Origin of the sequence: Methylobacterium sp. Leaf108 (assembly GCF_001423265.1) — a bacterium.
In the GTDB taxonomy this organism is placed as follows: domain Bacteria; phylum Pseudomonadota; class Alphaproteobacteria; order Rhizobiales; family Beijerinckiaceae; genus Methylobacterium.
In genome coordinates this window covers 1-57671 of sequence record NZ_LMND01000006.1, presented here as the reverse complement: position 1 = coordinate 57671, position 57671 = coordinate 1, and the positions used below count along the sequence as shown (strand labels likewise).

Annotated in this window: 50 protein-coding genes, 1 tRNA gene and 1 pseudogene (1 of these 52 running past the window's edge); 27 read left to right on the top strand and 25 right to left on the bottom strand. The window is 69.2% G+C overall.

From position 1 onward, the window contains the following. From ASF39_RS06275 to dapF, 7 genes are all read right to left on the bottom strand, one after another. A protein-coding gene (locus tag ASF39_RS06275) for a glutathione S-transferase (protein ID WP_056281990.1) crosses the window boundary here: on the bottom strand, positions 1 to 46 show its 5' end (the start). Its footprint begins 590 nt before the window's first position; 46 of the gene's 636 nt are visible here — the first part of the coding sequence; it begins with the start codon at positions 44 to 46; the stop codon falls past the left edge of the window. Positions 47 to 65: 19 nt separating this feature from the next. Continuing rightward, positions 66 to 428, bottom strand: coding sequence for a type II toxin-antitoxin system PemK/MazF family toxin (locus tag ASF39_RS20300; RefSeq protein ID WP_082494402.1), 363 nt, complete (start codon positions 426 to 428; stop codon positions 66 to 68). Next, positions 412 to 651 carry a hypothetical protein gene (locus ASF39_RS20295; protein WP_082494401.1) on the bottom strand — a complete coding sequence of 80 codons (240 nt, stop codon included), beginning with the start codon at positions 649 to 651 and terminating at the stop codon, positions 412 to 414. The genes ASF39_RS20300 and ASF39_RS20295 overlap by 17 nt, the downstream gene beginning before the upstream one ends. A 51-nt stretch (positions 652 to 702) precedes the next feature. Continuing rightward, entirely contained in the window at positions 703 to 1245 is a 543-nt protein-coding gene (gene ilvN / locus ASF39_RS06270; protein WP_056281987.1) for an acetolactate synthase small subunit, read from the bottom strand. A gap of 23 nt (positions 1246 to 1268) precedes the next feature. Continuing rightward, positions 1269 to 3044, bottom strand: coding sequence for an acetolactate synthase 3 large subunit (locus ASF39_RS06265; protein ID WP_056281984.1), 1776 nt, complete (start codon positions 3042 to 3044; stop codon positions 1269 to 1271). A gap of 290 nt (positions 3045 to 3334) precedes the next feature. Further along, on the bottom strand, positions 3335 to 4579 hold the full coding sequence (gene mtaB, locus ASF39_RS06260; RefSeq protein WP_056281981.1) for a tRNA (N(6)-L-threonylcarbamoyladenosine(37)-C(2))-methylthiotransferase MtaB: 1245 nt from the start codon (positions 4577 to 4579) through the stop codon (positions 3335 to 3337). After that, on the bottom strand, positions 4580 to 5494 hold the full coding sequence (dapF, locus tag ASF39_RS06255) for a diaminopimelate epimerase (protein WP_056281978.1): 915 nt from the start codon (positions 5492 to 5494) through the stop codon (positions 4580 to 4582). 321 nt (positions 5495 to 5815) lie between these two features. Here dapF and ASF39_RS06250 point away from each other — a divergent pair, with 321 nt between their 5' ends. Beyond that, positions 5816 to 6502 carry a GyrI-like domain-containing protein gene (locus ASF39_RS06250; RefSeq protein ID WP_244472297.1) on the top strand — a complete coding sequence of 229 codons (687 nt, stop codon included), beginning with the start codon at positions 5816 to 5818 and terminating at the stop codon, positions 6500 to 6502. A gap of 25 nt (positions 6503 to 6527) precedes the next feature. Beyond that, positions 6528 to 7313: a Fe-S cluster assembly protein HesB gene (locus tag ASF39_RS06245; RefSeq protein ID WP_082494399.1), complete on the top strand. Its 786-nt coding sequence runs from the start codon at positions 6528 to 6530 to the stop codon at positions 7311 to 7313. 9 nt (positions 7314 to 7322) lie between these two features. On the opposite strand, the gene ccmB is transcribed toward ASF39_RS06245, so the two are convergent. From ccmB to ASF39_RS06230, 3 genes are all read right to left on the bottom strand, one after another. Then, positions 7323 to 7991, bottom strand: coding sequence for a heme exporter protein CcmB (gene ccmB, locus ASF39_RS06240; protein WP_055881798.1), 669 nt, complete (start codon positions 7989 to 7991; stop codon positions 7323 to 7325). After that, entirely contained in the window at positions 7988 to 8629 is a 642-nt protein-coding gene (gene ccmA / locus ASF39_RS06235; RefSeq protein WP_055881569.1) for a heme ABC exporter ATP-binding protein CcmA, read from the bottom strand. The genes ccmB and ccmA overlap by 4 nt, the downstream gene beginning before the upstream one ends. A 321-nt stretch (positions 8630 to 8950) precedes the next feature. Further along, positions 8951 to 9175, bottom strand: coding sequence for a ribbon-helix-helix protein, CopG family (locus ASF39_RS06230; RefSeq protein WP_082494406.1), 225 nt, complete (start codon positions 9173 to 9175; stop codon positions 8951 to 8953). Between the two features lie 293 nt (positions 9176 to 9468). Between ASF39_RS06230 and acnA the strand changes: the two genes are divergently transcribed. Both acnA and ASF39_RS06220 read left to right on the top strand, forming a co-directional pair. After that, on the top strand, positions 9469 to 12180 hold the full coding sequence (gene acnA / locus ASF39_RS06225; protein ID WP_056281972.1) for an aconitate hydratase AcnA: 2712 nt from the start codon (positions 9469 to 9471) through the stop codon (positions 12178 to 12180). A 172-nt stretch (positions 12181 to 12352) separates the two neighbouring features. After that, positions 12353 to 12541 (top strand): DUF1508 domain-containing protein, encoded by a 189-nt coding sequence (locus ASF39_RS06220; RefSeq protein ID WP_055881793.1) that lies wholly within the window; start codon positions 12353 to 12355, stop codon positions 12539 to 12541. A 297-nt stretch (positions 12542 to 12838) separates the two neighbouring features. Here the strand turns inward: ASF39_RS06220 and ASF39_RS06215 are convergent, their stop codons facing one another. Then, positions 12839 to 13933: an AI-2E family transporter gene (locus ASF39_RS06215; protein ID WP_056281968.1), complete on the bottom strand. Its 1095-nt coding sequence runs from the start codon at positions 13931 to 13933 to the stop codon at positions 12839 to 12841. 346 nt (positions 13934 to 14279) lie between these two features. Between ASF39_RS06215 and ASF39_RS06210 the strand changes: the two genes are divergently transcribed. From ASF39_RS06210 to ASF39_RS06135, 16 genes are all read left to right on the top strand, one after another. Continuing rightward, complete coding sequence (locus ASF39_RS06210; RefSeq protein WP_055881556.1) at positions 14280 to 14600, top strand: acyl carrier protein; 321 nt, start codon at positions 14280 to 14282, stop codon at positions 14598 to 14600. Positions 14601 to 14650: 50 nt separating this feature from the next. Further along, positions 14651 to 15118: a 3-hydroxyacyl-ACP dehydratase FabZ family protein gene (locus ASF39_RS06205; RefSeq protein ID WP_056281966.1), complete on the top strand. Its 468-nt coding sequence runs from the start codon at positions 14651 to 14653 to the stop codon at positions 15116 to 15118. Further along, on the top strand, positions 15115 to 16260 hold the full coding sequence (locus ASF39_RS06200) for a beta-ketoacyl-ACP synthase (RefSeq protein WP_056281962.1): 1146 nt from the start codon (positions 15115 to 15117) through the stop codon (positions 16258 to 16260). The genes ASF39_RS06205 and ASF39_RS06200 overlap by 4 nt, the downstream gene beginning before the upstream one ends. Before the next feature lie 154 nt (positions 16261 to 16414). Beyond that, complete coding sequence (locus tag ASF39_RS06195) at positions 16415 to 17710, top strand: beta-ketoacyl-ACP synthase (protein WP_056282050.1); 1296 nt, start codon at positions 16415 to 16417, stop codon at positions 17708 to 17710. Beyond that, positions 17707 to 18465, top strand: a complete 759-nt coding sequence (locus ASF39_RS06190; protein WP_056281959.1) for an SDR family NAD(P)-dependent oxidoreductase — start codon at positions 17707 to 17709, stop codon at positions 18463 to 18465. The genes ASF39_RS06195 and ASF39_RS06190 overlap by 4 nt, the downstream gene beginning before the upstream one ends. Positions 18466 to 18473: 8 nt before the next feature. After that, the gene (locus tag ASF39_RS06185; protein ID WP_056281954.1) at positions 18474 to 18752 is read left to right on the top strand and encodes an SH3 domain-containing protein; all 279 of its coding nucleotides are present in this window, start codon (positions 18474 to 18476) and stop codon (positions 18750 to 18752) included. 168 nt (positions 18753 to 18920) lie between these two features. Further along, positions 18921 to 19265, top strand: a complete 345-nt coding sequence (locus ASF39_RS06180; RefSeq protein ID WP_056281951.1) for a hypothetical protein — start codon at positions 18921 to 18923, stop codon at positions 19263 to 19265. Continuing rightward, positions 19252 to 19611, top strand: a complete 360-nt coding sequence (locus ASF39_RS06175) for a type II toxin-antitoxin system PemK/MazF family toxin (RefSeq protein WP_056281949.1) — start codon at positions 19252 to 19254, stop codon at positions 19609 to 19611. Before ASF39_RS06180 ends, ASF39_RS06175 begins: the two co-directional genes overlap by 14 nt. 88 nt (positions 19612 to 19699) lie before the next feature. Continuing rightward, positions 19700 to 20722, top strand: a complete 1023-nt coding sequence (locus tag ASF39_RS06170) for a zinc-binding dehydrogenase (RefSeq protein ID WP_055881540.1) — start codon at positions 19700 to 19702, stop codon at positions 20720 to 20722. A gap of 78 nt (positions 20723 to 20800) precedes the next feature. Then, positions 20801 to 21742: a lipid A biosynthesis lauroyl acyltransferase gene (locus tag ASF39_RS06165; protein ID WP_055881537.1), complete on the top strand. Its 942-nt coding sequence runs from the start codon at positions 20801 to 20803 to the stop codon at positions 21740 to 21742. Between the two features lie 160 nt (positions 21743 to 21902). Then, a complete protein-coding gene (locus ASF39_RS06160) occupies positions 21903 to 23528 on the top strand; it encodes a B12-binding domain-containing radical SAM protein (RefSeq protein WP_056281946.1) in 1626 nt (541 codons plus the stop codon). A 530-nt stretch (positions 23529 to 24058) separates the two neighbouring features. Further along, positions 24059 to 24577 carry a 50S ribosomal protein L10 gene (gene rplJ, locus ASF39_RS06155; protein ID WP_055881531.1) on the top strand — a complete coding sequence of 173 codons (519 nt, stop codon included), beginning with the start codon at positions 24059 to 24061 and terminating at the stop codon, positions 24575 to 24577. Positions 24578 to 24640: 63 nt separating this feature from the next. Beyond that, complete coding sequence (gene rplL, locus ASF39_RS06150; protein WP_055881528.1) at positions 24641 to 25015, top strand: 50S ribosomal protein L7/L12; 375 nt, start codon at positions 24641 to 24643, stop codon at positions 25013 to 25015. A gap of 251 nt (positions 25016 to 25266) precedes the next feature. Continuing rightward, on the top strand, positions 25267 to 29391 hold the full coding sequence (gene rpoB, locus ASF39_RS06145) for a DNA-directed RNA polymerase subunit beta (protein ID WP_055881526.1): 4125 nt from the start codon (positions 25267 to 25269) through the stop codon (positions 29389 to 29391). Between the two features lie 180 nt (positions 29392 to 29571). Beyond that, complete coding sequence (gene rpoC, locus ASF39_RS06140) at positions 29572 to 33780, top strand: DNA-directed RNA polymerase subunit beta' (protein ID WP_055881522.1); 4209 nt, start codon at positions 29572 to 29574, stop codon at positions 33778 to 33780. Positions 33781 to 34117: 337 nt separating this feature from the next. Next, a tRNA-Leu gene (locus tag ASF39_RS06135) sits at positions 34118 to 34203 on the top strand. An 18-nt stretch (positions 34204 to 34221) separates the two neighbouring features. Here ASF39_RS06135 and ASF39_RS06130 read toward each other — a convergent pair. From ASF39_RS06130 to flgB, 7 genes are all read right to left on the bottom strand, one after another. Further along, positions 34222 to 36924: a response regulator gene (locus tag ASF39_RS06130; RefSeq protein WP_055881519.1), complete on the bottom strand. Its 2703-nt coding sequence runs from the start codon at positions 36922 to 36924 to the stop codon at positions 34222 to 34224. A 150-nt stretch (positions 36925 to 37074) separates the two neighbouring features. Continuing rightward, complete coding sequence (gene flhB / locus ASF39_RS06125) at positions 37075 to 38142, bottom strand: flagellar biosynthesis protein FlhB (RefSeq protein WP_056281943.1); 1068 nt, start codon at positions 38140 to 38142, stop codon at positions 37075 to 37077. Positions 38143 to 38186: 44 nt separating this feature from the next. Then, a complete protein-coding gene (fliR, locus tag ASF39_RS06120; RefSeq protein WP_055881503.1) occupies positions 38187 to 38951 on the bottom strand; it encodes a flagellar biosynthetic protein FliR in 765 nt (254 codons plus the stop codon). Between the two features lie 30 nt (positions 38952 to 38981). After that, positions 38982 to 39248 carry a flagellar biosynthesis protein FliQ gene (fliQ, locus tag ASF39_RS06115; protein WP_055881501.1) on the bottom strand — a complete coding sequence of 89 codons (267 nt, stop codon included), beginning with the start codon at positions 39246 to 39248 and terminating at the stop codon, positions 38982 to 38984. Positions 39249 to 39339: 91 nt separating this feature from the next. Next, positions 39340 to 39657 (bottom strand): flagellar hook-basal body complex protein FliE, encoded by a 318-nt coding sequence (gene fliE, locus ASF39_RS06110; protein WP_055881499.1) that lies wholly within the window; start codon positions 39655 to 39657, stop codon positions 39340 to 39342. A 34-nt stretch (positions 39658 to 39691) separates the two neighbouring features. Beyond that, a complete protein-coding gene (flgC, locus tag ASF39_RS06105) occupies positions 39692 to 40102 on the bottom strand; it encodes a flagellar basal body rod protein FlgC (RefSeq protein ID WP_055881496.1) in 411 nt (136 codons plus the stop codon). A 56-nt stretch (positions 40103 to 40158) separates the two neighbouring features. Further along, positions 40159 to 40581, bottom strand: coding sequence for a flagellar basal body rod protein FlgB (flgB, locus tag ASF39_RS06100; RefSeq protein ID WP_055881492.1), 423 nt, complete (start codon positions 40579 to 40581; stop codon positions 40159 to 40161). Positions 40582 to 40812: 231 nt separating this feature from the next. Here flgB and ASF39_RS06095 point away from each other — a divergent pair, with 231 nt between their 5' ends. From ASF39_RS06095 to recA, 3 genes are all read left to right on the top strand, one after another. Beyond that, a complete protein-coding gene (locus ASF39_RS06095) occupies positions 40813 to 42258 on the top strand; it encodes a hypothetical protein (RefSeq protein WP_056281940.1) in 1446 nt (481 codons plus the stop codon). A 139-nt stretch (positions 42259 to 42397) separates the two neighbouring features. After that, the gene (gene fliP, locus ASF39_RS06090) at positions 42398 to 43117 is read left to right on the top strand and encodes a flagellar type III secretion system pore protein FliP (protein WP_156387562.1); all 720 of its coding nucleotides are present in this window, start codon (positions 42398 to 42400) and stop codon (positions 43115 to 43117) included. Between the two features lie 132 nt (positions 43118 to 43249). After that, a complete protein-coding gene (gene recA, locus ASF39_RS06085) occupies positions 43250 to 44341 on the top strand; it encodes a recombinase RecA (RefSeq protein WP_055881484.1) in 1092 nt (363 codons plus the stop codon). A 79-nt stretch (positions 44342 to 44420) separates the two neighbouring features. Here the strand turns inward: recA and ASF39_RS06080 are convergent, their stop codons facing one another. Beyond that, a complete protein-coding gene (locus ASF39_RS06080; protein ID WP_056281932.1) occupies positions 44421 to 44837 on the bottom strand; it encodes an MAPEG family protein in 417 nt (138 codons plus the stop codon). Between the two features lie 208 nt (positions 44838 to 45045). On the opposite strand from ASF39_RS06080, the gene alaS reads away from it, so the two are divergent. After that, on the top strand, positions 45046 to 47730 hold the full coding sequence (alaS, locus tag ASF39_RS06075; RefSeq protein ID WP_056281929.1) for an alanine--tRNA ligase: 2685 nt from the start codon (positions 45046 to 45048) through the stop codon (positions 47728 to 47730). Positions 47731 to 47768: 38 nt separating this feature from the next. Here alaS and ASF39_RS06070 read toward each other — a convergent pair whose 3' ends face one another. After that, positions 47769 to 48188: a DUF2147 domain-containing protein gene (locus ASF39_RS06070; protein ID WP_244472296.1), complete on the bottom strand. Its 420-nt coding sequence runs from the start codon at positions 48186 to 48188 to the stop codon at positions 47769 to 47771. Positions 48189 to 48348: 160 nt separating this feature from the next. Between ASF39_RS06070 and rfbC the strand changes: the two genes are divergently transcribed. Next, the gene (rfbC, locus tag ASF39_RS06065) at positions 48349 to 48900 is read left to right on the top strand and encodes a dTDP-4-dehydrorhamnose 3,5-epimerase (protein ID WP_055881470.1); all 552 of its coding nucleotides are present in this window, start codon (positions 48349 to 48351) and stop codon (positions 48898 to 48900) included. A gap of 5 nt (positions 48901 to 48905) precedes the next feature. On the opposite strand, the gene ASF39_RS06060 is transcribed toward rfbC, so the two are convergent. The 5 genes from ASF39_RS06060 to ASF39_RS06040 form a co-directional block, all read right to left on the bottom strand. Beyond that, positions 48906 to 51617 (bottom strand): ATP-binding protein, encoded by a 2712-nt coding sequence (locus ASF39_RS06060; protein WP_056281927.1) that lies wholly within the window; start codon positions 51615 to 51617, stop codon positions 48906 to 48908. Positions 51618 to 51716: 99 nt separating this feature from the next. Continuing rightward, positions 51717 to 53093: a pilus assembly protein TadG-related protein gene (locus ASF39_RS06055; RefSeq protein WP_056281924.1), complete on the bottom strand. Its 1377-nt coding sequence runs from the start codon at positions 53091 to 53093 to the stop codon at positions 51717 to 51719. Between the two features lie 331 nt (positions 53094 to 53424). Then, positions 53425 to 54513: an HD domain-containing phosphohydrolase gene (locus tag ASF39_RS06050; RefSeq protein WP_056281922.1), complete on the bottom strand. Its 1089-nt coding sequence runs from the start codon at positions 54511 to 54513 to the stop codon at positions 53425 to 53427. A gap of 161 nt (positions 54514 to 54674) precedes the next feature. Further along, the gene (locus ASF39_RS06045) at positions 54675 to 55349 is read right to left on the bottom strand and encodes a TadE/TadG family type IV pilus assembly protein (protein ID WP_055881455.1); all 675 of its coding nucleotides are present in this window, start codon (positions 55347 to 55349) and stop codon (positions 54675 to 54677) included. Next, positions 55343 to 55942 (bottom strand): TadE/TadG family type IV pilus assembly protein, encoded by a 600-nt coding sequence (locus ASF39_RS06040; RefSeq protein ID WP_056281919.1) that lies wholly within the window; start codon positions 55940 to 55942, stop codon positions 55343 to 55345. Before ASF39_RS06040 ends, ASF39_RS06045 begins: the two co-directional genes overlap by 7 nt. A 252-nt stretch (positions 55943 to 56194) precedes the next feature. On the opposite strand from ASF39_RS06040, the pseudogene ASF39_RS22255 reads away from it, so the two are divergent. Together ASF39_RS22255 and ASF39_RS06035 are read left to right on the top strand one after the other, a co-directional pair. Beyond that, positions 56195 to 56326: pseudogene (locus ASF39_RS22255) on the top strand (IS5/IS1182 family transposase); the annotation flags it as partial. A gap of 341 nt (positions 56327 to 56667) precedes the next feature. Next, positions 56668 to 57552, top strand: coding sequence for a hypothetical protein (locus ASF39_RS06035; protein ID WP_156648416.1), 885 nt, complete (start codon positions 56668 to 56670; stop codon positions 57550 to 57552). Positions 57553 to 57671: the final 119 nt, after the last annotated feature.

The following is a 57671-nucleotide window of genomic DNA, read 5'->3' as shown; positions in this document are numbered from 1 at the left end:
AGGCGAGCGAACAGGCGCCGGGGGCGTAGTAGAGGATGGCTGGCATCGGTCAGGTCACTTGACAGTCAGGAATCGAAACGGAGGCCGAGAACTTTAGCGATCGTATCGCGAACCTCCGTCAGGAGGTCGAACGGTACCGCCCCAATCGAACGAAAACCACGAGACGCCCGATCCACGCTGCGAATGTGATCGCAGAGCACAGCGCCTTTCACCGGCAGCCCGCTCGGAAGGATCACCTTTGTGGGCCAGGGCGCGATATTTCCCGTGATTGGACAGACGATGGCGATCGCATTCCGCTTATGGAAACCCTGCCCGGTGAGGACGAGGGCCGGCCGGACGCCGGCTTGTTCCCTACCCAGCGTAGGCCGAAAATCCACCCAGACGAGGTCACCGGCGTGGGGAAGCTGGAGATCATCGACTCCATTCATCGTCGATAATCTCCGCGCCGACGTCTTGCCCCCAATCGACGACTTCGGGACGGTTCGCGGGACCAAGCCGGTCCATCTCGGCCAGCATTTCCTCCAGCGTCAATGAGGGGGCGCGAGGACTGATTTCGACGGTTTGCCCGTCACTCAGGCCGTTTTCCCGACCTAGTTTTGCGGAAAAACGAATCACGAATTCCTCACCCGATTGCGTTAGCTTGGCCTTCATCGCTCACGGTCTCCGCGGAACCCCGTCGATATAGCACCGCGCGAAAAAACCTCACATCGCCTCCGCCCCACGCCCCATCGCCGCGATGCCGGTGCGCGAGATCTCGACGAGACCGATCACCGTCATCAGTCCGATGAAGCGGTCGATCTCCTCCGTCGTGCCGGTGACCTCGAACACGAAGGAGTTGAGGGTGGCGTCCAGCGTCTTAGCGCCGAAGGCGGCGGCCAGGGTCAGGGATTCGGTGCGGTGCTCGCCGGTGCCCGACACCTTCACGAGGCAGAGCTCGCGCTCCAGTGCACGCCCCTGGAGCGTCAGGTCGACGACGCGGTGGACCGGCACCAGCCGGTCGAGCTGCGCCTTGATCTGCTGGATCACCGCGTCGGTTCCGGTGGTGACGATGGTGATGCGCGAGATGTGGCGCGCCACCTCGGTCTCGGACACCGTCAGGCTCTCGATGTTGTAGCCCCTCCCCGAGAACATGCCGGAGATCCGGGCGAGGACGCCCGGCTCGTTGTCGACGATGACGGCGAGGGTGTGCCGGTTGACGGCCTCCAGCCTGCCGGCGTCGGGGTAGTGCGTGTTCATGGCGTTCATGACGTCTCTCCTCCGGGCCGGCTTCAGACCAGCATCTTGCCTTCCTCGGAGATCACGTCGCCGAGGTCCATTCCGGTCTCGCCGAGGTAGTCGGAGAGCAGCATCTCGTTGTGGGCCTTGCCCGACGGAATCATCGGGAAGCAGTTCTCTTTCTTGTCGACGACGCAGTCGAAGATGACCGGGCCGTCGTGGTCGAGCATCTCCTTGATCGCCGCATCGAGGTCACCCGGCTTCTCGCACCGGATGCCCTTGGCGCCGTAGGCCTCGGCGAGCTTGACGAAGTCGGGCAGGCTCTCGGAATAGCTCTGCGAGTAGCGCGAGCCGTGCAAGAGCTCCTGCCACTGGCGCACCATGCCCATGTACTCGTTGTTCAGGATGAAGATCTTGACCGGCAGGCGGTACTGCACGGCGGTGGACATCTCCTGCATGTTCATCAGGATCGAGGCTTCGCCGGCGATGTCGATGACGAGCCCGTCCGGATGGGCGAGCTGCGTGCCGATGGCGGCGGGCAGGCCGTAGCCCATGGTGCCGAGCCCGCCGGAGGTCATCCAGCGGTTCGGCTCGTCGAACTTGTAGTACTGGGCCGCCCACATCTGGTGCTGGCCGACCTCGGTGGTGATGTACGTCTCACGGTCCTTGGTGGCCTCGTAGAGGCGCTGGACCGCATATTGCGGCTTGATGATCGTGCCCGAGGGCCAGTAGTTCAGGCACTCGCGCGCCTTCCAGGTGCGGATCTTGGCCATCCAGGCGTCGAAGCGGTCCTGGTCCGGCGCCGTGTCGAGGGCCTTCCAGGCCGCGACCATGTCCTCGAGCACCGAGCCGCAATCGCCGACGATGCCGACGTCGACCTTGACGACCTTGTTGATCGACGAGGCGTCGACGTCGATGTGGATCTTCTTGGAGAACGGCGCGAAGGCGTCGAGACGGCCGGTGATGCGGTCGTCGAAGCGCGCGCCGACGCAGATCATCACGTCGCATTCGTGCATCGCGAGGTTGGCCTCGTAGGTCCCGTGCATGCCGAGCATGCCCAGGAACTTCTCGTCCGACGCCGGGAAGGCGCCGAGCCCCATCAGGGTCGAGGTCACCGGGAACCCGGTCATCGCCACGAGCTCGCGCAGCAGCCGCGAGGCGTGCGGGCCGGAATTGATGACGCCGCCGCCGGTGTAGAAGATCGGGCGGCGGGCGCTCGCCATCAGCTCGACGGCGGCCTTGATGGACGCAGCGTCGCCCTTGAAGGCCGGGCGGTAGGTCTTGTGGCCGTTGCGGCTCGGACGCTCGTAGATCCCGCTCGCGAACTGGATGTCCTTGGGCAGGTCGACGACGACGGGGCCGGGGCGTCCGTTCGAGGCGACGTAGAAGGCCTCGTGCAGGATGCGCGGCAGGTCGTCGATCGATTTGACGAGGTAGTTGTGCTTCGTGCAGTGGCGGGTGATGCCGACCGTGTCGCACTCCTGGAAGGCGTCGGTGCCGATGAGATGGGTCGGAACCTGGCCGGTGATGCAGACGAGGGGGATCGAATCCATCATCGCGTCGGTGAGCCCGGTGACGATGTTGGTGGCGCCGGGCCCGGAGGTGACGAGGACGCAACCGACCTTGCCCGAGGCGCGGGCATAGCCCTCGGCCGCATGGACCGCGCCCTGCTCGTGGCGCACGAGGACGTGCTTGAGTTCCTCCTGGTGGAAGAGCGCATCGTAGATCGGCAGCACCGCGCCGCCCGGATACCCGAACAGCGTATCGACACCCTGATCCCGGAACGCCCGGATGACCATTTCGGCCCCGGTCATGACCTCGCCGCTCATCGTCTCAACTCCCTCGAAGCCTTGGTCGAATCCCCGTGTCGCGTCCCGTCGCAGGCAACAAAAAAGGGCCCCGAAGGACCCTGCATGCGCCACCATCCGGATCGCGGTCCCTGCTGTCAGGACCGCCCCGTCAGTGGCGCTTTCGTTACGATGAGGATGGAACGCATCACGTGAAGTCTTCTGTTCGGTCGTCCGCCGTCATGACGAATCGACAATCGTGACGCCGTCATTACCGGACCGGCGCAACCCGGTCAACGTGGCGCGAACGACCGGATCACGACGATCGCCCCTCAGGCCAGGGCCGCGCCCTGTGCGATCAGCATCCGTCCGTCGTGGCCCGCGATCGCGACCTCGCACAGGTGCCCGGCCGGTGTCCGTGCCTGCAGCCGGACCGGGGTAAAACCCTCCGTCCGGCCGATGCCGCCGCGCTCGGCCAGCACCCGGTGGCGGCGCCCGACCTCGCCGGACAGATGCCGGATCAGGGCAGCGGCTCCCGCCTCGCGCAGGCGTGCGGCGCGCTCGCGCACCTCCCCATCGGGCACCGGCGGCATGCGCGCGGCCGGGGTGCCGGGGCGGGGCGAATAGGGAAAGACGTGGAGGTGGGTGAGGCCGCAGTCCGCCACAAGGTCGAGGGAGCGCGCAAACTGCGCCTCGGTCTCGGTGGGAAAGCCGGCGATGAGGTCGGCCCCGAACACCACCTGCGGGCGCAGCGCCCTCACGTCCTCGCAGAACCGGATGGCGTCGGCGCGGCTGTGGCGCCGCTTCATCCGCTTCAGGACGAGGTCGTCGCCCGCCTGAAGCGAGAGGTGGAAATGCGGCATCAGGCGCGGCTCGTCGGCGATGGCCGCCATCAGGTCGTCGTCGGCCTCGATGGAATCGATCGAGGACAGGCGCAGGCGGTCGAGGTCCGGCACGCCTGCCAGGATACGGCGCACGAGACGGCCGAGCGTCACCGGTTCGTCGTGGTCACGGCCGTAGGCGGTCAGATCGACGCCGGTGAGCACGACCTCGCGCCCGCCGTGCGCGACGATGGTGCGGACCTGATCGACCACCTCGGCAAGTGACAGCGACCGCGAGACGCCGCGACCGAACGGGATGATGCAGAAGGTGCAGCGATGGTCGCAGCCGTTCTGCACCGGCACGAACGCGCGGGTGTGGCCCGGCAGGTGGGTGATCCGCGTGGCGGCGGCGGCGCGCACGGCCATGATGTCGTCGACGGCGACGCGGCGGTTCCCGTCCGCCCAGGCCTCGGGCCGCAGCTTGGCGTCGTTGCCGACGAGGCGGGCGACCTCCGGCATCGTGGCATAGGCCTGCGTCTCCACCTGGGCGCCGCAGCCGGTGACCACGATCTCGGCCTGCGGCCGCTCCCGCGCGAGGCGGCGGATCGCCTTGCGCGCCTGCCGGCCGGCCTCGGCCGTCACCGCGCAGGTGTTGACCACGACGCGGTCGCGGCCGGGGACGTCGGCGTGGGCGCGGATCGCTTCGGATTCCACCGTGTTGAGGCGGCAGCCGAAGGTCAGGGTCTCGATCGCCATTCAGCCGGCCCCGAAACGTGCGGGCTCCACGCTCTCGGGCGCGAAAATCCCGGGGGGAAACGCATCCTCCCATTCCAGCGCCACCGGCCCGGTCATCAGCACGTGGTCGTCGGCGCGCCATTCGATGACGAGGTCGCCGCCGGGCAGGCCGACGGTGGCCTGGCGCCCGATCATGCGCAGGCGCGAGGCCGCCACCACGGCGGCGCAGGCGGCGGTGCCGCAGGCCAGGGTCAGGCCGGCCCCGCGCTCCCACACCCGCAGGCGGATCGACTCCGGCCCGGTCACCTCGGCCAGCGAGATGTTGGCGCGCTCGGGGAAGATCGGGTGGTTCTCCAGCATCGGGCCGATCCGGCCGAGATCGTAGCCGGCCGGATCGCGATGGACGAAGAACACCGCGTGCGGGTTGCCCATGCTCACCGCCCCCGGCGAATGCAGCACGGGGTCGTCGATCGGGCCGATCTGCAGCTCGATCCGCCGGGTGTCGGGGAAGGGTTCGGCCAGCGGGATCTCGTCCCACCGCAACCTGGGGCGGCCCATGTCGACGGTGAAGGAGCGGTCGGCCATGCGGTTGACGGACACGAGGCCGGCGATCGTCTCCAGGGTCAGCCGGCCGCTTTCGGCGGGCCGGGCCATGGCCGGATCGTCGAGCATGGCGAAGGCCACGCAGCGGGTGCCGTTGCCGCAGGCGCCCGATTCCGAGCCGTCGGTGTTGTAGATCCGCAGGAACGCGTCCGTTCCCGGCGAAACGGAATCGTGGATCACCATGAGCTGGTCGAAGCCCGAGCGGGGGTGGCGGGCGATGGCCTGCGCCTCCGCGGCGGTGACCCTGTGGCCCGAGCCGCGCAGGTCGAGGACGACGATCCGGTTGCCGGCGCCGTGCATCTTCAGGAAGCGTCGGTGGGCGAGGGGACTCATCGGGCGGCGGGGCCTTCTCAAACGCGAACCGGAGCCAAGGGCTGGGGCCTGCCTATAGGGCAAAGCCGGTGCGCACGCACGCGGGCCGCCCCTGCGTGCGTTGCAGAAGCGCCGCGCTCGCCCGGCATCTGGTGCCGGCGCGGCGGTGACGTCTCGCGGGTCTCACCGTTCGCCGGTACGGTGGGGCGGGGCAACCAGCGCGCGACCGTTCTGGAAAGCCCCGTGATGCCGCCGGAGCGCCACCCCGTGACCCGACTTCGCCCCTCGCGCCGTTCGCGCCTGCCGTCTGCGGTGGCCGCCTCCCGATCGCTCGCGGCGGGCATCCTGCTGTGGGGAGCCGCGGCGACGGCACAGGAGACGGCGCCCCCCGCCGTCACCAACCCGCTGCCCACCACCACGGCGCCCGATCCGGCCAGATCCGCGCCCGTACCGGCGCCCGCCCCGGCACAATCGGTGGCGCCGGGACTGCCGACCGTACCGGGCTTGCAGACGACGCCCGCCGGCCCGGCGCGCCCACCCCTGGTGGAGACGCCCGGCGAGGCCAACGACGTCGACGACGTGACCCTGCCGGCCAAGCCCGCCGCGATCCTGGCCGGAACCGCCAAGTGGGAGGAGGCGGTGCCCACCCTCCAGGCGGCGTTCAAGCGGATCGAGGCGGACCTCGCCAAGGCCGGTCTTCCCCCGGCAGGGCGGCCGATCGCGGTCTTCGCCAAGACCGACGACGACGGCTTCCAGTTCGAGGCGATGATCCCGGTGACGGCGATCCCCGATCCGGCTCCGGCCATCGGAGACGGCATCCGCTTCGGCTCGACGCCGTCGGGCCGGGCGCTGCGCTTCAACCACAAGGGCTCCTACGAGGAGATCGACGGCACCTACGAGACGCTCACCGCCTATCTCGATGCCAAGGACGTGGTGGTGCAGGACCGGTTCATCGAGGAATATGTCACCGACCTCACCGACAAGGCCGACGATAAGCTCGAGGTGAACATCTACGCCCTCCCGCGGTGAAGCGATCGGAACCCGGGCGAATCCCATGGATTCGCCCCTCATGGCCACCGCATCAGCCCCCGACCTCTTCGTTTGCCGCACCGGCGAGCGCCGCCCCGACGAGGCGACGCTGCGCGACAGGGCGCTGGAGATCCACCACCGTCTCTGCCCCGTCTACGGCTGTCCGATCCCGTATTTCCACAGCCTCGATCCGGTCAGCGAACTGGTGTCCTCGCTGCTCTCGCACCGGACGCGAAACGCGGAATCGGGCCGGGCCTTCAAGGCCCTGCGGGCACGCTACCCGGATTGGGCGGCCCTGATCGCGGCGCCCGTGGCCGAGGTCGAGGCGACCATCGCCGGGGTGACCTGGCCGGAACTCAAGGCGCCGCGCATCCAGGCGATTCTCCGCAGCGTCCGCGAGCGCAGCGGCGGCCTCGACCTCGGTTTCCTGGCAGGTCTCTCGGTGGCCGAGGCGCGGGCGTGGCTGGAGGCGATCCCGGGCGTCGGCCCCAAGACCAGTGCCGCCGTCCTTTCCTTCAGCCTCCTACGGATGCCGGCCCTGCCGGTGGACAGCCACCACCACCGGGTCGCCCAGCGCACGGGGTTGATCGGAGCGAAGGTCGACGTCGGCCCCTCGCACCCGGTCCTGCGGGCGCAACTGCCGGACGACTGGAGCGCGCAGGCCCTCTACGACAACCACGAGATCCTGATGCTGCACGGCCAGCAGGTCTGCCACCACCGCGCCCCCGCCTGCGGCACTTGCGTGCTCCTCGACCTCTGCCCGACGGGGCAGATGCGGGAGGCGGAGACGCCGCGCACGGCGAGATCGTGAGGCGCGGCTTCACTCCGACCAGCGCAGGGCCGCGGCCGCCGCCAGGGTGCCGATCACCGCGGCGATGAGGCTCAGGGCGGCCAGGATGATCAACGGCGTCGCGAACGGCACGGTCCCGCCCGAGGCGGCCTGGCTCGCCGAGACGCCGAAGATCAGGGTCGGGATCATCAAGGGCAGCACCACTACGGCGAGGATCAACCCGCCGCGCCGGATGGAGGCGGTGAGCGCGGCGCCCACCGCCCCGACGAAGGTGAGGGCCGGGGTGCCGATCAGCAGGGTCAGCGCGGTGGCGCCCATGGCGGTGCCGTCGAGGGCCACGAGCAGGCCGAACAGCGGCGAGGCCAGCGCCAGCGGCAGGCCGGTGGTGAGCCAATGCGCCAGCACCTTGGCGAGAACCACGAGTTCGAGGGGCACCGGCGCCCCCGTCATCAGGTCGAGGGAGCCGTCCTCCTCGTCGGCCTGGAACAGGCGGTCGAGGCCGATGAGCGTCGCCAGCACCGCAGCCAGCCACAGGATCGACGGACCGATCCGGCTGAGCAGGTTCAGGTCCGGCCCCAGCGCGAAGGGCACGACCGCCACGATCATCAGGAAGAACACCAGCGACAGCGCACCCGAGCCGCCGACGCGGGCGGCGAGGGCGAGGTCGCGGCGGACGAGAGCGGCGAGCGCGCGGATCACCACCACACCTCCGTCGCCGGGGCGGCCCGGGGAGCCGGCGCGGCGCCACCGATGGTCAGCTCGCGGGCGTTCTCGAGGCCCAGCGACTGGTGGGTGGCGGCGACGACGAGGCCGCCCTCGCCGAGGTGGCGCGCCATGAGGCGCGCCAGCACGGCCTGGGAGGCGGTATCGAGGGCGGCGGTCGGCTCGTCGAGGAGCCAGAGCGGGCGCCGGCACACGAGCAGGCGGGCCAGCGCCACCCGACGCCGCTGCCCGGCCGAGAGATAGGCCACCGGCAGGTCGAGGGCATGCACGAGGCCGAGTTCCTCCAACGCCTCGCGCGGCTCGGCGGTGGGCGCGCCGAGGAGATCGCGGGCGAAGGCGAGGTTCTCCCGCGCGGTGAGCGGGCTCTTCAGCCCGTCGCGATGGCCGACCACGTGCAGGCACTCGGCCAGGGTCGCCTCGCCGACGTCCTCCACCCGGATCGTGCCGGCATCGGGCTTCAGCCGCCCGGCGAGGAGGGCGAGCAGGGTGGATTTCCCGGCCCCGTTCCGCCCGGTCACCATCAGCGCCTCGCCGGGGCCGAGGGTGAAGGACAGGTCCGAGAAGATGCGGCGGCCGGAGCGGCGGACGGCGAGGTCGGAGGCGGTCAGCCGCACGGGGCGTCTCGCCGACGACGGCCGACCGTCGCGGGAAAGCCTGCGCGGAATGATGCGTGTTCCATGGCGACTACCGATAGACCTCGCGACGATTGCCGGTCCTGACCACGAGGATACGGACTGCGCCGTCTTCGATGGCGGCGATCACCCGATGGTCGTCGACCCGATATGTCCAGAATAGACCGAACGTCGACCCCTCCAGGGCTTGACCGATGGCGCGGGTTTTCGGGGAGGGCGACACGATCGTTCAGGAACGTCAGGATCCGCTTGGCCGCCATAGGATCGAGTTTGGCGAGATCCCGCTCGGCAGACCTCTCGAAGTCAATGCTCCACGCCATACCGGGCCAATAGGTCGGCGAGCGGAACCGTGTCGCTGTCGCCGTGCCGCAAGGCCTCGAGGCGCTGCTCGGCGATCGCGAGGTCGTCCAGGTCGTCGAGATGCTCGACGATGGCGTCGCGGGCATGGTCGATGACGCTCCGCCCGGTCCACTGGGCGAGAGCATCGAGACGCTCCACGAGTTCGGGGGGCAGGCGAAGGGCGGTCACGGGGGTCTCCACGGCGTCAGCCTGCATATCGCGGGCGGCCGCACCCGTCCACGCGACACACGTCCGGCCCTGTCACCGGCTTCGGTAGCGGGCCGTTTCGAACTGTTCTATACCGATTCCAGGCTGCGCCGCGCGAACCTCTGGCGTCCAAATCGCCCCTCGCGCATCATCCTGTCCGGGCACCCCCGGAGCGGCGCGCGCTTTTTTGAAAGGCGCTCCAGCCGAACACGACATCCGTGGCGCGGGTCATGCCTGCGCGTGTTCGACAACCGCTCGTGAGGAAGACAAACGCCGTGGCATCGATCGACAGCTTCCGTTCCCGCCAGACCCTCACGGTCGGCGGCAAGTCCTACACCTACTACTCGATTCCCCATGCCGAGAAGGCGGGGCTGGCCGACGCCACCGCGTTGCCGTTCTCGATGAAGGTGATCCTCGAGAACCTGCTGCGGTTCGAGGACGGCCGCTCGGTCAAGAAGGACGACATCTCCGCCACCGTCGCGTGGCTGGGCAACCTCGGCAAGGTCGAGACCGAGATCGCCTTCCGCCCCTCACGCGTGTTGATGCAGGACTTCACGGGTGTGCCCGCCGTGGTCGATCTGGCGGCGATGCGTGACGCGATGGTGGCGCTCGGCGGCGACCCCCAGAAGATCAACCCGCTGGTGCCGGTCGACCTCGTGATCGACCATTCGGTGATCGTCGACGAGTTCGGCACCCCCAAGGCGCTCGCCGACAACGTGGCGCTGGAGTACGAGCGCAACGGCGAACGCTACACCTTCCTCAAGTGGGGCCAGTCGGCGTTCGACAACTTCTCCGTCGTGCCCCCGGGCACCGGCATCTGCCACCAGGTGAACCTCGAGTACCTGTCGCAGACGGTCTGGACGAAGCAGGATCCCGATTCCTCGGACGGCACCGAGGTCGCCTATCCCGACAGCCTGGTCGGCACCGATTCCCACACCACCATGGTCAACGGCCTCGCCGTGCTGGGCTGGGGCGTCGGCGGCATCGAGGCGGAGGCCGCCATGCTCGGCCAGCCCCTCTCCATGCTGATCCCCGAGGTCGTCGGCTTCAAGCTCTCGGGCAAGCTGCCCGAGGGCACCACCGCCACCGACCTCGTGCTGACCGTCACGCAGATGCTCCGGAAGAAGGGCGTCGTCGGAAAATTCGTGGAGTTCTACGGCCCCGGCCTCGACGACATGGCGGTCGCCGACCGCGCCACCATCTCCAACATGGCGCCCGAGTACGGCGCCACCTGCGGCTTCTTCCCCATCGACCGCAAGACCATCGACTTCCTGACGGTCACGAGCCGCACCGACGCGCGCATCGCCCTCGTGGAGGCCTACGCCAAGGCGCAGGGCATGTGGCGGGACGCCGAGACCCCCGACCCGGTCTTCACCGATACGCTGGCCCTCGACATGGGCGACGTGCGCCCCTCGCTCGCCGGCCCCAAGCGGCCGCAGGACAAGGTGCTGCTGGACGGCGCCAAGCCGGGCTTCGCCCAGTCCATGGAGACCGAGTTCAAGCGCGCCGCCGACATCGCCAGGCGCTACCCGGTGGACGGCGCCAACTACGACATCGGGCACGGCGACGTGGTGATCGCGGCGATCACATCCTGCACCAACACCTCGAACCCGAGCGTGATGATCGGCGCCGGGCTGCTGGCCCGCAACGCGGTGGCCAAGGGCCTGACCTCGAAACCCTGGGTGAAGACCTCGCTGGCGCCCGGCTCCCAGGTGGTGGCCGAGTACCTCGAGAAGGCCGGCCTGCAGAAGCCCCTGGACGCGCTCGGCTTCAACCTCGTCGGCTTCGGCTGCACCACCTGCATCGGCAATTCCGGCCCGCTGCCGCCGGCCATCTCCAAGGCGATCAACGACAACGACGTGGTGGCGGCGGCCGTCCTGTCGGGCAACCGCAACTTCGAGGGCCGCGTGAACCCCGACGTGCGGGCGAACTACCTCGCCTCGCCGCCCCTGGTGGTGGCCTATGCGCTCGCCGGCTCGATGCAGATCGACATCACCACCGAGCCGCTGGGAACCGGCTCCGACGGCAAGCCGGTCTATCTGGCCGACATCTGGCCGTCGACCGCCGAGGTCCAGTCCTTCATCGAGGCCAACATCACCTCGGCCCTGTTCAAGTCGCGGTACGCCGACGTGTTCGGTGGCGACCATTACTGGAAGGCCGTGGAGGTCACCGAGGCCGAGACCTTCGCCTGGGATTCGACCTCCACCTACGTGCAGAACCCGCCCTATTTCGAGGGCATGCAGAAGGAGCCGGCCCCGGTCACCGACATCGTCGATGCCCGCATCCTCGGCCTGTTCCTCGATTCGATCACCACCGACCACATCTCCCCGGCCGGCAACATCCGGGCGAACTCGCCCGCCGGCGCCTACCTGCAGGAGCATCAGGTCCGCGTGCAGGACTTCAACCAGTACGGCACGCGGCGCGGCAACCACGAGGTGATGATGCGCGGCACCTTCGCCAACATCCGCATCAAGAACCAGATGGTCCGCGACGAGACCGGCAGCGTGGTCGAGGGCGGCTGGACCCTGTTCCAGCCCTCGGGCGAGCGGATGTTCATCTACGATGCCGCCCAGAGGTATCAGGCCGAGGGTACGCCGCTCGTGGTCTTCGCCGGCAAGGAATACGGCACCGGCTCGTCGCGCGACTGGGCGGCCAAGGGCACCAAGCTCCTCGGCGTGCGCGCCGTCGTCGCCGAGAGCTTCGAGCGCATCCACCGCTCGAACCTCGTGGGCATGGGCATCGTGCCGCTGGTGTTCCAGGGCGAGACCTCCTGGGCCTCGCTCGGCCTCAAGGGCGACGAGACGGTGAGCCTGCTCGGCCTCTCGGGCGACCTCAAGCCCCGCCAGACCATGGTGGCGCAGATCACCTCGGCCGACGGCACGGTTCAGGACGTGCCGCTCACCTGCCGGATCGATACCCTCGACGAGCTCGAGTATTATCGGAACGGCGGTATTTTGCCCTACGTGCTGCGCTCGCTGGCGGCGTAGACCCGCAACCCATCCGGCCAACGAAGGCCCCGCCCGAAAGGGCGGGGCCTTTTTTGTTTCGAGCACCCTACAAAACAGCGTTCAAGTTAATATATTGGTCAAATACCAACCTGAGGTTTGGTTGCCTGAAAGGCTCCGTCCGACGGCGGGGTCTATGACCACGGAGGAATCGATGAGCGCTGTGACCTACCCCTGCTACAAGCTGAAGAAGGATGGCCGAGGCGAGTGGTACTGGGTCTACTACGCCAGGAACGGCGAGGAGATCTCGAAGAGCAGCGAGAGCTACGTCGCCAAGTCCGATTGCGAGAACGGCATCAAGCTCAACAAGGCGTCCGCCAACGATCCGGTATTCCAGGTCTAGGCGCGATACCGAATACGATCGATCCCTGCGGATCGAATGATCGCGACAGGCTCCCTCTCCTTCCAAGAGAGGGAGCCTGCGTTTCACCGTACCCCTCGACGATACGTCATCCCATTCGCGGTTGATCACTTCGTGATGCGGACATGGGCTTCGCTCAGGCGCCGCGCGGGCTCGGCGATACGGTTCCCGCTCGATCCAAGCGGAAACCGCATCACACGGACCAAACCGATCGGGCGAAAACCGTGGGTTGACCGCACCTTGACGATGAGTGGAACGGTTGAGACGCGGGAGTTCGCCTCAAGAAGCCGTCGCTTCGCCCCCGGTGAATTCCCGCCACAGCAGCATCAGCGCCGCCATCACCGCCGGTCCGAGGAACAGGCCGAGCAGCCCGAAGGTCTCGACGCCGCCGAGGATGCCGAGAAGCACCCACAGGAAGGGCAGGCGGGTGGTGCCGCCGATCAGCGCCGGCCGCACGAAGTGGTCGGCCACGAAGGTCACCACGAAACCGGCCACGACGACGATCGCCGCCGGCACCATCGCCGCCTTCGCCAGCAGGAGCAGGGCCGCGATGCCGAACACCAGCGGGGCGCCGAAGGGGATCATCGCGGCCACCGCCGTGAGGGCGCCCAGCAGCACCGGATGCGGCACGCCGGCGAAGTAATAGACGATCCCGAGGAGGAAGCCCTCGCCGAGCCCCACCAGCACGAGCCCGTCGACCGTTCCGTGGATGGAAGCGACCATCTGGCGGGCCACACGCTCGCCGCGCGGCCCGAACAGCTTTGCGCTGGCCGCGAGGGCCTGGCCCGTGACCGCCCGCCCGTCGCGGAACAGGAAGAAGAGCGTCACGAGGGTGAAGCCGAACAGTACCGTCCGGCGGACGATCTCGGAGCCGAGGCTCTTGGTCAGCCCGATCGCCGTGGAATTGTCGAGGCGGTGCAGCAGCTCCGAACCCGCGGACGGGTGGCTGAGGGTCCCGTTCCACCACGCCGTGGCCTGCGCCGCGCCGAAGGGCAGGTGCGACAGCAGTTCGGGGGCGGGGATGCCGGTCTGCTCCGCGGCTCTGGCCCAGGCCAGCGCATCGTGCGCCTCGCGGGCGGCCTGCACGCCGAGCACCACGAGGGGCGCCAGGAACACCAGGGCGACGAGCGCCGTGAACAGGCTCGGCAGCGCGATGTTGTGTCCACGCGGCGGGAAGCGCGCCTCGGCCCGGGCGTACAGCGGCCACAGCGCGATCGCCAGGATCGCCGCCCAGACCAGGGCCGGCAGGAACGGGTGCAGGATCCAGAGGCCCAATGCGGCCAGGGCCAGCACCATGACGGTGCGGGCCAGGGCCTGGGACCGCTCGCGGAGGGAAACGGGTCCGGTCTCGGCGGCCCGAACGGATGGTGGCATGGGTCAGGCCCTCATCGGCGGCGTGTCGTTTCGAGGATCGCGGCGTGCGTCGCGCAGGGCCGTCCCGACGGCATTCCGCGGCAGCGCTTGCAGGCTGCGCAACGATGCAACCGGCAGCGTGCCTCCATAGGCCGTGCGCCCGCCCGTGGCGAGGCCAAGGTTGCCCCTCTACCCCCCCTCGTGTATGGCACCGCGATCGTGCAAAGGCCTTGCCGAGCGAGGCGCCGCGCATCGCAGGACCGCGCGACCGGGGGCACCGGGCGTCATGTGTCGTGCCCCGATCGCCGGACGTCGCTCCCCACGCGTGGCGGGGAATGCCGGGCGCGCGAGAAATCAGCGAGAACCCATGTCCGTTCCCTCCTCGACGTCCGTTCCCTCCTCGACCGCCACCTTCGACCGTGTCGCCGACATCATCGCCGAGACCGCCGACATCCCGCGCGACACCATCACGCCGGAGAGCCATGCGATCGACGACCTCGGCATCGATTCGCTGGCCTTCCTCGACATCGCCTTCGCGGTGGACAAGGCGTTCGGGATCAAGCTGCCCCTCGAGCGCTGGACCCAGGAGGTCAACGAGGGCAAGGTCCCGGCCGAGGAATACTTCGTCCTCGAGAACCTGTGCGCGCGCATCGATGCGCTGGTCGCCGAGAAGGCCGCCAAGGCCTGAGGGTCGCGAAGGTTTGAAGGTCCCCGCCTGCCGATCGTAGAGCCGGATTCATGCGCCTCGAATATTTCGAGATGATCGACAGGGTCGTGAGTCTGGACCGCGAGGCCGGCCGGATCACGGCGCTGGCCGAGGTCCCGCGCGAGAGCCCGGTGTTCGAGGGGCATTTCCCCGGGCACCCGCTGGTGCCGGGGGTGCTCCTGACGGAGACCATGGCCCAGGCCTCCGGCTACCTCCTGCTGGCGCGGCTGAACTTCACGCTGATGCCGTTCCTGATGTCGGTGGAGAAGGCGCGGTTTCGCGGCTTCGTCGGCCCGGAGACGACGCTCACCGTTGAGGCGAGCCTCGAGCACGACGGGTCCGGCTATGCCGTGACCAAGGCGACGATCCGCAACGGCGCCAAGCTCTTGGCCGACGCCGAGTTGCGCTTCCGCACCATGCCATTCCCGGAGGCGCTGGCCGCGCCGATGCGCGAGCGCGCCGAGGCGATCGGCCTCGTGGCCTTCGGGCCGTTCGCATGAGCGGACCGGCGCGACGCGAGGTCGTCGTCACCGGCATCGGCCTCGTGTCCTGCGCCGGGGAGGGCATCGACGCGCATCTGGCCGCCCTCGGCACCGGCCGTCCGGCACGCACCGACACCGCCACCTTCGCGCCCTACACCGTCCATCCGGTGGCGCCCCTGGCGCTCGACGGGCAGATCCCGAAGAAGTCCGACCAGCGCCAGATGGAGCCGTGGCAGCGGCTCGGCGTCTATGCCGCCGGCCTCGCCCTCGATTCGGCGGGGGTGAAGGACGATTCGGCCTTCAAGGGCGCCCTGCATCTCGTGGTCGCCTGCGGCGGCGGCGAGCGCGACACCGCCGTCGACGGGGCGATCCTCACCGGCCTGCGCGACGCGCCCGATCCGGGCGCCTATCTCAACGAGCGCCTGCTGAACGACCTGCGCCCGACCCTGTTCCTGGCCCAGCTCTCGAACCTGCTCGCCGGCAACATCGCCATCGTCCACGGCGTCACCGGCGCCTCGCGCACCTTCATGGGCGAGGAACCCTGCGGCGTCGACGCGCTGCGGATCGCGGCCGCCCGCATCGCCTCGGGGCAGGTCGAGGCCATGCTGGTGGGTGGCTCCTACAGCGCCGAACGGCCGGACGTGATGGTGGTCCACGAGCTCGGCGGCTATCTGCGCCGGGCCGACCACAGCCCCGTGTTCTCCCGATCCGGCGAAGGGGAGAGCGGCTTCATCCTGGGCAGCGCGGCGGCCTTCCTCGTCCTAGAGGCGGAAGAGGCGGCGGCGGCGCGCGGCGCGACCGCGCTGGCGCGCCTCTCCTCGGTGGCCAGCGACCGCCCGCGCCGGGCGCCAGGCAGCGTGGGTGCGAGCCTGTCGGCGCTGTGGCGCGAGGCGGGCGTGACGCGCCCCGATGCGGTGATCTCGGGCGCCACCGGCGTGGCGACCATCACGGCCGAGGAGGGCGCGGCCCTGTCGGAGCTGGCACCGGGCGCCCCCGTCACGGCGCTCGGCGACGTCAGCGGCCATTCGCTCGAAGTCACGGGGCCCTTCGGCACAGCCCTGGCCACGGCCCTGGTGGCACGGGCGCAGGCGCGGGAGGTCGCGGTGACGGTGGTGGGCCACCGGCGCGGCGAGGGCGTGATCCGGGTCAGCGCGGCGTGAACGGTACAGCGGTGTGTTCTCTTCCTCGTGGCGGCCGAGTGAGACATCCACGATCGAGAACGACCACGGGAGGCGCAAGCGGGGAGCGGCGACGTGCCTCCCTTCAGACGATAGGTCTCGAGATGCGTGAATCCGACAGCTCTTGTACGGCGCGATGACTCATCCTTCTTCCCGTCTCTCTTCCCGCGATGCGAAGGGCCGGCCGCTGGTGGCGGTCACCGGGCTCGGCCTCGTCACCTCGGTCGGCCAGGGGCAGGCCGACACCTGGGCGGCGCTCACCGCCGGGCGCTCGGGCATCCGCACCATCGGCCGTTTCGCCACCGACGGCCTGCGCACCCGCATCGCCGGGACCGTGGATTGCCTCGACACCGATCCGTTGGTGGCGCCGGCGCTGTCGCAGCGCTTCGCCGAGGTGGCCGCCGAGGAAGCGGTGTCCCAGTCCGGGATCGGTGCCAAGGGCGATTTTCCCGGGGCCCTGTTCATCGCGGTGCCCCCCGTCGAGATGGAATGGCCGCAGCGCCACGCCCTCGCCGTGGCCTCCGGTCAGGCCGGCCCCATCACCTACACCGACCTGCAGCGGGCCGCCGCGAGCCGCCGCTTCGACGAGTGGCACGACCTCTTCATCTTCGGCACGGTGGCCGACCGGATCGCCGACCGCTTCGGCACCAGGGGCTCGCCGATCTCGCTCTCCACCGCCTGTTCGTCCGGCGCCACCGCGATCCAGCTCGGCGTCGAGGCGATCCGCCGCGGCGAGACGGCCGCCGCGCTCTGCATCGGCACCGATGGATCGGTGAACCCGGAATCGCTGATCCGGTTCTCGCTGCTCTCCGCGCTGTCGACGCAGAACGACACGCCCTCGGCCGCCTCGAAGCCGTTCTCGAAGAACCGCGACGGCTTCGTGATGGGGGAGGGCGCAGCGGCGCTGGTGCTGGAGGACGCCGAAGCCGCCCGGGCACGCGGCGCGAAAATCCTCGGGTACGTGCTCGGCTGCGGCGAGAAGGGCGACGGCTTCCATCGCACCCGGTCGAGCCCGGACGGCGCCCCGATCATCGCCGCGATCCGCGCCGCCCTCGACGACGCCGGCACGATGCCCGGCGCCATCGACACCATCAACGCCCACGGCACCTCGACGCCGGAGAACGACAAGATGGAGGCCATGGGCTGCATGGCGGTGTTCGGCGAGCGCATGCGCGACCTGCCGATCTCCTCCAACAAGTCGATGATCGGCCACACCCTCACCGCGGCCGGCGCCATCGAGGCGGTGGTCTCGCTGCTCACGATCCAGCACGGCCGCATCCCGCCGACCATCAACTACGCGCTGCCCGACCCCGCCATCCCCCTCGACGTGGTGGCGACCACGCGGGACATGGCGGTCTCGCGGGTGCTGTCGAACTCCTTCGGCTTCGGCGGCCAGAACACCTGTCTCGTGCTCGCGGGCGAGCCGGCATGAGCGAGGCGCAGCGCATCCTCGTCACCGGCGGCGGCTCGGGCCTCGGCGCCGCCATCGTGCGCCGCCTGACGGCCGCGGGCCACGACGTCGACTTCACCTATCGCTCGTCGGTCGATGCGGCCGCCGTCCTGGTGGAGGCGTTGCGCATCGCCCATCCGGACCGGCAGGTGCGGGCCCATGCCCTCGATCTGGCCGATACCGCCGCCCTCGACGCCTTCTGCGAGGCGATGGAGGGTGAGGGTTTCCAGGGCCTCGTCCACAACGCCGGCCAATCCTACGACGTGCTCGCCGCGATGATGGCGCAGGACAGGGCCGAGGCCGCCATGCAGGTGAACTTCTGGTCCCTGACCCGGCTAGCCAAGGCGCTGGTGCGCGGCATGATCCGGGCGCGCTCGGGGCGCATCGTCGCCATCGGCTCGGTGGCAGCACTCAGGGCCAACCCGGGCAACGCCGCCTATGCCGCCACCAAGGGCGCGCTCGTCGCCTATTGCCGGACGCTGGCGATCGAGACCGCCAAGCGCGGGGTCACCGTCAACGTGATCGCGCCGGGCTTCATCGACACCGGCATGATGGCGCCCTACGCCGCCCACCGCGACGGGATGGAACGTCAGATTCCGGCCGGGCGCTTCGCGCGACCCGAGGAGGTCGCGGCGCTGGCGGCCTTCCTGATGGGTCAGGAGGCCTCCTATATCACCGGGGCGGTGCTGCCGGTGGACGGCGGCCTCACCGCGATGATGGGCGTCCACCGGACCTGAGGCCGAGCATGGACCGTCGCGTCGTGATCCTCGTGGCCGCCCTGTCGTGGGCGAGCCCGACCCTCGCCCAGGACGCGTTCCGCGTCGACGGCCTCGCTCCGGGCGACACCCTCAGCATCCGCGAAACGCCGGACGCCGAAGCGCCGGCCCTCGGCCGGGCGCCCCTGGGCGCGCGCCTGCGCGGGTTCGGCTGCACGGCGGACACGCCGAGCGGGCTGACCTGGTGCCGGGTCAAGGCCGGCCCGATCCTCGGTTGGGCACGGCGGCGGTACCTGGCGCCGGATTAGATCCAAGCAGGTTCGCGTCGGCAAGCCGCCGCATCACCCGCCTCAGTTGTTGATTTGGCGCAGGGTTTGGGCGCAGACCCAGTGACCTCTTTTGCAAAACCGGGCTAGGCCGCCGCGTTGATGCAGACGCCGGCGGTCGGTACGATACGGACGAGGAGTGCTGTTGCGATGGCGACCATGATCATCAGCGGGGACACCCTTCGAGCGACCTCCATCGAAGGCGATCCGGCCCTGGTGGAGCGCATCCGCGCGCTCGACGCGGACGACCCGATCGTCCTGCGCGTCGAGGGGCATGCGATCCGCTTCAGGAAGGCGAGAGACGGAGGTACGATCGACGGGATCGAGCCGGATCCGGATTTCGCAGACGTCTGGCGAGGTCTGCAGGCGCGGCGCGGCGCGATGGTGACGGTGGAACCCGAGCGGCGCCCGACGGATGCGTATCTGGTGTCCCTCAGCGAGGGCCTGACAGAATGGAACAGCCCGGAGGATGCGGCGGCCTATGACGGACTTTGAGCGGTTCGACGTCGTGACCGCGCTGTTTCCGTTTCTCGACGTTCCACGACGCAAACCACGTCCCGTCTTGGTTCTATCGGCAAAAGCGTTCAATGCCCTGCACGGACACGTCGTCGGCGCGATGATCACGACGGGCGCGGCCAGTCACTGGCCGAGCGATCATGTCATCCATGACCTCGCCCCGGCAGGCCTAAGCCATCGCTCGGTGATCCGATGGAAGGTCTTCACGCTTCCCTTCGCCGAGATCGGGCGGCGGATCGGACATCTGTCGGAGACGGATCGCCGGACCTTCGGTGCGGCCTGCGAAGCGATCCTCCCCGGATCTCCGGTCCGATCGGGCGCCTGACGCATCGTCCTGGCGTCGGACATCTCCGAACGCCGACGATCACCTTTCAGGCCGATCCTCTAGACAGCCAACCTTGGAAACACAGTCGATGCAAGCGCTCCAACTCTTCGGCGACCGCGACCTGCGCGTGAGCGACGTCGAGCCACCGGCCGCGCCCGGCCCCGGCGAGGTCCGCATCCGGGTGCGGGCGGTGGGGCTCAACTTCATCGACGTCTGGGGCTTTCGCGGCATGGCCTTCGCCAAGCGCAAGCTGCCGCTCACCGTCGGAGCCGAGGCCTCCGGCGAGATCGTCACGATCGGCGAAAGCGTGACGGACTTCGCGCCCGGCGACCGCGTCGTGATGTACGGCGCGCGGACGTGCGGACGCTGCAAGGCCTGCTCCCAGGGTCGCGACAACCTCTGCGAGGACGTCTCCGGCGTGATGGGCTTCCACCTCGACGGCTTTGCCCGCGAGTGGGTGACGATGCCCGAGCGCCTCGTCGTCAAGGTGCCGCACGGGGTGAGCTTCACCGATGCGGCCTGTGCGCCCATCGCCTTCGGCACCGTGCAGCACATGCTGTTCGACAACGCCAAGCTGGAGCCCGGCGAGAGCATCCTGGTCCATGCCGGGGGATCGGGCATCGGCACTGCCGCCATCAAGATGGCCAAGGCCATCGGCTGCACGGTCTTCACCACCGTGGGCGACGACGCCAAAGGCGAGAAGGCGGCGGCGCTGGGCGCCGACCACGTCATCAACTACCGCACCGAGCGGTTCGAGGGCGAGGTTCGCCGGCTGACCAAGCGCAAGGGCGTCGACGTGGTGTTCGAGCATGTCGGGCCCGAGACCTGGAACGGATCGCTGCTCTGCCTCAAGCGCGGCGGGCGCCTCGTCACCTGCGGCTCGACCTCCGGCGTCTCCACCACCATGAACCTGATGCAGCTGTTCCAGCAGCAGTACCGTATCACCGGTTCGTTCGGCTGCTCGATGGCCAACATCCGCGATGCGCTCGCCAAGATGGCCGAGGGCCTGACGCCCGTGGTGGACACGGTGCTGCCGCTCAGCCAGTTCGGGACGGGCCTGGAACGGCTGGAATCGCGAAAGGTGTTCGGCAAGATCCTGGTGACGCTGTAGCCCTGCCCGGGGTGGGCGAGACGGCCGATTGCCTTTAAGCGGGCCCGGACCGGCTGCCGCCCGCAACACGAGTTCGCCTTGCTCCGCCTCGCCCTGCTCCTGAACCGCCACCTGCCGCGCCTCGCCGGGCTGGCGATGATCCCCCTCGTGCGGGGGCTGTTCCTGCTGGCGCGCGCACTCGGGACGGAACGCGCGAGCCGGATCGGAGGCGCGCTCACCCGCACCGTCGGCCCGTGGCTGCCCTCGCATCGCATCGCCCTCGACAACCTGCGCGCGGCCTTCCCCGACCGCGACGAGGCCGCCATCCGCGCCATCGCCCGCGACGCCTGGGACAACCTCGGGCGCACGGCCGCCGAATACGCCCATCTGCACACGCTGTTCGACGTCGACCCGGCCGATCCGGCGAGCCAGCGCATGGAGGTCGAAGGCGAGACGCATTTCGACGCCCTGCGCGAGGACGGCAAGCCCGGCCTGATCTTCTCCGCCCATCTCGCCAACTGGGAACTGCCGGCGATCTGCGCGGCGAAATACGGCCTCGACGCCACCGCGATCTTCCGGCCGCCCAACGACGCCGCCAGCGCCCGGCTGGTGCAGGAGATCCGCCGCGAGACCATGGGCGGGCTCGCCGCCTCGGGGCAGGGATCGGTGTTCGCGATGCGGGGCGTGGTCGAGCGCGGAGGCCACCTCGGCCAGCTCATCGACCAGCATTTCACCCGCGGCGTGGTCGTCGAGTTCTTCGGCCGGCCGGTGCTGGCCAACCCGCTCCTGGCCAAGCTCGCCCGGCATTACGAATGCCCGGTCCACGGGGTGCGCGTCGTCCGGCGACCGGGCGTGCGCTTCAAGCTCGAACTGACGCCGCCCCTCGACCTGCCCCGCGACGCCACCGGCGCCATCGACGTCCAGGGCGCCACCCAGGCGATGACCCGGGTGGTCGAGGAGTGGGTGCGCGAGAACCCCGGCCAATGGCTGTGGATGCATCGGCGCTGGCGGCCGAACATGCTGCCCAAGCCGAAGGCCTGATCGCGGCGGACGCCGACGCCGGTTTCCATGCGGGCGGGGCCCGGAGACGAGGCCGCCCCAGACCCGGCGCCGTCGCGGCCGGCGGGCAGCGACAAAAAACGACGCATCCGACGCGAAAGCGGGGGGACGATTCCGGCTCGGGCTGTGCTAGACAGCGCGCATGCGATGCAACCTCCCGGTCACCTCCCGCCGACGCATCCTCTGCGTCTTTCCCGCCTACACACCGTCCTTCGGGACTTTCGCCCACGCCTATCCCCTCATGGGTGGCGTGAAGGCGTTCATGCCGCCCCAGGGGCTCCTGCTGATCGCGGCCTACATGCCCGAGGCGTGGGAGTGCCGGTTCGTCGACGAGAACATCAAGCGGGCCGGGCCGGACGATTTCGCCTGGGCCGACGCGGTGTTCGTGTCGGGCATGCACATCCAGGCGCCGCAGATCCGCGACATCTACGCCCGCGCCCATGCGGCCGGCCGGGTGACGGTGCTCGGCGGCCCATCGGTGTCCGGCGCGCCGGAGGAGTACCCCGAGTTCGACTACCTGCACGTTGGCGAGATCGGTGACGCCACCGACCAACTCGTGGAGATCCTCGACACGGACGTCTCGATCCCGGCCGCACAGGTGCGGCTGGAGACCAAGGAGCGCCTGCCGCTCTCCGACTTTCCCTCGCCCGCCTACGAGGCCGCCCCGCTCAAGCGCTACCTGATCGGCTCGCTGCAGTTCTCGTCGGGCTGCCCCTATCGCTGCGAGTTCTGCGACATCCCGCAGCTCTACGGACGCCAGCCGCGCCTGAAGACGCCCGAGCAGATGTGCGCCGAGCTCGACGCGATCATCTCCCAGCCCGGCCATCCCGCGGTGGTGTATTTCGTCGACGACAACTTCATCGGCAACCGCAAGGCGACCAAGGACATGCTGCCCCACCTGGTGGCGTGGCAGAAGAAGAACCACTTCCCGCTCCAGTTCGCCTGCGAGGCGACGCTGAACATGGCCAAGCAGCCCGACATCCTGGAATTGATGCGGCAGGCCAATTTCATGACCGTCTTCGTCGGCATCGAGACGCCGGAAGAGGAGGCGCTGGCGGGCATCGACAAGAAGCACAACGCCGCCGTGCCGATGTACGAGGCGATCGAGACCCTCAACAGCTTCGGCCTCGAGGTGACCTCCGGCATCATCCTCGGCCTCGACACCGACAGCGACGGCTCGGAGCAGAAGCTGATCGACTTCATCGACAAGTCGGCGGTGCCGGTGCTGACGATGAACCTGCTCCAGGCCCTGCCCAAGACCCCGCTGTGGGACCGGCTGACCCGCGAGGGTCGCCTCGTCCACGATGCGTCGCTCGAGTCCAACGTCCTGTTCAAGCGGCCGCACGACGACGTGGTGGCGAGCTGGCGCCGGGCCATCGCCCACGCCTACGAGCCCGCCCATCTGTTCGAGCGGTTCCGTCACCAGGTCGAGGTGACCTATCCGAACCGGATCAAGACGCCGACCAAGGGCAAGCTCACCCGGACCAACCTGCGGCGCGGGCTCATCCTCGGCTTCAATATCGCGGTGCGGGTCGGGCTGCTGTCGGACTACCGTCGGGTGTTCTGGCGGGCGGCCGCCCACGCCCTGAAGCGCGGCCAGATCGAGGCGGTGTTCAACATGGGCTTCGTCGCCCACCACCTGATCCGGTTCACGCGCGAGGCGCTGCGGGGCGAGCACAACGCCTCGTTCTACGCGGCCAAGGCCGACCAGCCGCGCACCGAGCGCGAGCCGTGGTGGCGCGCCGCTCGCCGCTTCCTCCCGACCTGAACGGCGCATGCGGAAGACGCAGAGGCGTCAAGGCAAATCGTAGCCTGCGACGCAATTATCGCATCGCAGCCCTTGGCACGCGACATGCGAGGCCTTATAGACGCCTCTCAACGTTTTCAGACACCAACCGGGAACCGGCCGTCAGGTCGCCTTCCCGGAGAGACATCGTCCGGGCGACCGGGCGATGATGGCCGGAGGGTTTCGAGGGGCGCCAAGCGCTTCGGAACTTCGTCCGGCTATGTCCTGTCCGAGACTGCAGGCGCCGGGTCACCGGCTTAATCCGCCAAGCCTGCACAGACGGGGAAGACCGACTTCAACACCCTCGCTTCGCTGCATCCCGCAGTGTCGTGGGGCATCGGTTTGAACCATCTCGCCCGTGTCGTCCACCGTTTACGGGGGCGTCAGGGGACAGGGCCGTGAAGCGTCGTCCAGGACGTTCCGGCTTCTATTTGAGCCGAGTTCCGTCCCGGGCGGCATGTGCAACCGGCGGACCCTCCTCGAGGGGGTTCCGCCAACCGGAGAGAGCCCCAGTGGACAGGACAGCCAAAGCTGATCTCGTCTCGACGCTCAACGGCGTGTTCGCGAACACGTCCGTTGTCGTCGTGGCCCACTACAAAGGCCTCACGGTCGCCGAGATGCAGAAGCTGCGCACGCAGATGAAGCTCGCCGGTGCCACCGTGAAGGTCACCAAGAACCGCATCGCCAACATCGCTCTCGATGGCACGGACGTCGCCTCCATCAAGCCCCTCCTGAAGGGCCCGACCCTGCTCGCCTATTCGAGCGATCCGGTCGCGGCCGCCAAGGTGGCGGTGGATTTCGCCAAGGGTAACGACAAGCTCGTGATCCTCGGCGGCGCCATGGGAACGACCGCCCTGAACCCGGATGGTGTGAAGGCGCTCGCCTCGCTCCCGTCCCTCGACGAACTGCGCGCCAAGATCGTGGGCCTCGTCCAGGCTCCCGCGACCAAGATCGCACAAGTCGTCAATGCGCCGGCGGCCAAGCTCGCCCGCGTGTTCGGGGCCTATGCCACCAAGGACGAAGCGGCCTGAGCCGCGCGGTCCTTCATCGTCAAACCGATCCGTTCAAACCGATCTTTACCAAGGAACCGAACCATGGCTGATCTCGCCAAGCTCGTCGACGACCTGTCGTCGCTCACCGTCCTCGAGGCCGCCGACCTCGCCAAGATGCTCGAAGAGAAGTGGGGCGTCTCGGCCGCTGCCGCCGTCGCCGTCGCCGCCGGCCCTGCCGCCGGCCCGGCTGCCGCCGTCGAGGAGCAGACCGAGTTCACGGTCATGCTCGCCGCCGCCGGCGACAAGAAGATCGAGGTCATCAAGGAGGTCCGCGCGATCACCGGCCTCGGCCTGAAGGAAGCCAAGGATCTGGTCGAGGCGGCTCCCAAGGCCGTCAAGGAGTCCGTGACTAAGGACGAGGCCGAGAAGATCAAGGCGCAGCTCGAGAAGGCCGGCGCCAAGGTCGAGCTCAAGTAACACTCCGTGTCGGGCCGCATCGGGCTCGATACCTCCGGCCGGTCCCTCGAGGGCCGGCCGGACACCGAGGCCCGCGGGTTCACACCCGCGGGCTAAGGCCGCTTCCGGCGGCCGGCGAACCTGAGGCCAGGTTCGGCGAGATCAATTCGGGTGGGTCGTCGTCCGGCGGGGCGGGTCCATCGCCTGGTTGCGGGAGGCACATGGCCTTCCCCGGGCACCCGGCACGCTGAGATGGTGGAGCGAGGTCACACATGGCCAATACGCTGGTCGGTCGCAAGCGCATTCGGAAGTTCTTCGGAAAGATCAAGGAAGTGGCCGAGATGCCGAACCTCATCGAGGTTCAGAAGGCATCCTACGACCAGTTCCTGATGATGGACGAGCCGGAGGGCGGCCGCGGCGACGAGGGCCTGCAGACCGTCTTCAAGTCGGTCTTCCCGATCTCGGACTTCTCGGCCACGGCCCTGCTCGAATTCGTCAAGTACACCTTCGAACAGCCGAAATACGACGTCGACGAGTGCCGTCAGCGCGGCATCACCTTCGCGGCCCCGCTCAAGGTCACGTTGCGCCTCATCGTGTTCGATGTGGATCCCGACACCGGCGCCAAGTCCGTCAAGGACATCAAGGAGCAGGACGTCTACATGGGCGACATGCCCCTGATGACGGAGAACGGCACCTTCATCGTCAACGGCACCGAGCGCGTCATCGTCTCGCAGATGCACCGGTCGCCCGGCGTGTTCTTCGATCACGACAAGGGCAAGACCCACTCGTCGGGCAAGCTCCTGTTCGCGGCGCGCATCATCCCCTATCGCGGCTCCTGGCTCGACGTCGAGTTCGATGCCAAGGACATCGTCCACGTGCGCATCGACCGGAAGCGCAAGCTGCCGGTGACCTCGCTGCTGTTCGCGCTCGGCCTCGACGGCGAAGAGATCCTGTCGACCTTCTACAACCGCGTGATCTACGATCGCGACGGCGCCGACTGGCGCGTGCCCTACGACGCCGAGCGCCTGAAGGGCTTCAAGGCCTCGGTCGACCTCGTCGACGCCGAGTCCGGCGAAGTCGTGCTCGAAGCCGGCAAGAAGCTGAACGCCCGCAACGCCCGGCAGATCGCCGAGCGCGGCGTCAACTTCCTCAAGGCCACCGACGAGGACCTGATCGGCCAATACATCGCCGAGGATCTCGTCAACCCCAAGACCGGCGAGATCTGGGCCGAGGCCGGCGACGAGATTTCCGACAAGCTCCTCAAGAGCCTGGAAGAGGTCGGCATCACCGAACTGCCGCTGCTCGACATCGACCACGTCAACGTCGGTCCCTACATCCGCAACACGCTGGCCGTGGACAAGAACTCGTCCCGCGAGGGCGCGCTGTTCGACATCTACCGGGTCATGCGCCCGGGCGAGCCGCCGACGCTGGATACGGCCGAGGCGATGTTCCACTCGCTGTTCTTCGATTCCGAGCGCTACGACCTCTCCGCGGTCGGCCGCGTGAAGATGAACATGCGCCTCGACCTCGACGCCGAGGACACCGTGCGCACGCTGCGCCGCGAGGACATGCTCGCCGTCGTCAAGGCGCTGGTGGACCTGCGCGACGGCAAGGGCGAGATCGACGACATCGACCACCTCGGCAACCGCCGCGTGCGCTCCGTCGGCGAGCTCATGGAAAACCAGTACCGCCTCGGCCTGCTGCGCATGGAGCGCGCCATCAAGGAGCGGATGTCCTCGGTCGATATCGACACGGTGATGCCGCAGGACCTCATCAACGCCAAGCCCGCGGCGGCCGCGGTGCGCGAGTTCTTCGGCTCGTCGCAGCTGTCGCAGTTCATGGACCAGACCAACCCGCTCTCGGAAGTGACGCACAAGCGTCGCCTCTCGGCGCTCGGCCCCGGCGGTCTCACCCGTGAGCGTGCCGGCTTCGAGGTGCGCGACGTGCACCCGACCCACTACGGCCGCATCTGCCCGATCGAGACGCCGGAAGGCCCCAACATCGGCCTGATCAACTCGCTCGCCACCTTCGCGCGGGTGAACAAGTACGGCTTCATCGAGACGCCGTTCCGCCGGGTCAAGGACGGGGTCGTCACCACCGAGGTGTCCTACCTCTCGGCCATGGAGGAGGCGAAGTACTTCGTCGCCCAGGCCAACGCCCAGATGGACGAGAACTTCAAGCTCATCGAAGAGCTCGTGGTCTGCCGCCGGGCCGGCGACGTCATCGTCGTCGCCCCCGACCGCGTCGACCTGATGGACGTGTCCCCCAAGCAGCTCGTCTCGGTGGCGGCGGCGCTGATCCCGTTCCTCGAGAACGACGACGCCAACCGCGCGCTGATGGGCTCGAACATGCAGCGCCAGGCGGTGCCGCTGGTCCGCGCCGACGCGCCTTTCGTCGGCACCGGCATGGAAGCCGTCGTCGCCCGCGACTCGGGTGCGGCCATCGCGGCGCGGCGCTCGGGCATCATCGACCAGGTCGATGCCACCCGTATCGTCATCCGCGCCACGGAAGAGGCCGACGCCACCAAGCCCGGCGTCGACATCTATCGCCTGCAGAAGTTCCAGCGCTCCAACCAGTCGACCTGCATCACGCAGAAGCCGCTGGTGCGCGTCGGCGAGACCGTCAAGAAGGGCGAGATCATCGCCGACGGTCCCTCGACGGAGTTCGGTGAACTCGCGCTCGGCCGCAACGTGCTCGTCGCGTTCATGCCGTGGAACGGCTACAACTTCGAGGACTCGATCCTGCTCTCCGAGCGGATCGTGAAGGACGACGTGTTCACCTCGATCCACATCGAGGAATTCGAGGTGATGGCCCGGGACACCAAGCTCGGTCCGGAAGAGATCACCCGCGACATCCCGAACGTCTCGGAAGAGGCGCTCAAGAACCTCGACGAGGCCGGCATCGTCTACATCGGCGCCGAGGTCCATGCGGGCGACATCCTGTGCGGCAAGATCACCCCGAAGGGCGAAAGCCCGATGACGCCGGAGGAGAAGCTCCTTCGCGCCATCTTCGGCGAGAAGGCGTCGGACGTGCGCGACACCTCGCTGCGGGTGCCCCCGGGCGTGACCGGCACCATCGTCGAGGTGCGGGTGTTCAACCGGCACGGCGTCGACAAGGACGAGCGCGCCCAGGCGATCGAGCGCGAGGAGATCGAGCGCCTGGCCAAGGATCGCGACGACGAGCAGGCGATCCTCGACCGCAACACCTACGCGCGCCTCGCCGGCGTGCTGATCGGCCAGGCGCCGATCGCCGGTCCGAAGGGGTTCAAGAAGGAGACCACGCTGTCGCGGGAGATCCTCAACGAGTATCCCCGCTCGCAGTGGTGGCAGTTCGCCGTGGTCGACGACCGTCTCATGACCGAGATGGAAGCGATGCAGAAGCAGTACGACGAGTCGAAGAAGCGCCTCGAGCAGCGCTTCCTCGACAAGGTCGAGAAGCTTCAGCGCGGCGACGAGCTGCCCCCCGGCGTCATGAAGATGGTCAAGGTCTTCGTGGCGGTGAAGCGCAAGATCCAGCCGGGCGACAAGATGGCCGGCCGTCACGGCAACAAGGGTGTCGTGTCGCGGATCGTGCCGATCGAGGACATGCCGTTCCTGGAGGACGGGACCCATGCCGACATCGTGCTGAACCCGCTGGGCGTGCCCTCGCGCATGAACGTCGGTCAGATCCTCGAGACCCACCTCGGCTGGGCCGCCGCCGGCCTCGGCCGCAAGGTCGGGCTCGCGGTGGACGCCTACCTGCGTTCCAACGACATCGCGCCCCTCAAGGCGGAGATGCAGGCGATCTACTCGCCGTCGGAGCTGGAGGGCTTGTCGGACGAGGACATGGCGGAGGCCGCTAACAACGTGCGCCGCGGCGTGCCGATGGCCACCCCGGTGTTCAACGGAGCCAAGGAAGCCGACATCGAGACGATGCTGGAAATGGCCGGTCTCGACCGGTCGGCCCAGTCGACCCTCTACGATGGCCGCACCGGCGAGCCCTTCGACCGCAAGGTGACGATGGGCTACATCTACATGCTGAAGCTGCACCACCTCGTGGACGACAAGATCCACGCCCGGTCGATCGGGCCGTACTCCCTCGTCACCCAGCAGCCGCTGGGCGGAAAGGCGCAGTTCGGTGGCCAGCGCTTCGGCGAGATGGAGGTCTGGGCGCTGGAGGCCTACGGTGCCGCCTACACGCTGCAGGAGATGCTGACGGTGAAGTCGGATGACGTCGCCGGCCGCACCAAGGTCTATGAGGCGATCGTGCGCGGCGACGACACCTTCGAGGCGGGCATCCCCGAGTCGTTCAACGTGCTCGTCAAGGAGATGCGCTCGCTCGGCCTCAACGTGGAGCTCACCTCCACCAAGAAGAGCGCCAACGACCAGCTCGAGCCGCCCGCCGAGGCGGCCGAGTAGTACGACACCAGACGCTCCCGCGCCGGCCCGACGGGCCGGCGCGGTGCGAGCGGGGAGGGGAAGCGCCTCTCGGATGGACGACGGCCAGCGGCGACTGAGGCAGTCGCGGCGCCGACCTTGAGTTTTCAGCACGCGGTAGCCCCTCGGCGGAGGGCGCGCCCCGTCAGCAGGAGTTGATCCATGAACCAAGAGGTCATGAATCTTTTCAACCAGCAGTCTCAGCCTCAGAGCTTCGACCAGATCAAGATCTCGATCTCGTCGCCTGAGAAGATTCTGTCGTGGTCCTTCGGCGAGATCAAGAAGCCCGAGACGATCAACTACCGCACGTTCAAGCCCGAGCGTGACGGCCTGTTCTGCGCGCGCATCTTTGGACCGATCAAGGACTACGAGTGCTTGTGTGGCAAGTACAAGCGCATGAAGTACAAGGGCGTCATCTGCGAGAAGTGCGGCGTCGAGGTCACCCTCGCGCGCGTGCGGCGCGACCGCATGGGCCACATCGAGCTCGCCGCCCCCGTCGCCCACATCTGGTTCCTGAAGTCGCTGCCCTCGCGCATCGGCCTGCTGCTCGACATGGCGCTCAAGGATCTCGAGCGCATCCTGTACTTCGAGTCCTACGTCACCATCGAGCCCGGCCTCACCCCCCTGAAGGAGCGTCAGCTCCTGTCCGAGGAGGAGTACCTGCGCGCCCAGGAGGAGTACGGCGAGGATTCGTTCACGGCGATGATCGGCGCGGAAGCCATCCGCCGCATCCTGCAGGAACTCGACCTCGACGGCATCGCCAACAGCCTGCGCGAGGAGATCGCGACGACGACGTCGGAGCTCAAGCCCAAGAAGCTCCTCAAGCGCCTGAAGATCATCGAGGCCTTCCAGATGTCGGGCAACAAGCCCGAGTGGATGATCCTCACCGTGGTGCCGGTGATCCCGCCGGACCTGCGCCCGCTCGTCCCGCTCGACGGCGGCCGCTTCGCCACGTCCGATCTCAACGATCTCTACCGCCGCGTCATCAACCGCAACAACCGCCTCAAGCGGCTGATCGAGCTGCGCGCGCCCGACATCATCATCCGCAACGAGAAGCGCATGCTTCAGGAGGCGGTCGACGCGCTGTTCGACAACGGCCGCCGCGGCCGCGTCATCACGGGTGCCAACAAGCGTCCGCTGAAGTCGCTCGCCGACATGCTGAAGGGCAAGCAGGGCCGGTTCCGCCAGAACCTGCTCGGCAAGCGCGTCGACTACTCCGGCCGGTCGGTCATCGTGGTGGGCCCGGAGCTGAAACTGCACCAGTGCGGCCTGCCCAAGAAGATGGCGCTGGAGCTGTTCAAGCCGTTCATCTACGCGCGCCTCGACGCCAAGGGTTTCTCGGCTACGGTCAAGCAGGCCAAGAAGCTCGTCGAGAAGGAGAAGCCGGAAGTCTGGGATATCCTCGACGAGGTCATCCGCGAGCACCCGGTGATGCTCAACCGTGCGCCGACGCTGCACCGCCTCGGCATCCAGGCGTTCGAGCCCAAGCTCATCGAGGGCAAGGCGATCCAGCTGCACCCGCTGGTCTGCGCCGCCTTCAACGCTGACTTCGACGGTGACCAGATGGCCGTGCACGTTCCCCTGAGCCTCGAGGCTCAGCTGGAAGCGCGCGTGCTGATGATGTCGACCAACAACATCCTGCACCCGGCCAACGGCCAGCCGATCATCGTGCCCTCGCAGGACATCGTGCTCGGCCTCTACTACCTGTCGATCGTCGGCGAGGGGTTGGTCGGCGCGTTCAACGCCGACAACCCGAAGAACCCGATGCAGGGCGTCTACGGCAACGTCGGCGAGCTGGAGCACGCGCTGGCTGCGGGCGCCGTCAAGCTGCACTCCAAGATCAAGTGGCGCTGGAAGGGCATCGGCCCCGACGGCGAGCCGCTGACCAAGACCTACGATACCACTCCGGGCCGCGTGATCCTCTCGGGTGCCCTGCCGCTGCACAAGAACGTGCCCTTCGACGTCGTCAACAAGCTGATGACCAAGAAGGAGATCTCGGCGATGATCGACACCGTCTACCGCCACTGCGGTCAGAAGGAGTCGGTGATCTTCTGCGATCGCATCATGGCGCTGGGCTTCAACCATGCGTTCAAGGCCGGCATCTCGTTCGGCAAGGACGACATGGTGGTGCCCGACAACAAGTGGCCCATCGTCGACGACACCCGCGCGCTCGTGAAGGACTACGAGCAGCAGTACAACGACGGCCTGATCACCCAGGGCGAGAAGTACAACAAGGTCGTCGATGCCTGGGCGAAGTGCTCGGACAAGCTCGCCGCCGAGATGATGCTGCGCATCTCGACCGTGCAGAAGGACGAGAACGGCGCTGACAAGCAGATCAACTCGATCTATATGATGAGCCATTCCGGTGCCCGCGGTTCGCCGGCGCAGATGAAGCAGCTCGCCGCCATGCGTGGCCTCATGGCCAAGCCCTCGGGCGAGATCATCGAGACGCCGATCATCTCGAACTTCAAGGAAGGCCTCGACGTGCTCGAGTACTTCAACTCCACCCACGGTGCCCGTAAGGGCCTCGCGGACACGGCGTTGAAGACCGCCAACTCCGGCTACCTCACCCGCCGTCTCGTCGACGTGGCGCAGGACGCGGTCATTCGCGAGGTCGATTGCGGCACCTCCAACGGCATCAAGATGCGCGCCATCGTCGATGCCGGCCAGGTCGTGGCCCCGCTCTCGATCCGTATCCTCGGTCGTGCCACGGCCGAGGACCTGGTCGCCCAGGACGGCACCGTCATCGTCAAGACCAACGAGACGATCGAGGAGAAGCACCTGCCGGCGATCCAGGCCGCCGGCATCCAGGAGGTGAAGATCCGCTCGGTGCTGGTCTGCGCCACCAAGAGCGGCGTCTGCGCCACCTGCTACGGGCGCGATCTCGCCCGCGGCACGCCCGTCAACATGGGCGAGGCGGTCGGCGTCATCGCGGCGCAGTCCATCGGCGAGCCGGGCACCCAGCTCACGATGCGCACCTTCCACATCGGCGGCGCGGCGCAGATCGCGGATTCGTCCTTCATCGAGTCGAGCTTCGAAGGCACGATCAAGATCCGCAACCGGGCGCTCGCCCGCAATACCGACGGCGACCTCATCGCCACCGGTCGTAACGTCGCCGTCGTCATCGTCGGCACGGATGGTTCGGAGCGGGCGGTCCACCGCCTGCAGTACGGCGCGCGCCTGCGCGTCGACGAGGGCGATCAGGTCAAGCGCGGCCAGCGTATCGCCGAATGGGACCCCTACACCCGTCCGATCATCACCGAGACCGACGGCGTGGTGGCCTACGAGGACCTGATCGACGGCCAGTCGATCACCGAGACCACCGACGAATCGACCGGCATCGCCAAGCGCGTCGTCATCGATTGGCGCGGCACCGCCCGCACCGCCGACCTCAAGCCGGCGATGCTGGTGCTCGACAAGGACGGCAAGCCGATGAAGCTGCCGCGCGGCTCGGACGCGCGGTACTTCCTGCCGGTGGACGCCATCATCGGTTACGATCCGGGAGCCTCGGTGAAGGCCGGCGACATCCTCGCCCGCGTCTCCACCGACTCGGCCAAGACCCGCGACATCACCGGCGGTCTGCCGCGGGTGGCGGAGCTGTTCGAGGCACGTCGGCCGAAGGACGCGGCGATCATCGCGGAGAAGTCCGGGACGATCCAGTTCGGGCGCGACTACAAGAACAAGCGTCGCCTGACGCTGACCCCGCACGACGGTTCGGACGCGGTCGAGTACCTGATCCCCAAGGGCAAGCACATCCACCTGCAGGATGGGGACGTGGTGGAACTCGGCGACTACATCGTCGACGGCAACCCGGCACCGCACGACATCCTGGCGATCAAGGGCGTGGAGGAGCTCGCGGCCTACCTCGTCAACGAGATCCAGGAGGTCTACCGGCTCCAGGGCGTGTCCATCAACGACAAGCACATCGAGGTGATCGTCCGGCAGATGCTGCAGAAGGTGGAGATCACCGACGGCGGCGATTCCGAGATCCTGACGGGCGACCAGATCGACCGGACGGAACTGGCCGACATCAACGAGAAGCTTCTCGCCGAGGGCAAGAAGCCGGTGGTGGGCGTGCCGGTGCTGCTCGGCATCACCAAGGCGAGCCTTCAGACGAAGTCGTTCATCTCGGCGGCCTCGTTCCAGGAGACCACCCGCGTCCTCACCGAGGCGGCGGTCAACGGCAAGATCGACTACCTCGAAGGCCTCAAGGAAAACGTCATCGTCGGGTCGCTGATCCCCGCCGGAACCGGCTCCATGGCGGCCGACATCCGGGCCGTCGCCCGCCGCCGCGACACCCTGATCCTGCAGCAGAAGGCCTCGGAGAGCGGCGCCCGCACGCTCGACGAGCTGCCTTCGGCGGCCGAATAGAACCGACCGCAGAACCATCGAAACGCAGAAGGGGTCGCCGAAAGGCGGCCCCTTTTTCGTGGACCCGTGCACTTTTGTGCGTCGGCTCGCTGGTCACCAATCAGGAGTTCAGCGTCTCGCGACGGATCGAGGGACCGGGTCGAACCACCGCCGGGTCGCGGGCGCCGTGCTCATCGCGCGGGGCAGGGGAGAACGCGCGCTGAAGTCCGGGGCCGCGATCGGCCTATCGGACGCCCTGCCGAGCTCGGGGCGTCGATCGCGCAAACCCCGGTCGGCACGGCCACGCTCGCGTTGTCCTCGCCCGGGTCCATGCGCTATGACGGGACCGGTGTGACAGGGCCGCTTGCCGAAACTGGTAGACGGAAGGCACTTAAAATGCCTCGGGCCATGCCCGTGTGGGTTCGACTCCCACAGCGGCCACCACGACCCTTCACCGCCGCCTCAGCGGGCGATGATCTCCTTCACCGTCTCCACCAGCTGCTTCAGGCTGAAGGGTTTGGGCAGGAAGTTGAAGGTCTCGCCCTCGGGCAGGTTCTTGCGGAAGGCGTCCTCGGCATAGCCCGAGACGAAGATCACCTTGAGGTCGGGCCGGTGCTTGCGCAGCTGGCGCAGCAGGGTCGGGCCGTCCATCTCGGGCATCACCACGTCCGAGACCACGAGGTCGATCTCCTGGGTCTCGTCGGCGATAATGCGCAGGGCGTCGAGGCCGGAGGCGGCCTCGAGCACGGTGTAGCCGCGGGCCGAGAGCGCGCGCATGTTCACCGCGCGCACGGGATCCTCGTCCTCCACCAGCAGGATGGTGCCCTGACCGGTGTGGTCGGTCGACGGTTTTCGCGCGGGCGCCCCCTGGCCGTCCGTGCCGGTCCTGCCCTTGGCCGCCGCGGAGGAATCGCCGGTCGACGGCGCAGGCAGGTCGAGGGAGCGGGTCAGGGGCGGCGCGATCTCGACGACCGGCTCGGCCGCCGGCTCGTGGCGCGGGAAGTAGATCCGGAAGGCGGTGCCTTCGCCGACCTTCGACTGCACGTCGATGGTGCCGCCGCTCTGCTTGACGATGCCGAACACCGTCGAGAGGCCCAGGCCGGTGCCCTTGCCGATCTCCTTGGTCGTGAAGAACGGCTCGAAGATCTTGTCCATCACGTCCGGGGGGATGCCCTCGCCGGTGTCGAGCACCTCGATCAGGACGTGGTCGCCCGACGGGGCGCCGGTGCGGCCCTCGCCGGCCTCCGCGTCGCTGTGGACGACGTTGGCGGTGCGAATCCGCAGGCGCCCGCCCTCGGGCATCGCGTCGCGCGCGTTCACGGCAAGATTGACGATGACCTGCTCGAACTGGTTGACGTCGGCCTTGATCGGCCAGACGTCGCGCCCGTGCTTGAGGTCGAGGTCGACCCGCTCGCCGAGCAGGCGCTTGAGGAGGAGCGTCAGGTCGGAGAGGGCCTCGCCGACGTTCATCACCTCGGGCCGCAGGGTCTGCCGACGCGAAAACGCCAGGAGCTGCCGCACGAGGCTCGCCGCCCGGTTGGCGTTCTGCTTGATCTGCATGATGTCCTGGAAGGCCGGATCGGTCGGCCTGTGGCTCGCGAGCAGCAGGTCGGAATAGCCGATGATGGCCTGGAGGACGTTGTTGAAGTCGTGCGCGATGCCGCCGGCGAGCTGGCCGACGGTGTCCATCTTCTGGGTCTGGGCGACCTGCTGTTCGAGCTGGCGCTGGGCGGTGGTGTCGAGGGCGTAGAGGATCACGCGCTCGCGCTCGGATTGCGCGGCGGCGCGTTCCTCCGCCGGGTCGCGCTCGCGGCCCGGATCGGCGGCGGTCGCGGCCTCGCCGCCGGCCGGGCTCAGCCAGACCCGGGCCGAGCGGTTGCCGGTGCCGGCGACGGTGACCTCGATCGGCACCACCTCGGCCAGACCGCTCACCGCCTTGGCCAGCGCCCCTTCGAGCATCGGCCGGTCGCGCTCGGCCAGGGATTCCCAGATCGTCGGGTCGCTCGACTCGGCGAGATCGTCGGGCGCCTGGCGCGGCATGCCCCCGAACAGGCGGGCGAAGGAGGCGTTGGCCCGGGCGATGCGGCCGGTGCCGTCGAGGGTGGCGATGGCGATGGGGCTGCTGTTGAGGAAGCGGGCGAGCCTTACCTCGGCCGCCCGCTGCGGCTCGTCGCTCTCCGCCCCCGCCGAGCGGTTGAGGACGAAGGTGCGGGACGGGCCGGGCTTGGCGTCCTGGCCGAAGGCGACGCGATGGTAGAGCCGGGCGGGCAGGGGATGCCCGTTGCGCCGGCGCAGGTCCATGTCGAAGCGGTCGGTGCGGACCTCGCCGGGAAGGCCGGCGGCCGCCACCAGGATGTCGGCCCCCGGCGCGATCTCGGACAGGCGCAGCCCGCCGGAGCCGACCGTGGCGAGGTCGTACCCGAGCCAGGAGGCCAGGGTGGCGTTCATGTAGACGATGGAGCCGGCCGGATCGATCGACAGGAAGCCCGCGGGCGCGTGGTCGAGGTAGTCGATGGCGTGCTGGAGTTCCTGGAAGACGTTCTCCTGGCGCTCGCGCTCATGGGTGATGTCGCTCACCATCCAGAGCGCGGCGGGGCGGCGCGGCCGTTCCAGGGGCCTCACGCCGATGCGGAACCACGCGAAGCTGCGGCCGGTGGCGGTCTCCGGCGGCGGCGACAGGCGGATCTCCTCCACGTGGCTGCGCCCGTCGCGGGCGCCCTGCGCGAGGCGATAGATCGCCTCGGAAACCTCCGGCGAGCCGACGAAGACCCGCTCGACCGGGCGCAGGTTGCTGAAGGTGTCGCCGCCCGCGATCCGCAGGTAGGTCTCGTTGGCGTAGATGATCCGGCCGCCGTCCTCCACGACGATGACGCCCTCGGGCGCGGCGTCGACGATGCCCTTGGTGATGTCGTCGCGCCCGGGCTGGCCGCTGAACTGGATCGCGCCGATGGCCAGGGCGAACAGGAAGAACACCCCCGCCATGGCCAGCAGCGCCAGGAGGCCGAGGATCAGCGGCTGGGCCTGGTCGTTGGCCACGAAGGACAAACCGACGGAGGCGCCCACCAGCACGCCGGCCAGGACCAGGAGCAGGCCGACCCGGCCCGGCCGTTCCGAGCGGTCGATGGAACTCGACGGCGGCGGCGTTGGCCCACTCAACTCAGACATCCGGTGTCAACCCAATCGACCGCAGGCATCGGTTAGCGCCCCGGCCGCGGCGACGGCAAGGGGTATCCGCGCCAAGGTGCGGAAAAGTCTCGCGAAAGAAAGTGCATAATCGCGCACCGCGGGCGGGCCTGCCCCGCGGCGCGGCAACCCTCATGCGGCCCGGCGCCTGAGGCGCATGACGAAGCCGATCACCTCGGCCACCGCGCGGTAGTGCTCGGCCGGGATCTCGTCGTCGATCTCGACGGTGGCGTGCAGCGCGCGGGCGAGCGGCGGGTTCTCCAGCACCGGCACGCCGTTCTCGGCGGCGATGGCGCGGATGCGCAGCGCCAGGCTGTCGACGCCCTTGGCGACGCAGATGGGCGCGGCCATGCCGGCCTCGTAACGCAGGGCCACGGCGTAGTGGGTCGGGTTGGTGACGACCACGGTGGCCTGCGGCACCGCTGCCATCATGCGCTTCTTCACCCGCTGGGCTCGGATCTGGCGCATGCGGCCCTTCACCTCGGGGCTGCCTTCGCTCTCCTTGTGCTCCTGCTTGATCTCCTCCTTCGACATCATCAGGCGCTTGCGCCAGCGATGGCGCTGGTAGAGCGCGTCGGCCAGGGTGATGGCGACGTAGATCGACAGCACCCCGGCGAGGAGCTTGAGGGTCATCGACAGGATCGCCTGGAGCGTCGCGGTGGGATCGAGCCTGACGAAGAGCTCGAACCGGTCGCGCTCGCCCCACAGGATCAGCCCGGCGACGATGCCCACCGTCGAGAGCTTGGCGAGCCCCTTGAGGAACTGCACCATGGCCTCCATCCCGAAGATGCGCTTGGCACCCGACATCGGCGAGATCCGCTCGAACTTCAGGCCGATCGCCTCGGTGCTGAACACCGGCGGATGCTGGGCGAACCCCGCCGCCAGCCCGGCCACCACGATCACCGCCACCGGGACCGCCAGGGCCTGGGCGCAGATGAGCAGCCCGCGGATACCCATCGCCTCGTAGGCGTGCGCGTCCGAGGGGACGGCGTGGGCGTTCATGAGGAAGCCGCGCATCGACACCAGCATCGCATGCGCGATCGGGCCGGCGGCCAGGAGCATGACGAGGGTGAAGGCGGACAGGATGAAGAACGTGCCGATCTCGGGGCTGTTGGGCACGTTGCCCTGTTCGATCGCCTTCTCGATGCGTCGCGGGGTCGGCTCTTCGGTCTTGTCTTCCTGTTCTGCGCCCTCGGCCACGGCTCAGGCTCCCTGCCCAGGTCGGGTCAGATCTCCGGCGGGCGTCAGCGCCCGGTGAGGTCGCCGAGGTAGCGGCCGATGTCGTCGAGGAAGACGCCCATCATCACGCCGAGGCTGCCGAACAGCACCAGCATCCCGATCAGCACCGAGGCCGGCACCGCCACGAAGAACACCTGCATCTGCGGCATCAGCCGCGACAGGATGCCGAGGCCGAAGTTGAACAGGATGCCGAAGGCGATGAACGGCGCCGCGATCTGCACCGCGAGGCTGAAGCCGCGGGCCACCGCCTTCAGGGCGAGCTGGGCGGCCTCGCCCATTCCCGGCACGCCCACGGGGGGCAGCAGCGTGTAGCTGCGCGCCACCGCGTCGAGGGCGACGTGATGCAGGTCGGTCGCCAGGATCAGGGTGATGCCGAGCAGCTGCAGGAAGTTGCCGAGCGCGGCCTGCTGCCCGCCCTGCGTCGGGTCCACCGTCATCGCGTAGGACAACCCGAGCTGCTGCGACACGATCAGGCCCGCCGTCTGCAGGGCGGCCAGCACCATCCGCACCGTCAGCCCGAGCATCAGCCCGATCAGCAGCTCGCCGATGAGCAGGGTAATCAGCCCGGTACCGGCCAGCGCCCCGCCCTCCGTGGGCAGGAGCGGGCGCGCCATGGGAAACAAGATCAGGCTGACGAGGAGCGCGAAGGCCAGCCGCAGGCGCGGCGAGACCATGTTCTCGCCCAGGCCCGGCATCAGCATCATCAGCGTACCCACCCGTGCGAACACGAGCAGATAGGCCGCCGCGATGCCGGGCAGGAGGAGATTCATGCCCTTCCCATAGCACGCCCGACGCCGCGCTCACTGGCCCGAGACGATGCGGGCGGCGATGCGGGTCATGTAGCCGGCGAGCGCATCGCCCATGAACGGCAGCATCAGGAGGAGGGCGGCGAAGACCGCGACGATCTTGGGCACGTAGATGAGGGTCTGTTCCTGGATCTGGGTGAGGGCCTGCAGCAGCGAGACCACGAGGCCGACCACGAGGGCGACGATCATCAGCGGCCCCGCCACCTTGAGGAAGACGAAGATCCCGTCGCGCGCGACGTCGAGGATGGCGAGGCCGGTCATGGTGGGGGCAACTCGGTTGTCATGTGCGAAAAGAGGAGCGGTGAGCGCGCACTCCCCTCCCCACGAGGGGGAGGAGGGTCCCGCGCCAGATCTAGATCTGCATCCGCATGATCTCCTCGTAGGCCGAGATCACCCGGTCGCGCACGGCGACCAGGGTCTGGATCGCGGTCTCGCTCTCGGCCACCGCCGTGACGACGTCGACGACGTTGGCCTTACCGCCGGCCACCGAGAGGGCCTGGGCGTCGGCCTTGGCGCCGGCGTCGCCGACCTTGTCCAGGGCCGAGGCGAGCAGCGAGGAGAACCCGCCCTCGGCGCCCGTGGCCGGGGCGATCTTGGGCGCGCCGCCCTTGGGCCCGCCGATGTTCTGGATGGCGGCATAGGCGCCGGCCGCAAAGGCGTTGGTGGCCATGGGGAGGGACTTTCGGAAAGCGAAGCCGGCCGGATCAGGCCTTGAGGATCTCGAGGGTCTTGGAAATCATCCGCCGGGTGGCGGTGATCATGTTGAGGTTGGCCTCGTAGGAGCGCTGGGCCTCGCGCATGTCCATGTTCTCGATCAGGCTGTTGACGTTGGGCATCCTGATCTCGCCGCGCTCGTTGGCGGCCGGGTTGCCCGGGTCGTACTTCGTCTTGAACGGGGCGATGTCGCGCTGCACCCGCCCCGCCTCGATGACGCTGGCGCCGGTCTCGCGGTCGACGTGCTGGCGGAAGGTCGGGATCTTGCGGCGGTAGGGCTCCGCGCCCGGTGCGGGGGCGCCGGAATCGGCGTTGGCGATGTTCTCGGAGATCACCCGCATCCGGCTCGACTGGGCCTTGAGGCCGGCCGCCGCCACGGTCAGGGATTTGAGGAAGTCCACGGCGATGTCTCCGTCGCGTCGGGCGAAAAGGGTCGCGATCAGCGCTTGCCGCGGGATCAGCGCTTGCCGATGGCGATCTTCAGGGTCTCCATGCTCTTCTGGTAGAGCGTGGCGGCGAGCTGGTAGTCGGCTTGGTTATCGCCGGCCTTCATCATTTCTTCCTCCAGGTTGACGCCGTTGCCGCTGGGGCGAATCTCGAAGCCCTTGAAGCGGCGCGGGTCGGCACCGGGCCCCTCGGGACCGCCGATGGCGATATGGGCGGGGCTGGTCTGGGCGAGCCCGGCACTGCCCGTGAGCGCCCCGACCGGCTGGGCGAGGCCGGCACCGGGCCGGCCGAGATCGGGAGCGGCGAGGTCGCGCGGCCGGAAGCCCGGCATGTCGGCGTTGGCGACGTTCTCGGCGAGCAGCTTCTGGCGGGTCTGGTGCCACTGCATCCGCGTGCGCAGCATGCCGAAGATGGGCAGGTCGGTGACGGACACGGCGCTGACAGGCCCCCCGCGCACCCGCTCCGGGTTCGACGCGCTGGGCAAAATCTGCCGCCTCCATGGTTAACGGGCGGTTAAGTCTCCGTCAGTCAGGGCAGATCGAGGCGGACGGAAGTTCGCTGTTAACGAAGTCTTAACGATGTTGCCCGGCGCGCCGGTCACCGTGATACTACGGTCTCGGTACTGCGTCGGGCTCGCGTGGCCCCCCAGCGAAAGTTATCCGCGTTGTCAGCGTTCTTCGGTTCGGAGGGGTCGTCCCCCTTCCAGTTCGCCATCATCTTCGTCGTGATCTTCGCGGTCCTGGCCGGGCTGGCTCTGACGATCCGCCGTTTCACGGGCCGCAACCAGGCGCAGCTCGCCAAATCGGGGTCGCGTCCGCGCCAGCCACGACTTGGCATCGTCGACGTCTACGAACTCGACCGGCAGCGCCAGCTCATCCTGCTGCGGCGCGACGGCGTCGAGCACCTGCTCCTCGTGGGCGGGCCCAACGACGTGGTGGTGGAACGCAACATCAGCCGCAGCGCCGGCGTGCGCCTGCCGGCCGAGGAGGACGCCCGCACCGAGGAGCCGCCGCCGCCGGCGCCCGTCTTCCCCCCGCGCGACCCCGCCCCCCTGCCGGAGGCGGCGCCGGTGCTGCCGGCGGCGCCGCCTCCGCAGGAGGCCGCCCCCGACCTCGTCGCGGACCGGAGGAGCCCGAGCGAGCCGCCCTTCGCGATGCCGCTCGTGGTGCCGCCGCCGGCCGCCTTCCCGGCGCCGCCCCCGCCCATCCCCGCACCGGTCCGCCCGATGCGATCCGAGGAGCCGGCCCGCCGGGTGCAGCCGGACGTGCAGCCGGCGCGGGTGATGCGGCGAACCCCGCCGCCGCTGGTGAACCCGAAGCCGGACGTCGCCTCCGAGCGCACCCGCCCGCCCGAGGCAGCGATGCCCGCCGCGGCGCCGGCCGAGAAGGCGGCGGCGCAGGAGCCGGATTTCGAGGCCGCCTTCGCCGCGGCCCTGTCCGCACCGGTCGCGGCGCCGCCGCCGCCGGCCGTCACCACGGTACCCGAGGCACCGGCTGCGCCGGTGGTCACCGTCCCGGCGACCGAGCCGACGCCCCCGGCCGAAACGGCGGACACCAGGATCCTCGCCGACATGGCCCGGCAGCTGGAGGATGCGTTGCGCCGCCCGTCGTCGGCCGTCACGCCAGCGCCCGCCGCGAGCGTTCAGCCTCCCGCCCCGCAGCCGGACCCGTCGCCGGCACCGGAGCCGGCCCCCGAACCCGACGTGGCGGCCGTGCCCGTCCCGGACGTGGCACCGCCCACCCCGGCGCCGGAAGCGGAACCGGCCGACATCGTCGCCCCCGAGCCGCCCGCACCGCCGGAACCCGATCCGGTGGCGGCTGCCATGGCGAGCGCTGCCGAAACGTCCGCCGAGACGACGCCCGTCGTGACGCCTCTCGTCGAGACGGCGCCTGCCGACGGCGACGGCCTGTTCGAGGAACCCGCGTCTGCTCCCGAGTCCACTCCGGTGCTGGAGCCCACGCCGGAGCCGGAGCCGGCTCCCGCGCCGCCACCGCCGCCTCCGCCCGCGCCGGCCAAGCCCGCGTCGGCGGGTGCCAACCCCTTCTCGGTGGAGGAGATCGAGGCGGAGTTCGCGCGCCTCCTGGGGCGCCCGCTCGATCGCAAGGGCTGACATGCGGCAAGTGCCGCGCGGAGGATGTCGCGGCCTCGCGTCGCTTGCGTCGTGGCCTCGTCCGACGCAGGTTGCCGGCGTCATGATCCCGCAACGCGCCGATCCGGCGACGACATCCCGCCCCCGGCGGGCCTGGACGATGCGCCTGTCCCTGGCGGCCGCGCTCCTGGGTGCCGGCACCTTCGGGGCCGCCGGGCAGAGCGTGTCGGTGGATCTGGGCACCGGCGGCGTCACCGAGCGGGCGCTCCAGCTCGTCGCCCTCATCACCGTCCTGGCGCTGGCGCCCTCGGTGCTGGTGATGGCGACCTCGTTCACGCGGATCGTGGTGGTGCTCTCGATCCTGCGCTCGGCGCTCGGCACACAGACGGCGCCGCCCAACACGGTGATCGTCAGCCTCGCCCTGTTCCTCACCGCCTTCGTCATGGCGCCGGTGGGCCGCGAGGCCTACCGCAACGGCATCGAGCCGCTGCTCGCCAACCAGATCACGCAGGCCCAGGCCTTCGAGCGGGCCTCGGCGCCGTTCAAGACCTTCATGCTGAAGAACGTCCGCGAGAAGGACCTCAAGCTGTTCCTGGATCTCGGCAAGATCCCGACCCCGGCCGGGCCGGAGCAGGTCGGGCTGGAGGTGCTCACCCCCGCCTTCATGATCTCGGAACTGCGCCGCGCCTTCGAGATCGGCTTCCTCCTGTTCATCCCCTTCCTCGTCATCGACCTCGTGGTGGCCTCGATCCTGATGGCGGTGGGCATGATGATGGTGCCGCCCGCCACCGTGGCGCTGCCGTTCAAGCTGATCTTCTTCGTGCTCGTCGACGGCTGGACCCTGGTGGCCGGATCGCTGGTGCAGAGCTACGGCACCTGAGCGCGGGTGCACGGCCGGAACGGCAGGGAACAGGCGCAGCAGCCCTTGTGCGGTGAGAACAAAACAGGTACAAAATCGGCAGCAGCGGCGCCTTGAGCCCCGCGCCCGCCCCCTGCATAAGGATGCCGACGAATGGCCCAGCCCGCGCTGAAGATGGTGGAACCCACGATGGTGGACAAAGACAAGGCCAAGGCGATCGATGCCGCCTTGTCCCAGATCGAGCGGGCCTTCGGCAAAGGCTCGATCATGCGGCTGGGCAAGAACGACAAGATCGCCGAGGTGGAGGTGGTCTCGACGGGCTCCCTCGGCCTGGACATCGCCCTCGGGGTCGGCGGCCTGCCGCGCGGCCGCGTCATCGAGATCTACGGGCCGGAATCCTCGGGCAAGACCACGCTGGCGCTCCACACCATCGCCGAGGCCCAGAAGAAGGGCGGCGTCTGCGCCTTCGTCGACGCCGAGCACGCCCTCGACCCGATCTACGCCCGTAAGCTCGGCGTGCAGCTCGACGACCTCCTGATCTCGCAGCCCGATACCGGCGAGCAGGCCCTGGAGATCACCGACACCCTGGTGCGCTCGGGCGCCATCGACGTGCTGGTGGTGGATTCGGTGGCGGCCCTGACGCCGCGGGCCGAGATCGAGGGCGAGATGGGCGACAGCCAGCCCGGCCTCCAGGCCCGGCTGATGAGCCAGGCCCTGCGCAAGCTCACCGGCTCGATCTCGCGCTCCAAGTGCATGGTCATCTTCATCAACCAGATCCGGATGAAGATCGGCGTCATGTACGGCTCGCCGGAGACCACGACAGGCGGCAACGCCCTCAAGTTCTACGCCTCGGTGCGCCTCGACATCCGCCGCATCTCGACCCTCAAGGATCGCGACGAGGCCATCGGCAACCAGGTCCGCGTCAAGGTCGTCAAGAACAAGGTCGCGCCGCCCTTCAAGCAGGTCGAGTTCGACATCATGTTCGGCGAGGGCGTCTCGAAGGTCGGCGAGCTGATCGATCTCGGCGTCAAGGCCGGCATCGTCGAGAAGTCGGGTGCCTGGTTTTCCTACAACAGCCAGCGCCTCGGCCAGGGCCGCGAGAACTCGAAGGGGTTCCTGCGCGACAACCCGGACATCGCCGCCAAGATCGAGGCGTCGATCCGCCAGAACTCCGGCATTCTCGCCGACAAGATCCTCGACACCGCCAAGCCCACCGACGACGACCTTGACGAGGGCGAGGCCTGATCGCAGCGGCTCGTTCGCCGCAGCAGACGAGGCCCGCCGCGATCCCTCGCGGCGGGCCTCGTCGTGAGGGGAGCCGCCGTCAGCCGCTGTAGGGCAGGATCTTGATGAACAGGCCCCACAGCACCATCAGGATGCCGGCGATCGAGACCAGCCAGACGAGGCTGCGGACCTTCGGGATGCCGACGCCGTAGATCGGCAGGTAGGCGAGGCGCGCCCAGAAGTAGAGGTGCGCGCCGATCACCACCGCGGTGTTGTGGCGTCCCGTGGCGACGCAGGCCAGGACCAGGGCGGCGAAGATCGGGAAGGTCTCGAAGAAGTTCTTGGACGCTTTCTCCAGTCGCGCCGCCGCCCCGGTCACCTGCGGCGTCGCGCCCTCGCGGTTGCCCGAGGCCCAGGCGAAGCCCCCGCGCTGCTGCACCCCGCTCATCGATGCGGCGATGACGTGGACGAGGCCGAGCAGGCAGGACCAGGCGAGGAGGCGGATTTCGACGGGCATGGGATCGGGTCCTTTTCGGCATCGCGCCGGATCTGTCCCGCCTACGTAACCCGCCCGGATCGCGATGCGAAACCGCCTCCGGCGCACGGACCGTCACCAAGGCGTGACTCGGCCGCGCTTGATCCCTATGAGGGCGAGAGTGCCACCCGCGCCGGGCCCCGCCGATCCGGCGGCCTACGGTCGGCCCCCGATGCAAGAGTCAATTGCGATGAGCGGCGTCAACGAGATCCGGTCGACCTTCCTCGATTACTTCGCCAAGGCCGGCCACGAGCCGGTGGCGTCCTCGTCGCTGGTGCCGCGCAACGACCCGACGCTGATGTTCACCAATGCCGGCATGGTGCAGTTCAAGAACGTCTTCACCGGCGTCGAGAAGCGGCCCTACAGCCGCGCCACCACCGCGCAGAAGTGTGTCCGGGCCGGCGGCAAGCACAACGACCTCGATAACGTCGGCTATACCGCGCGGCACCACACCTTCTTCGAGATGCTCGGCAACTTCTCCTTCGGCGATTATTTCAAGCCGGATGCGATCGAGTTCGCCTGGACCCTGATCACCAAGGAATTCGGCCTGACCAAGGACCGGCTCCTGGTCACCGTCTACGCCGACGACGACGAGGCGGCCGACCTGTGGAGGAAGATCGCAGGCTTCTCCGATGAAAAAATCATCCGGATCGGCACCTCCGACAACTTCTGGCAGATGGGCGACACCGGCCCGTGCGGGCCTTGCTCGGAGATCTTCATCGACCAGGGCCCGGGCCTCCAGGGCGGCCCGCCCGGCAGCCCGGACGAGGACGGCGACCGCTTCCTCGAGTTCTGGAACCTCGTGTTCATGCAGTACGAGCAGGTCGAGCCGGGCAAGCGCCTCGCTTTGCCGCGCCCTTGCGTCGATACGGGCATGGGCCTGGAGCGCATGGCCGCGATCCTCCAGGGCGTCACCAGCAACTACGACACCGATCTGTTCCGGGCCCTGATCGACGCGGTCAGCCATGCGGTCGGGCGGCCGCCGGAGCCCGGCACACGGGCCTCCTACCGGGTCGTCGCCGACCATCTGCGCGCCTCCGCCTTCCTCGTCGCCGACGGGGTGCTGCCGGGCAACGAGGGCCGCGGCTACGTCCTGCGCCGGATCATGCGCCGGGCGATGCGCCACCTCGAACTGCTGGGGTCGCGCGAGCCGGTGATGTTCCGCCTCGTGCCGACCCTGGTGCGCGAGATGGGCCAGGCCTACCCCGAACTCGCCCGCGCGGAGGACCTCGTCGCCGAGACCCTGCGCCTGGAGGAGACCCGGTTCCGCCGCACCCTGGAGCGCGGACTCTCCATCCTCGATACCGAGACCCGCGAGCTCTCGGCCGGCCAGAACCTGTCGGGCGAGACCGCCTTCACCCTCTACGACACCTACGGCTTTCCCCTCGACCTGACCCAGGACGCCCTCAAGGCCCGCGGCATCGGCGTCGACACCGACGCCTTCGGCGCCGCCATGGAGCGCCAGCGCAAGGCGGCCCGCGCCGCCTGGACCGGCTCGGGCGAGGCCGCCACCGAGACGGTCTGGTTCGGCGTGAAGGAGCGCGTCGGCGCCAGCGAGTTCCTCGGCTACGAGACCGAGACCGCCGAGGGCATCGTCACGGCGCTCCTGCGCGAGGGCGCGGAGGTCGAGGCGCTGGCGGCGGGCGAGACCGGCCTCGCCCTCCTCAACCAGACCCCGTTCTACGCCGAATCCGGCGGCCAGGTCGGCGACACCGGGCGCCTGTCGGGCGCGGGCCTCGAGGCCCGCGTCACCGCCACCGAGAAGAAGCTCGGCGACCTCTTCGTGCACCACGTCACCGTGGACGAGGGCCGGCTCGCCCTCGGCCAGCCGGTTGAACTCGCCGTCGACCGCGCCCGGCGCGCGGCGATCCGCGCCAACCATTCGGCGACCCACCTGCTGCACGAGGCCCTTCGCCAGGTGCTCGGCGACCATGTTGCGCAGAAGGGCTCGCTGGTCTCGCCCGACCGCCTGCGCTTCGACTTCAGCCATCCCAAGCCGATGGACGAGGCCGAGCTGCGCGCCGTCGAGGAGATCGCCAACGCGGTCCTGCTGCAGAACACCCCCGTGGTCACCAAGCTGATGGCGCAGGAGGAGGCGGTGCAATCGGGCGCCCGCGCCCTGTTCGGCGAGAAGTACGGCGACGAGGTCCGCGTGGTCTCCATGGGCCGGCCGGTCGCCGACGATGGCGCCCCCAAGGAGGGCGGCCGCCTGCCGGCCTTCTCGATCGAACTGTGCGGCGGCACCCATGCGGCGCGCACCGGCGACATCGGCCTGATCTCGGTGGTGGGCGAGAGCGCGGTGGCCTCCGGGGTACGCCGGATCGAGGCGATGACCGCCCATGGCGCCCGCCGCCATCGCGGCCAGGAAAGCCGCACGCTAGGCCAGATCGCCGGGCTCCTCAAGGCGCCGGTGGCGGAGGTGCCCGATCGCCTCGCCGGGCTGATCGAGGAGCGCCGCCGCCTGGAACGCGACCTCACGGACGCGCGCAAGAAACTGGCGATGGGCGCAGGCTCGGGCGGCGCCACCAGCGAGATCCGCGAGGTCGGCGGCGTCAAGCTGCTGGCGCGGGTGGTGGAGGGCGTCGAGCTACGCGACCTCAAGAGCCTGGCCGACGAGGGCAAGACCCGGCTTGGCTCTGGCGTCGTCGCGCTGGTGGGCGTCTCGGCAGACGGCAAGGCCGGCCTCGTCGTCGGGGTCACCGCCGACCTCACCGGCACCCACGACGCCGTCGCCCTGGTGCGCGCCGGCGCCGAACACCTCGGCGGCAAGGGCGGCGGCGGGCGCCGCGACATGGCCCAGGCCGGCGGCCCCGACGGCGCCGGCGCCGAGGCGGCGCTGGCGGCGATCGTCGCGGCGCTGGAGGCGGCGGGCTGAAGCCGGCCGCCGCCCTTACGGCTCGATGTCGGAAAAGTTCAGTTCACCCGCTTCCAGGTCTGGCGCTTGCAGAACACGCTCATGACGCAGCCGGCCACTTCCAGTGTATCGGGGCCCTTGATCTTGAGACTGCCCGAGTAGGTCTTGCCGTCCTTGGGGTTGTAGAGGGTTCCGTCATAGCCGTCGGCGGTGGCCGAACGCACGTTCATGATCTGGACGCCGACGAGGCTGCGGTTCTTCAACGACGCGTCCGGATTGTTGGAATCGACGCCCGTGCCGGAGGTGCTGGCGATGGTGCCGCAGAAGCCGCCGCCGCAGCGGCCGATGCGGATCTTCGAGTCGCCGCCCTCGGTCAGCCACATCCCGGTGGCGTCCGCCGCCTTCTGCGCCACGGCGAGACCCGGCACGGACAGGCCCGCCAGCAGCGTGGCCGCGAGGACGACATGCGCGCGTCGTATGGATACCAAGGTCCCGCTCCTGTCGTCGGCGCCGCTCCGGCGCGTCGGGCGAGGGCATAGCGTGGGGCCGGCGGATCGGGCAAGCGGGCTTGACGCGGGGGGCCGATCGTCCCGAGAACCCCCGCGACCGCCGGGCGCCCCGGAGCAGGAGAGACGAACGATGCGCGTGATCGAAACCGACATCCCCGCGGTCAAGCGCGTGGTCCCCGTCCGCCACGGCGACGCGCGCGGCTGGTTCAGCGAGACCTTCCGGGCGGACGTCCTGGCGGACGCCGGCATCGCGAACGTGTTCGTGCAGGACAACCAGTCGTTCTCGGCGCCGCAGGGCACGATCCGCGGCCTGCACTTCCAGATCGCGCCGGCGGCGCAGGCCAAGCTGATCCGGGTCCTTTCCGGCAGCATCCTCGATGTCGCGGTGGACCTGCGCCGGGCCTCGCCCACCTTCGGGCGCCACGTGGCGGTGCGTCTCGACGCGGAGAACGGCGAGCAGCTGTTCGTGCCGGCGGGCTTCGCGCACGGGTTCTGCACCCTGGAGCCGGGGACGATGGTCGCCTACAAGGTCGACGCCTACTACAGCCGCGCCCACGACCGCGCCCTGGCGTGGAACGACCCCGAGGTCGGCATCGCCTGGCCCGTCGCGGAAGCGGAGGCACAACTCTCGGACAAGGACCGGGTCGCCCCGCGTCTGAGCGACCTGCCGGACCTGTTCTGAGCGCCTCAGGAGGCGAGGGGGAGCCCTTCCGCCACGGGTAGCGGCGCGGGGAAGCGGGCCTCCAGGCCCGTGACCGTCACCGTGAGGAGGCCCGCCACCGCGTCGATCGCCTCCGGTGAGGGACAGATTGCCCGGCCCCGCGCCTCCTCCTCGATGGACGCCAGCGCGCGCGCCAGGGCCCGGCCGCCGACGTTGAGGCTCATCGACTTGAGGCTGTGGGCCGCGCGGGCGGCGGCCTCGCCGTCCGCGGCGGCCGTGGCCTCGCGCAACTGGGCGATGGCGGCGGGGGCATGCTCGGTGAAGATCGCCACGACGCGCCGGGCGAAGGCGCCGTCCGACACCCGGCCCATCTCCTCGAGGTTGGCGATGGTGTCCTCGTCGAGGACGCCATCGGGCTCCTGAACCGCCGGCACGGGCTCGACGTCGCCGCCGTCGGCCACCGCGGCGCCGGGCGTGAGCAGGCGGGACAGGACCTCGGACAGGGCCTGGAGGGTGAAGGGCTTGGTCAGCGTGGCGTCCATTCCGGCCTCGCGCCAGACGTTGGCGGCCGAGCCGACCACGTGGGCGGTGGCCGCCACGATGGGCATGCGGGCCACACCGTGCTCGGACTCCCACCGGCGGATCGCCCGGCTCGCGTCATAGCCGTCGAGCACCGGCATGCTGCCGTCCATCAGGACGAGATCGTAGGGTCCGGCCTGGCAGGCGGCGACCGCTTCGCGTCCGTCGTTCACGGTCTCGATCAGGGTGATGCCGAACCGAGCCAGCGCCTCGATGGCGACCTCGCGGTTGACCGCGCTGTCGTCGGCCACCAGCACCCTGGCGTGGGGGAAGCGCGGCCAGGTGCCGTCGCTGCGCGTGGGCCGCCGCTCGGACCGGTCGAAGGCCGCATCGGTCGCCAGCACCGCGAGCACGACCGCGAGATCGTCCTGAACGAGGGGCCAGCGCAGCACCGCATCGGCGAGGCCCGCATTCGTGAGGGTCGTGGCCGAGACCTCGTCGAGACCCGCGACCGCCACGATCCGGCCCGGACCGGGTCTCGTACCGCTGGCGAGGAGCGCGCCGGCATCGACGAACCGATCGGCCTCCCCGGCGGCTTCGGCGGAAACCAGCGCGAAGCCGGCCTGCGCGAGGCGCTCGCACAGGACCTCGCGGGTGGCGCCGGGCGCCAGCGTCACCGCGACCGCACCGCGTGCACCGGGGGCGAGCGGGGGGGCGGCTTCCGTCCCGGCGGCGGCCGGGAGGGGGATCTGCGCCCAGAAAGTCGAGCCGGTGCCGACCTCGCTGTCGACGCCGATGGTGCCGCCCATCGCCGCCACCAGGCGCTGGGCGATGGAGAGGCCGAGGCCGGTGCCGCCGTAGCGGCGGGTGGTGGACTGGTCGGCCTGCGAGAAGGCGGAGAAGATCGAATCGCGGGCCTCGGCCGCGATCCCGATGCCGGTGTCGCGCACGCTCAGGCGCAGGCCGCCGGGGGAGGGGGCGATCCGCACCAGCACCGAGCCCCGCTCGGTGAACTTGAGGGCGTTGTTGACGAAGTTGCCGAGGATCTGCCCGAGGCGGACCGGATCGCCGGTGATGTGGGCGGGGAGGTCCGGGGAGACGTAGGCGGCGAGATCGAGCCCCTTCTCCCGCGCCTTTTCCGAGAACAGCGACACCACCGTGTCGGCCACCTCGGCCGGCGACACGGGGATCGCTTCGAGGTCGATGCGGCCGGCCTCGACCTTCGCGAAATCGAGGATGTCGTTGATGATCGACAGCAGGGTCTGGCCCGAGCGTGCGATCACCTCGGCATGGCGGCGCTGGCGCTGGGGCAGGTCGGCGCCGGCGAGCAGTTCGGCCAGCACCAGCATGCCGTTGAGCGGCGTGCGGATCTCGTGGCTCATGGTGGCGAGGAAGGCGGACTTCGCGCCGTTGGCGGCCTCGGCCGCGTCCTTGGCCTCCAGGAGGTCGGCGGTGCGGTCGGCGACGTCGCGCTCCAGGCTGTCGCGATGACGGGCGAGGCGCGCATCGCGCTCGCGCACCGTTCCGAGCAGGCTGTTGAAGGTGGCGGCCAGCACGCCGACCTCGTCGTCCCGCGCGATCCGGGCGACCCGGCTGTAGTCCTGGTCGGTGCGGACCCGCTCCATGGTGCCGGCCAGGGCCGCGATGGGCTGGGTGATCGAGCGCTGCATCGCCCAGGAGACCACCAGCCCCAGCGCCAGCGCCACCGCCGAGCCGTAGGCGGAGGCCTCGACGATGGCCAGCAGGCGCGCGAACAGGTCGGAGGTATCGGCCACGAGCACCAGCGTGCCGACGACGCTGCCCTGGTGCACGATCGGCACGCGGACCTGCGCGGTGCGGGTGGTGAGGAGGTCGAGGGCGGAGACGGTGTGGTCGAGGTCGAGGTCGCTGGCCAGGCGGATGGTCAGGCCCTGGTCGGCCAGGGTGCTGCCGTCGGGCCGTTCGATGGCGGTGTAGACGAGCTCCGGCCGGCGGGCGATGGCGCGCAGGGTCTCGTTGGCGCTCCGGGTGTCGTTCTCGAAGGTCGCCCGCGCGGTGGCCGAGGCGAACACCTCGCCGGTGACGGCCAGGGCGTCGCGCTTGGCGGCGGCGTAGCGGTCCACCTCCTGCCACAGGCTGGAGGCGGTGCCGACCACCAGCGCCAGGGCGACCGAAGCGAACACGGCCAGCGCCATCCGCCCGGCCAGGGAATGGGTGAGGCGGCGGAGGGACTTTCGCATCGACGGTGTCTCGGCCCCGGCCTGGGGTGGCCGAGCGTAGGGCCGGGACGGTTGTCGCCGTCTTAAAATCCTCGCCGGCGGCCTCCGGGCCGGGAGGGATCAGTGCGACAGCACGGTATCGGCCGAGCTCGGGCCGACGCCCTCGGGGACGGGGATATCGGTGGTGCCGTAGCGGGCGTTGAGGACGAGGTCGGGCCCGTCGTAGAGGTTGATCATCCGGGCGATGATCACCGTGTAGGCCGACTGGTCGGCGATGGGCTTCTTCGAGTCGATGATGAGGCGGCCGGCGGGCAGGTAGATGGTGCCCAGCAGGTTGCGGGCCTCGTTGCTGATGATCCGGTACTCGCGCAGGCCGACGACGGCCCCGATCACGGACGGCGCGGGCCCCTTGCCGCTGAGGGGCGGCGGCAGCGGCAGGAGGTTGATGAGGGCGCGGTCCTCGAAGAACAGCAGTCCCGCCATGATGCCGTCCTTGGGCGCGGTCAGGCTGATGACGCTGTCTTCGTCGAACAGCAGGCCGGCGCGCAGGCCTGTGAAGTAGAAGCCGGTGTTGGTGCCGGTGAACGACGACCCCTTGTCCACCACCAGGGGCCCGCCGGACATGATGTAGATGCCGGGCTTGAGCGTGACCTTGGCGCCCTTGGTGATGTGCAGGCCGCCGCAATAGGTGCCCGGCTCCAGGGTCGCCGTGGTGCTGACCACCTGGGTGCCGTAGAGCGGGCTGTCGATCCCGTCGAACAGCATCTTGGGGTTGTACCACAGCGGCAGGATCTTGCAGAGGCCGAGCGACGGGCCGGCACGGTCGGCGAGCGGGTCCTTGAGCACCGGGCAGTCGGTGGCCGGCGGCGGCATGAAGCTCGCCTTGTTGCCGGTGTAGCCGCCGGCCGAGCAGGTCGAGAGGGCGCGGGCGACCGCGTTGCTCTCGCCCTCGATGCCGGAGGCGTGGCGCGAGTTCGAGTAGAGCGAGCAGTCGCCCGCCGTGATCCGCGCCGAGGATTCGAGGTGGAAGGCGCCGCGCGCGGCGGGATCGAGGGCGAGCAGGCACAGGCGCGTCGTCCCCGACAGCTTGGCCGTCGATTGCACCTTGATCGTCATCTCCGACATCGCGAGCAGCTTGCCCATGGCCAGGGGCACGGTCTCGGTGAGCGTGACCTGCACGCTCGAATGGTTCCCGAGCACCTGCGCCGCAGCCTGGAGCGTGGCCCCGGCGGTGGCCTGCACCGCCGCCTGGGTCTGGGCGGTGGCGATCGCCACCTGCACGGAAGAGGCGTCGTCGGCATTGGCGAGCTTGAACTGGTTGACCCCGGCGATGCTGCCGCTGTCGGCGGCGCGCTGGAGTTCGCCGCGCCGCTTGACGATGGACCCGTATTCGAGGGCCGCCGCGCTCACGGCCAGCAGGATCGGCAGCGAAAGCGCGAAGATCAGCATCACGCCGCCGTCGCGATTACCGGCCGCGTCCCTCAACCAACGGATCATTCCACGCACTCCTTATGGAGACGAGGTAGCGCCGAAACGTTCTGCGATTCCGTGAAGACAAAGGTCGATTTTTCGAGGATTTCCCGAAAGACGAACAAATCGTTAGCGTAACCGGATATTTGCCATGGCTTGGCGATGTCACCGGAGCGATGTCGTCAGCGCGGCAACATCGCCTCCGGCACCGCGACCGGCGGAAAGCGGCGACCGAAACGACGGAGCGTTCGCGTCTGACCATTTCCGGTTGATCACGTCGTGATGCGGACATGGGCTTCGCTCAGGCGCCACCCGGGCTCGGTGATGCGGGTCCCGCTCGATTCAAGCGGGAACCGTCTCAGGCCGCATCCGGGGGACGGGCCAGCGCCATGCGCGCCCGGCTTTCCTCGGCCCGTTCGGCCGGATCGAGGGAGCCGTCGGTCGCATCGATCGTCGCCAGCAGGGCCGCCACGCAGCGCGGGTCGAAGTGCCGGCCGGCCTGCTCCGACAGGAAGGCGAGGGCCTCCTCGCGCGGCCAGGCCGCCTTGTAGGGCCGCGCCGAGGTGAGGGCGTCGAACACGTCGGCGACGGCGACGATCCGGCCGCTGAGGGGGATGGCCTCGCCGCGCAGGCCCCAGGGGTAGCCGGTGCCGTCCCAGCGCTCGTGGTGGGTGCCGGCGATCTCGGCGGCGATCTGGACCATGCGCGAGGAACTGCCCTCGAGGATGCGCCGGCCGCGGTCGGCGTGGAGCTCCATCTCCGCCCTCTCCACCGGCGTCAGCGGCCCCGGCTTGAGCAGGATCGCGTCGGGGACGCTGATCTTGCCGACGTCGTGCATGGTGGAGGCGAGGCTGAGCTGACGGGCCTGCGCCTCGTCGAAGCCGAGCCCCCGGGCGATGAGGGCGACGTAGCTCGCCACCCGCGCGACGTGGTTGCCGGTTTCGGTGTCGCGGTGCTCGGCGGCCTTCATGAGCATCGTCACGATCTCGCGCTCGCGCGCCTCGATGGTGGCGGTGGCGGCGCGGACCTCGCGGTCGAGCCAGGCGGCCCGGTCGACCTGTTCCAGTCGCGCCCGGTTCAGTTCGAGCAGGTTGGCGACGCGGGCGCGGACCTCGAAGGCCTCGAAGGGCTTGGCCAGGAAGTCGGTGGCCCCGGCCTCCAGCGCCTCGCGGCGCAGGGCGCGCTGGTCCATGCTCGTCACCATGACGATGGGCACGTGCGCGAACCCCGGCACCTGCCGCACGGCCTTGACGAAGCCGACGCCGTTCATCCCCGGCATGTCGTAGTCGGTGATCGCGATGCCGATCTCGGCCCCGTGCGCCTCGACGAAGGCCAGGGCCGCGAACGGGTCCGTGAAATCCTTCGGGACGCAATCGGGTATCGACCGGATGGCCTCGGCCATCAGGACGTTGTTCAGGACGGCGTCGTCGAGGATGAGCGCGATCATCGGCACAGGGGCTCCCTGACGTCGGGCGTCGGCCCCGGTGGGCGTCCCGGCCAGGGGACACCCGAGGCGGGCGGGTTCTCCGTCGTGCCACGGAAAGGTTGATGGCCGGTTGATGACCGGCCGCGAATACCCGCGCGGAGGGAAGCCGACGTCCCGTGCCCTCAGGAGGCCGGGCAGGGGCCGCCGCCGGGCAGGACCACTTCGGGGGCCTGGCTGTGGTAGCGCAGGCCCACGCGGACCGGCCAGTAGATCTGCCGCGAGAAGACGATGTTGCTCAGGACCTGCCCGAACAGGGCGGTGAAGGTCGAGCCGGCGATGGGCCGATAGGGCATGCGGGTCTCGACCAGGAGCATGCGCGCGCCGCCGACCCGCTGGTCCGCGGGCAGGGCGACCGCCGGCGTGTCTCCCACCGGCCGCGCCGTCGCATTGGCACCGGCGACGCTCGAACACACCCGCATGACCCCCGATGGGACGGTGCCGAGGACGCCCACCGCGCTGACGACGATGGTGATGCCGGAATCGTCCAGGGGCTGCACGACCACCTTCGAGGCCGCGAACATGCCGTCGATCTCCGCCCGGCTGGCCACGGCGACGCTCCCGGCGAAATCGCCCACGGTCTGGGTGAAGAGGTCGAGCTTGCGCAAGGTGCCCATCATGTTCGAGACCTCGATCGTCCCGATGTAGGTCATGAGCAGGACCGGCAGGATCAGCGCGAATTCGAGGATGGCGAGGCCGTCCTCGTCGCCTGCGAAACGCCGCCGCAGTCCCCGGCCGGGACCGGTGCGACGCCGGAGCCATCCCGCCAGGGCGGCGCGCAGGATCGCGCGGCTCAGCATCCGGTGAGCCCGGTGGACCGGCGCCCGAGGGTGACGACCATGGTCGACTGGATCAGCCGGCTGCCGTCCGAGAAGGTGGCGAGGCCCGCGATGGCGTTGTGGACGCTCTGCTGGGCGAGGGCGGCGCGCACCACCACGATCCGGCTGTCCTCGGTGCAGCCGTGGGCGGTGCCGAACCCGGTCCGCCAGGTCTTGGTGGCCGGATCGACGGGACTGGGTGCGGTGACGGCCGAGAAGTCCGCGTAATAGCTGAGATCGACCTTGAGGCGGTCGCAGTTGATGAGCCCGCTCGCGCGCTCGCAGATGCCGGTGCGAACCGTGTCCACCATCGAGGCGGCACTGGCGCCGGTGTCGGTATAGAACGTCCTGGCCGTCGCCTGGACGCCGTTGTCGAGCACCGCCCCGGTCCAATAGACGAGGCCGACTTCGAGGACGAGGAGCAGGAGCGTCAGCAGCGGGAAGACGACGAAGGCGAATTCGATAGCGGTGGCGCCGCCCGCGTCGCCGGCGAACCGCGACACGACCCGGCCGTGCTCGCCCCACGACGGCCCCTCGAGCGGCGTGGTCGCCGTGAGCGTTACGACCTCGCTCACCTCCGTCGATTCCTCCCGGCAACACCGCCTTGGCGATAGGCTACGACAGGGAATCTTCGCATTGTCTTACGAAGAGGCCGGACGTGGCCGAAACGACGCCGGCCGATGGCCGGAATCTCCACAGCGGCGCCCCGGCTTCGTCGTCGGAGACGTGTTGGGTGGGTGCGCAAGGGTTCGTACCGTGGGCCCCCCGGCGGGGCTCGGGAGGCATCGGGTTGGTTTGGCGGGCACGTTCGCGACTCTTCCCCGGTGATGGAGAAGCGGTCCGAAGGGATCGCTTCGCGCCTGCCGAAGGAGCCGCGGGGCAAGGAGCGCGTCGACGATCGGCGCGGGTTCGGCGGGATCGTCCGCGTCTCGACGTCGGGCGGGCGTTGGGCCGATGCCCGGCGTGAGACCGCACGCATGCCCGGCGGCGGGCAAACAGGGATGCAGCTTTTTGCTTGGAGCTTTTTGCTTGGACAGGGCGGACGCGGGATCCGCGACAGTCGGTGGCCGGTCGCGGATCCCGAGCCCAAATAGATAAAATTCTCCATCAAGGTCGATCGTGCATCCGTAAACCCAAAATAGGGGGACATATTATCTTCGATGATTTATTAGGCCCCTATTAAGTCTGACTAAGACGGAATTTGTATTATCTGATTGAGGCTATAGCGCCGTAGCGAATCTATGATAGACCTACAAATCGCAAATAATACAAATCATTCCAAGGATTTCATATGTCTTCAGTGGGCATCGCGGCTCCGCCGTCCGGAAATGCTGTCGTCAACGGTTTGCTGATGGGGCAAGCCTGGTCTGGGTCCGAGGTCACGATCGGTTTCAAGTTCGGCGACATCAACGCGAACGGGATCGACGATTTCGACGAGGGTGACTGGAAACCCTTCCACCGTGAGGTGGTGGCCAACGTCGAAACCTTCACCGCCCTCACGTTCCGCGAGACGGACGAGCCGGCCAACATCATGTTCAGGCTGGACCTGGGCGGCGGCGGCGAGTCCGGCACGCCATCCGCGGGCACGACCTCCGTCGAGACCGCCGTGGGGATCAACGTGGACGTGGCCGGGTCAGCGCAAGCCGTTCGGCTCGGAACATTTTCCCTGACCTGGTTTCATGAGTTCGGCCACGCCCTCGGCCTGAAGCATTCCCATGACCAGGACGGCGGCACCTTTGGGAAACTGCCCGGCATCCAGGAACCCGGCGACCAGGGCACGACCTTCCTGAACTCCCAACTGAATACGGTGATGAGCTATACGTGGTCGTTCCTGGCGGAGGACAACCCGTTCACCGCCGCCTTCGATCCCGGCACGTCGGTCAACGCGCAGCCCGGCTCCTTCAGCGCCATCGACATCGCCGCCCTCCAGCACCTCTATGGAGCGCGCGCGCGCAACGCCGGCAACGACACCTATCGCTTCAGCGACGATGTCGACGTCAACCGCGGCTACACGACGATCTGGGACACCGGCGGTTCCGACACGATCGAATACGCCGGCACCAGCCGGGCCAAGATCGACCTGCGCGCCGCCACCCTCGAGAACGAGATCGGCGGCGGCGGCTGGATCTCCACCTCCGAGCCGTTGCGGGGCGGCTACGCGATCGCGCATGGCGTCACGATCTGATCGGCCCCCACGCGGTGGTCCAAGGGTAAAGTTAGTGCGCGGTAGGCCGCTCCACCACGGGTAGCTTGGCCGGCGGAGCTGGTCGGGCGAGCGCAGCTGGCCAAGCGGAGAACGCTGGC

Coding starts and splice junctions, on each gene's coding strand:
- ASF39_RS20300 (WP_082494402.1), bottom strand. CDS start 428: ATGAATGGAGTCGATGATCTCCAGCTTCCCCACGCCGGTGACCTCGTC.
- ASF39_RS20295 (WP_082494401.1), bottom strand. CDS start 651: ATGAAGGCCAAGCTAACGCAATCGGGTGAGGAATTCGTGATTCGTTTT.
- ilvN (WP_056281987.1), bottom strand. CDS start 1,245: ATGAACGCCATGAACACGCACTACCCCGACGCCGGCAGGCTGGAGGCC.
- ASF39_RS06265 (WP_056281984.1), bottom strand. CDS start 3,044: ATGAGCGGCGAGGTCATGACCGGGGCCGAAATGGTCATCCGGGCGTTC.
- mtaB (WP_056281981.1), bottom strand. CDS start 4,579: ATGGCGATCGAGACCCTGACCTTCGGCTGCCGCCTCAACACGGTGGAA.
- dapF (WP_056281978.1), bottom strand. CDS start 5,494: ATGAGTCCCCTCGCCCACCGACGCTTCCTGAAGATGCACGGCGCCGGC.
- ASF39_RS06245 (WP_082494399.1), top strand. CDS start 6,528: ATGGATTCGCCCCTCATGGCCACCGCATCAGCCCCCGACCTCTTCGTT.
- ASF39_RS06220 (WP_055881793.1), top strand. CDS start 12,353: ATGAGCGCTGTGACCTACCCCTGCTACAAGCTGAAGAAGGATGGCCGA.
- ASF39_RS06215 (WP_056281968.1), bottom strand. CDS start 13,933: ATGCCACCATCCGTTCGGGCCGCCGAGACCGGACCCGTTTCCCTCCGC.
- ASF39_RS06210 (WP_055881556.1), top strand. CDS start 14,280: ATGTCCGTTCCCTCCTCGACGTCCGTTCCCTCCTCGACCGCCACCTTC.
- ASF39_RS06205 (WP_056281966.1), top strand. CDS start 14,651: ATGCGCCTCGAATATTTCGAGATGATCGACAGGGTCGTGAGTCTGGAC.
- ASF39_RS06200 (WP_056281962.1), top strand. CDS start 15,115: ATGAGCGGACCGGCGCGACGCGAGGTCGTCGTCACCGGCATCGGCCTC.
- ASF39_RS06195 (WP_056282050.1), top strand. CDS start 16,415: ATGACTCATCCTTCTTCCCGTCTCTCTTCCCGCGATGCGAAGGGCCGG.
- ASF39_RS06190 (WP_056281959.1), top strand. CDS start 17,707: ATGAGCGAGGCGCAGCGCATCCTCGTCACCGGCGGCGGCTCGGGCCTC.
- ASF39_RS06185 (WP_056281954.1), top strand. CDS start 18,474: ATGGACCGTCGCGTCGTGATCCTCGTGGCCGCCCTGTCGTGGGCGAGC.
- ASF39_RS06180 (WP_056281951.1), top strand. CDS start 18,921: ATGGCGACCATGATCATCAGCGGGGACACCCTTCGAGCGACCTCCATC.
- ASF39_RS06175 (WP_056281949.1), top strand. CDS start 19,252: ATGACGGACTTTGAGCGGTTCGACGTCGTGACCGCGCTGTTTCCGTTT.
- ASF39_RS06170 (WP_055881540.1), top strand. CDS start 19,700: ATGCAAGCGCTCCAACTCTTCGGCGACCGCGACCTGCGCGTGAGCGAC.
- ASF39_RS06160 (WP_056281946.1), top strand. CDS start 21,903: ATGCGATGCAACCTCCCGGTCACCTCCCGCCGACGCATCCTCTGCGTC.
- rplL (WP_055881528.1), top strand. CDS start 24,641: ATGGCTGATCTCGCCAAGCTCGTCGACGACCTGTCGTCGCTCACCGTC.
- rpoB (WP_055881526.1), top strand. CDS start 25,267: ATGGCCAATACGCTGGTCGGTCGCAAGCGCATTCGGAAGTTCTTCGGA.
- rpoC (WP_055881522.1), top strand. CDS start 29,572: ATGAACCAAGAGGTCATGAATCTTTTCAACCAGCAGTCTCAGCCTCAG.
- ASF39_RS06130 (WP_055881519.1), bottom strand. CDS start 36,924: ATGTCTGAGTTGAGTGGGCCAACGCCGCCGCCGTCGAGTTCCATCGAC.
- fliR (WP_055881503.1), bottom strand. CDS start 38,951: ATGAATCTCCTCCTGCCCGGCATCGCGGCGGCCTATCTGCTCGTGTTC.
- fliQ (WP_055881501.1), bottom strand. CDS start 39,248: ATGACCGGCCTCGCCATCCTCGACGTCGCGCGCGACGGGATCTTCGTC.
- fliE (WP_055881499.1), bottom strand. CDS start 39,657: ATGGCCACCAACGCCTTTGCGGCCGGCGCCTATGCCGCCATCCAGAAC.
- fliP (WP_156387562.1), top strand. CDS start 42,398: ATGCGCCTGTCCCTGGCGGCCGCGCTCCTGGGTGCCGGCACCTTCGGG.
- recA (WP_055881484.1), top strand. CDS start 43,250: ATGGCCCAGCCCGCGCTGAAGATGGTGGAACCCACGATGGTGGACAAA.
- ASF39_RS06080 (WP_056281932.1), bottom strand. CDS start 44,837: ATGCCCGTCGAAATCCGCCTCCTCGCCTGGTCCTGCCTGCTCGGCCTC.
- alaS (WP_056281929.1), top strand. CDS start 45,046: ATGAGCGGCGTCAACGAGATCCGGTCGACCTTCCTCGATTACTTCGCC.
- rfbC (WP_055881470.1), top strand. CDS start 48,349: ATGCGCGTGATCGAAACCGACATCCCCGCGGTCAAGCGCGTGGTCCCC.
- ASF39_RS06060 (WP_056281927.1), bottom strand. CDS start 51,617: ATGCGAAAGTCCCTCCGCCGCCTCACCCATTCCCTGGCCGGGCGGATG.
- ASF39_RS06055 (WP_056281924.1), bottom strand. CDS start 53,093: ATGATCCGTTGGTTGAGGGACGCGGCCGGTAATCGCGACGGCGGCGTG.
- ASF39_RS06050 (WP_056281922.1), bottom strand. CDS start 54,513: ATGATCGCGCTCATCCTCGACGACGCCGTCCTGAACAACGTCCTGATG.
- ASF39_RS06045 (WP_055881455.1), bottom strand. CDS start 55,349: ATGCTGAGCCGCGCGATCCTGCGCGCCGCCCTGGCGGGATGGCTCCGG.